Here is a 57,671-nt window from a genome sequence, read left to right on the forward strand (position 1 = left end):
CGAAAAATACCCGAAGCGGTTTAAGCTGATGCACATGAAAGACCTCAAAAAAGGGGTCGAGGGCAACATGTCGGGCGGTACACCTCCCGAAAACGACGTGGCTCTGGGATCGGGGCAGATCAATCTGACGGCCGTTCTGAAAGCCGCTAAAAAATCATCGATCGAGTATTTCTACATCGAAGACGAAAGCCCATCGGCGCAGCAGCAAGTACCACAAAGTTTGGCATATCTGAAGTCGATTTAATGTTTGCTGATAGGAACGCGGATGGACCGGATTTTTATCCGTTCAAATCCGGTCCATCCGCGTTCCTATCCACTCCCGCGTATTTTCCAGAGAAACTGACGGCTTGATCATTCCGGACTCAAACGGCAACAGCGGTTCCTGCCGGAAAACCTTCTGGGGAAAATCCGGATTGGCAATCGCATACCGGCCAATTGCCAGTAAATCACCCAGTTCTTCCGTTAGAATCTTGTTTGCCAGGCTCAGATCGTGCAAACCGCCGTTCGCGATAACCGGACAGTCCAGCATCTGGCGGGCAATCCCCGTCGACGAACTGCCGTCGGCATACACACATTCTCGCTGCCAGCCACCGCCCTCGGCGGCCAGGTGCAGGTAATCGGGAGCCGCTTTTTTCACTTCCGCAAAAACCGCCCGGGCCATTTCGGCGCCTTCTTCCCAGCGATACGTCAGGTTGTTCACTTTCCCTTCCGATAAGCGCAGGCCGACGATGAAATCGTTTGGAACTGCTGCGCGGATTTCATGCATCAGTTCGGCAATAAAGTGAAAGCGGTTTTCAACCGAGCCACCGTATCGATCGGTTCGCTGATTGGTATAAGTTGTCAGGAACTGGTCGGGCAAATAGCCATTGGCCCCGTGGATTTCAATTCCATCGAAACCGGCTTCAACGGCATTTAGGCCCGCCTTTACATAGCCTCTGATTGCGGTTTTGATGTCTTCAACCGTCATTTCTTTCGGATGGGTAAATGTCGGCAAGCCACCCGACGAGGCAGATGGTTTACCGATTGGCGGAATGGCCGAAGGAGCGAGGGTTGTTGTCAGGACTTGCGACAAGGCTCCGGCGTGCATGAGTTGAGCGATAAAAACCGTCGGGTATTGTCTGACCCGGGTGGTGAGCCGGAGCCAGGATTTTACCTGTTGCTCCGTCACCAGTCCGGGTTGATTCGGATTGCAGACCGACGCGATCGAATCGGTATAAATACCTTCTGTAATAATCGCGGCAAAACCGCCGGTTGCAAAAGCTTCGTAATAATCGGCCATTGAATCAGTCGGAATTCCGTCGGAGGTGGCACTGACACGCGTCATGGGCGCAACGACAAACCGGTTTGAAAGCCGCCGTTGACCAAGCCGAATGGAATCAAAAAAAGAGTGCGCGTTCGGGTTCATTTTGTGATCGGTTTATTGACCACAAAATTCCGGCGGGTTTCGTTTTTTACACTTAAACCAGGTGAAGAAAACCGCTAAAACCAGTTTTAGAAACCGGGCTTTTCCCGGCGCAGTTTACTCAGAAAAACCGGGGTGATTCCCAAATACGAAGCGATGTCTTTCAACGGAATGCGCTGAACAAGGTGGGGATTGGCTTGAAGAAACAGGTGATACCGTTCGCTGGCGGGAATACTCAGGTTTTTGATAACGCGTTGCGAGGTCGCGATCAGGGCGTTTTGATTGAGCAGCCGGAAAAACGTTTCCAGTTTCGGAACGCACTGGTACAGTTGATCGAGCGACGGCTCGTCGATGACCAGCAGCGTAACGGGTTCCATGGCTTCGATGTTGAACGAGGAGGGCGTCTTGTTGATAAAACTGTCCAGATCGCCCGCCCAGTGGTATTCGACCGAAAACCGCAGCACGTGATCGACGCCCTGATCATCGGTATGGTAGGATTTCAGGCAACCGGTTACCACAAAACTTTCGTAGCGGCAAACATCGCCCTGTTGCAGCAGAAACTGTTTTTTCTTGAGTTTTCGAATCGTAAACAAGGCAGAAGCCTGCGCAAACTCGTCGTCCGTCAGGCTGACTTTCTTCTCAATGTGGTTGCGCAAAACATCAAACATGGCTCTAAAAAAAGCAGGACGGTTACCGGTTACTTAACGGAAAATTGAAGCCAAATAAGTATTTGTATTGCAGTGAATAAAAATGGTGCGTAGCCAGGCCCTGGTGGTCGGCACCCAGTTTGGTGTTTGTGTAATCGACCCAGGCACCCTGCAGGTCGGTTTGTAAAAAGAAATACTTCAAAATATCGAGTTTGAAGCCTCCGCTTAGTGCCGCAACCACGCCGTGATAGTGGAAATAACCGGGGTCTTCGTTTCCGAGCACGGTCGAAATGGTGTACGAAATTAACGGCCCGGCACCGACTTTTCCAATTGCACTCAACTGAAAAGCGTTGGAATGCCAGAGTTTTTGACGCTTTACCAGGTTTATCATTAAATAGTTGTTGCCATTGGTGTGTTGTAAATGCACAAAATCGGGCGTCACGAGCGTGTCTTTATCAATTGGGCGCTCCCGGATCTGTCCTTTCACATGGATCACCTGATTGTCGGTAACGACATATTTGAGGTGGTCCCAACTCAACTCAATTCCAAGGTCATGTTTGTCGTTGAAAAAATAGCCCAGATTCGCGTCGTATTGGGGAATGGTGAGGCTGGTGAGTTTATAAAAACTGGCAAAATCAGGGCTATCGTGTGCTTTCGCGTCGATAAATGTAAAGTCGTAGTTGTCCGTCGTTGTGTTGCGGAACCGGATCGTGCTTTTGGTGTACCAATCGCGGTTATACCCCCAAGTGAAATAGAAACTACCGCGCCGTTTGCCGAGCTTGATTGAATTTTCGGGAAGGGACTGTTGGGCAAAAACCGGTTGTAATAAACAGAAAAATAAACTGCTGAACAGTAAAGATTTAAAATTCATACGGACAGATCAAGTGACGGTGGTTGTATTCGTAATCGCTAACAAACGTTAGGTAAAGCGCAATCCAAGGTATTGAGTTCCTTTACTTCCGTATTATGACGGTCGATGGGGTGCTGCGTCACATTCGGAATTTTGAAGGATAAAAAGTAAGACCACCCGACGCGAAAAACCTCCTGGCAGGTTACCGGACGGTAACCTGCCAGGAGGTTCGCTGAATTTTTGCTGAATGTTGGTGAATTATTGGACGCCCAGGTAAGACACATTGTAATCGTACGTCTCGGTTTCGAGCAACTGCGGGTATTGATCGTCGAACCGTTTCCGCTCCGTTACGTAGCCATCGGCGTTCAGCGAATAGGTGAAATTGGAACCGTGATAACCCATGCCGTCCACATGCCAGTTGGCCGACGCCAACAAATTGGGGCTCATTTTGCCGTAAATTTTCAGATACCTTTCGGGTATGGCCTGGGCGTAATAATCGATGGAGTCATACGGGGTGGGCAGAAGAATCCAGTTGAAGTTTGTCGGATATTTATCTGCAACATACTCAATCACATTGATCTGACCGGGATTTTGACTTTGACGTCCTTTGTTTTCCAAATAGCCGAGCGAGATGGTATACCACGGTTTTCCCTGGTTGAGGTTTTCCCAATAGGTCGATACCAGGTTCAGGTTGCCCTGCGCATTGTAGCCGTATTCGGTCCGGTTCTGTGATTTGTATTTTTCTCCGCAACTCGTCAATTGCCCCTTGGCATTATAGGCATAAACCCAGGTTCTGGTACGGTTTCCGCTTACATCGATATTAAACGGGGTTGGCAACACCAGGTAATCTACCTGTACCGATTCGGTAACGCGGCCCGTGTTGGGGTCGATCTGATACGTGTCCTTAAAGGCCATCTTGCCGTTTCGGTAGGAAATGGCCTGGATTGTATTGCCATTGTAAGTATAATCGCGGTGGAATTCCGCCCCCTGAGTCACTTTTTGCAGCCGACCATCCGGGTAATACGTTAAAACCGCTTTCCCCTGCTTGGTTAGGGTGTATTTTTTGGCCACATTCACGACGATTAAATCGTCGGTGGCAGCTTGTTTTGCCGAACTGTGGGGCTGATCAGGGGTGATGGCACTGTCTTTTTGACAGGAAATAAGTCCGGATGAAACGGCCAAACCGAGGGCCAGAATGGTTTTTTGAACGATTGTATTCATTGGTATGTGATGTGGTTTGTTTGAATGATGCAAAGGTGCCGGATGCACAGATGATAACCACATCATAATGAATACTGGGTAGGTATTGGTAAACAACTCCCTGGAATTGGCCACTTTCAAGTCACCGATTTAATCTTTTCAGCTGATTTATTAGTTATCGATATGACTACTGGATCAAACCCGTTCTGATTCAATTAATTCAATCCTGTATTTTCTTTAAATGGTACTATCGGGTCTTTTCTTATCTTGCACCGACCGAATGTACTTTATTCAACCTGTTTACGAACCGAATGACAAAATCGAACTTACCTCAGGCGTATCGCCATCCGTATGAATTTGCTCCCCAATTCAGAAAGTCCGTTGCGTATTTTTCGATGGAATTTGCCATCGACCAGGCCTTGAAAATCTACTCGGGTGGCCTGGGGTTTCTGGCCGGTTCGCACATGCGGAGCGCGTTTGAACTGAAACAGAATGTGATCGGAATCGGAATGTTGTGGAAATACGGCTACTACGACCAAACGAGGAAAACCGACAACGCGATGGATGTATTGTTTCGGGAAAAAATCTACGGTTTTCTGGAAGACACCGGAATCAAATTTACGATTGAAGTGCATCATACGCCCGTCTGGGTTAAAGCGTATTACCTGGATCCCAAGCACTTTAATACCGTGCCGATGTTCTTTCTGACGACCGATATCGACGAAAATGACTGGTTAGCCCGTTCCATTTCGCTCCGGTTATACGACAGCATTTCATCGGCTAAAGTGGCGCAATGCATGATTCTGGGATTGGGTGGCGCCAAGTTACTGGATGAACTGAATTATGAACCGGAGGTTTACCATTTGAACGAAGCGCACGCAGTTTCGGCGGCATTTCACCTGTACCAAAAGTACGGCAGTGCCGATGCGGTTCGGAAACGGATGGTTTTTACGACCCATACGCCCGAAGAAGCCGGAAATGACAAACACGACATAACCCAGTTGAATGTCATGAGTTTCTTTGGTCAGGTGCCACTGGAAAAGGTTCGGGAGATAACCGGGATCGACGACAACGTGTTCAATCATTCGCTGGCGGCTTTGCGACTCAGCCGGAAAGCCAATGGGGTTTCAAAACTGCACGGCGAGGTGTCGCGACACATGTGGGGTTCTTACAGCAATATTCCCGAAATCACGCACGTTACCAACGCCCAGAATTTGCGGTATTGGGCAGACCCCGAACTCGAAAACGCCCGGAAGAAAAGCGATGTAAAAGCAATTGCGGAACGAAAAAAAAGTCTGAAAGCGACACTGTTTAAAACCGTAGCCGACCAGTGCGGCAAACTCTTCGATCCCAATGTGCTGACGATCATCTGGGCACGCCGGTTTGCCGGATACAAACGTCCGGATTTGCTGGTGCAGGATCATGAACGGTTTCACCAATTAATGAACAATGAAAAATATCCCATCCAATTCATCTGGGCCGGAAAACCGTATCCGTCTGACGAAGGCGCGACGCACACGTTCAATTCGTTGGTGTATTTGAGTCATCTTCACAAAAATATGGCGGTGTTGACGGGCTATGAACTGGCCTTGTCGAAGCTGTTGAAAGACGGCTCGGATGTATGGCTGAACACGCCGGTTGTTACGCGGGAAGCTTCCGGCACGAGCGGCATGACGGCAGCCATGAATGCGGGCATCAATTTCTCCACCTTCGACGGCTGGATTTGCGAGTTTGCGGAGCACCAGAAAAATGCCTTTATTGTTCCCGTCGTGCAACCCGGTCTGTCGCCGGAAGAGCGCGATGCTTCCGATCGAAATCATTTTTTCGACCAGTTGGAAAACGTCATCCTGCCGATGTATTACGAAAAACCGGATGAATGGAATGCCCTGACGCTGCAAAGCATGAACGACGTGAACGGTTTTTTTAACTCCAACCGGATGGCGACGGAATATTACGAAAAGATGTATTAGGCCAGCGGCAAGGGCGGTTTGAAATCATGATAGACATTGGTCAGGCCGCCAAGCCTGGCGCGTCCCTGCCAGTCGTAATCAAGCTGATCGAGACCCAGCATGGCAATGTCTTCCAGCGTCGCTACCCGTTTGTCCGGTTTGAGCGTGCCCCCAAACTCGCCGGGCCGGGCCGACGGGTTCCACTGGTATTCGGGGTCGACGAGGGTACCGCGCGGATACATAATACCCGGTTGTCCTCTGCCAATCAGGTTGAGGTTTTGCGGATGACCGTCGGGCGTTCCGGGAACGAGTCCCCAGCCGTGACCGATTTCGTGGGCTTCGGTGGTGGAGCCTTCGAAGCCCACGTTGTCGAGCCGGAAAAAACCGGTGTTGCTGTTCAGCCCGTCCATGTACGATATACCCCCCAGCGAATTATCGGTTTCGGTTTCGATCCGAAAGAACATTTTTTTGTAATCCCGGTTTTTGTGCAGCAGCGGCCGGGGATCGTCGACGTACATTCCGATGACCTGAAACCGGATCAGAAAATCGACGTCGTCGAGCGAAAGAATGATTTCGGGGCGATCCCACACCCGCACGACGTTGTAGGCAATCCGGTTGGCCAGTTCATCCGTTGCGACCGAACCGTAGAGATATAGTTCCGTAAAAACCGTAATGGTTTGTTCGGAGTCGCTTTTAAAGACGTTGTGATTGCCTGAAAAGTCCAGAAATTGGGGCGTGGGCATCGAATGCAGGAAAAAGACCGACTTATTTGAAAATCTCCTGCAACGAAAGCCGGATATCCATAACGTGATCGATCAGCTGATCTTCCTGACCAGCCTGAAAGGTCTGGTAGTGTTCCGGACTGTCGAAAACGTGGATTTGCCGGAAAACCGGATCAACAACCCAGCACGAGCGCGTTCCGGCTTTGAAGTAATTTTCGGCTTTTTTGATGAACTGCTGGTTGGGTTGGGAAGGAGAAATAATTTCTATGGCGCAAAGCGGGGGGGTTGTCATTTCCACTTCATCATTGAAGGCTTCGTAGGAGGTTGGCGGATACAACGCAATGTCCGGAACTACTCCGCCCGTGGGCAAATCGACGCTGATTTCGGATAAGGTATCGTATTTCTCGTTGTAATCTCTGATTAATACAAATGAGAGAAGCCCTTGAATTTTGGCGTGGTTCTTACTCGGCATTGGCTTTCCGCGTTCGAGTTCGTATTGAGAGATCGTTGGGGTTTCCATACCGTTTTTATTACCAAACAAAAATAACATTTTTTCACAATCGGGCCACTATTTCCCGGAATAAGGCCGTCAGTCGGGGTTCGGCGGTGGCGGCTGCCGCCAGCACTTTTATAAAACTGACTTTTTCGAGTGTTTCCGGTATACACAGATCTGTAATAACTGAACAGGCGAGGACTTTCAGGCCCATTTGGTGCGCAACGATTACCTCCGGTACCGTCGACATTCCGACGGCGTCGCCCCCCAACTGGCGGAGCAACCGGTATTCGGCTTTGGTTTCGAGCTGCGGACCCGTTATGCCACAATAAACACCCCGTTGAATCGGGAAATCAAATTTCTGAGCAATCGAACGCGCCAGCCAGACCAACTCCTTGCTGTATGGTTCGCTCATGTCGGGAAACCGGTCGCCAAACTGGGCCGGATGCGGGCCTCGCAGTGGATTTTCGGGTAAAAACAGACTGATGTGATCTTCGATGATCATCAGATCGCTGATTTCGAAATCGGGATTGAGTCCCCCGCTGGCGTTGGAAATCAACAGGGTTTCGACACCCAGCCACCGCATCACCCGCACTGGAAACGTCACCTGCTGCATCGAATAGCCTTCGTAATAATGAAACCGTCCCTGCATCACCATCACCTGCTTTCCCGACAGAGTGCCGAGCAATAATTTCCCGGAATGCGATTCGACCGTTGCTAACGGGAAATGCGGAATGGTTTCGTACGGAATTACCACCTCGACGTTTACTTCTTTCGCCAGCGCCCCTAAACCGGTGCCGAGAATAATGCCCACGGTGGGTTGAGGTGTTTTAAAGGAACGAATAAAGTCGGCGGCTTTTTGAATCTGTTCAGTCATAAGGAATACCAACGGACTTCAATCCGTATTTCTTTCTTTGAAACGCAAGAAATCAATTCGCAAAAAGTGGGGTCTGAACAGGTTACTTGCCAATGTTTTTCCCGGCCACATACCCCGTAGTCCAGGCATTCTGGAAATTAAAACCGCCCGTAATGCCATCGACATCCAGCACTTCTCCCGCGAAAAACAAACCCGGATGGGTTCGACTCTCCAGCGTTTCAGGCTTCAGAGCATCGGTTGCGATACCGCCACAGGTCACGAATTCTTCCTTGAACGTGCTTTTTCCGGAAACGGCAAAGGTGCTGTTCGTCAACAAATTGATCAGGCGATTTTGGGATTTTCCTGGCAACTCCCCCCAACGTTCAACGGTCGAAATACCGGCTTCGGCTGCCAGGGCCGACCACAGACGGGCCGGCAGACCAAACAGCGATTGCGTCGCCACCTGCTTTTTCGGGTGTTGCTGCCGGTAGTTTTGCATCTGCTCCCGCACCTGATTTTCGTTCAGGGCCGCCAGCCAGTTGATGCGAATTTCGTGGGTGTAATTCAACTCCGCCAGCTCGCGCGCGGCCCAGGCCGACAGCCGCAAAACCGCCGGACCACTGAACCCCCAGTGTGTAATCAAAACCGGTCCGCGCTGTTCCTGCTTCGTACCGGAAACCCGGATAACCGCATCCGGCACCGCAACCCCCGCCAGCGACAGCAGCGGATTGTCGGGCGTGTTGAACGTAAACAGCGAAGGCACCGGAGAAACAAGCGTTGTGTTTGGTTGGCCAGTTTCGTCGAGTCCCGGAATCCAGCCGTAGGAAGCTGCCTGCGGGTAGCCACCAACGGCAATTAACACCCGATCGACCTCCAGAAATTCACCGGAAAGGAGTTCGATTTGCCAGCTCGAAGCCGAAGGTAGTAGTGATTTGACCCCGCAACTGGTCCGGATCTGAACGCCAACCCGACGGGCTTCCTGGAGTAAACACGAAATGATGGTTTCGGATAAATCGGTAACGGGAAACATCCGCCCGTCGGCTTCGGTTTTCAACCGGATACCCCGACTTTCGAACCAGTTGACGGTGGAGGTCGCATCGAATTGTTTGAGCAATGGACGCAGGAACGACTCGCCCCGTGGGTAGTTCTTGATCAATTTCCGGTTATCGAAACAGGAATGCGTGACGTTGCAGCGCCCTCCGCCCGAAATCCGGACTTTATTCAGGACGGTTTTGCTTTTTTCGAGTAACACAACCTCGGCGGCCGGGAACGTTTCGGCGGCCGTAATGGCACCAAAAAAACCGGCAGCTCCTCCACCGATAACGACTATTTTAAAAGGGGGCATGCAACTTCAGACTTTTAGCCAATCAATGACAAAATTAATAACCGTATTTGGGTATTCAGTAACAATTATCAAAGCTCATCTTTGGAATGAATTCGTAACTTAGCACCATGTTTTTTCGTTCGCAACATCCTTCAAAGCACTTTTATCGGAGCGGATTCCGGTTGCGTAGCAATACGCTGATTTTGCTGTTTATTTTTTTTCTGATTGGCCTGTTTCTCCATTACGGCGGCCGGACCGAACCGGTTGTGGCATTCTGGAACGATGTGAAAAGCCTGGTGGGTATTAAGTCGTCGCCGAAAGAAACCGTCCGGGAAAATCCCTACAAGGCCCCCGAACCGACGCAGGAAACCGCAGCCGATAACACCGATACGGAAGCGAGCGACGATCGTTCGATGTTGGAAAAAGCCAAATCGGAAGGAAGCAAAAACCGGTCGGTTCCGAAAGCCAATAGTACGAAAAAGCTGTTCGATTTCGAAAAACTCGTTGATTTTACATTGCCAGGTTTTCAACCGAATGACGAAATTATTCGCCATGATGGCTACACCTTGCGGTATCGCGAAGAATATGAACAGGCCGACTGGGTTTCGTATCCCTTGCTGGAAAACGAAATTCTGGGCGACGCCGAACGGAAAAACGAGCAGTTCCAGCCCGATCCGACGGTTGAAACCGGTTCGGCTGTATCGTCGGATTATTCGCGCTCCGGCTACGACCGGGGGCATTTAGCTCCGGCGGGCGATTTCAAATTTTCGAAGGAAATGATGCGGCAAACGTTTTACATGAGCAACATCAGTCCGCAGGTACCGGATTTTAACCGGGGAATCTGGAAGAAACTGGAAGAACAGGTTCGGGTTTGGGCTTTGCGCGATAAAGGCCTTTACGTGGTGACTGGCCCGGTTCTGCGCCCCGGTTTACCAACCATTGGCAAGAAAAATCAGATTGCGGTGCCGGAATATTACTACAAAGTGCTGTTGTACTGCAACAACCCCGACGTTCGTATGATTGCCTTTCTGCTGAAAAACGAGGAGGCCGATGGCTCGCTGAAGCAATTTGTGGTCACGGTCGATGAGGTAGAAAAACGCACCGGAATCGACTTCTTTCCAAAGATTCCCGATAAACTGGAACAGCAACTCGAAAGCGCCCGACCGGCCCAGATGATCGCCAACTGGTTCAGTTTGTGATGTCGGTTGAGAATGCTAAAATGCCATTTCAAGTACCGAATCCCGCACTTTGTGACCTTCAGGGTTTCCGCAGGCTGAAAAGTTGAATTACTTGTCGTCGATTTAAGTAATTCACTGCATCCCGTAAACAACATGTACGCTCAATCGACACCCTTTAACTCATTAAAGACGATTCTGAATAGTGCCCTCAACGGCAACAAAGACCACGTTGAAGCGGTTTGCCAGCGGATGGGCATCAATCCGAACGAGGTATTCGATTCCATTTGTCAGGCGATGGAATACGGAACGGGTTACCTGCAAACCCAGCCACTCGCCGGGCAGGCTCGCGCCATTGTCTTGCGCCGACTGGATCAACAGCAAACCGCCCAGATCGAGGATGTCGCCGATGAATTGGGATTATCGGTTCGGTCGTTGCAACGCCGTTTACAGGCCGAGAATGTGAATTTCCGGGAAATTATCGATTTAGCCCGCCGGGATATTGCTCTCCGGCTGATCCGTACCACCCAGCATAACATCAACGAGATTGCCTGCGTCATGGGATATGACGAGCCAAGTTCTTTCCGCCGGGCTTTCAAAAAATGGACCGGCCATAATCCCAAGGCGTACCAGCTGGCGACGTGCTAGTCAGTCGACGGTTTTCGGTACACGGTTTTCGCTAGCTGACGGATGTTGAATGACTCGCCTTTAACGCGTGAATCCGTCCAACGGGATTTGCACCCCTCCAGCGGCCCGGCGAAAACCGTAAACGGAAAACCGTATACCGTCATTTAAAATGCCGATCCATAAACCGCAGAAACTGCGCCCAGTCGTACCCTAAAACGTCGTGGCCACCCGGCCGGATGTGGTAACCAATCTGGCCCTGAACGGATTGGTTGAGGGGAGGCTGAGCGGTTGCCGATAAACCCGTTGTTCCTAAAAACCGGTAAATCGCATCGGCAGCTTTGGCGCTCGCAAATTCACCCGCCGGATCGGAACCCGCGTCGTTTTCGGCGCTGGCAACGTAAACCGGTCGGGGCGCAATCAGCGAAAGAAGCTCGTGTTGATCAAAGGGCAGCAGCGTGTCCTGATCCATGTATTTTCGGAAATTGCCGCAAAACCAGTGCGGAAAAACCGTGTTCAATCGCCGGATGTTTTCGCCCACGCCCCGGTGAAACAATTTGGCCCCGCCCGCGCCCGATTCATTGCTGATCACCATTGCAAAACGCGGATCGGTGGCGCCCGCCCAGAGGGCCGCTTTCCCCAGGCGCGACCAGCCGAAAACCGCCACGCGTTTCGAGTCAATGGCGGAGTCGGTCTGCAGGTAATCCATGATTCGGCTCAATCCCCAGGCCCAGGCCGCAACCGTCCCAAAATTATCGCTTCGGTTTTGAAATTCCGGATACAGCGGATGAACGCCCGTCGTAAAACCGGATTTCGGATTGTCGGAAGCAATGTCTTCGCGGTAGGCCGTGACCAGCGCATACCCCCGGCTCAGGATGCTATCCACGGGCCATTGGCGGGCGTTGATGCCGCGACAGGCTTCGGTGGCGCGGTGATCGACTACGCCCGAAAGATCGACGTACGGATTGCCACGGCCCGACTCCATCCAACTCGTCGTAATCCGAATTCCTGGATCAATAGTTATGGCGTGGTTGCCCCAGAAATTGAGCCCTAAAATAGCCGGGACCGGTTTTTTTGATTGATTCGGCAGGTAAATCAAAACGTCGATACGGGGCCCGGTTTCCTGTCCGTTCAACCAGATGGCAACCTGCTTGCGGGTTGCTTTTCCTCCCAACGCATTTGGATTCGAATCAAAAACGCTAAACCGCATCGACGCTGGTTTTCCGGGTGAATGACCGTACATTTCGGTCGCAAACTGTTCCAGCAGTTCGATTCGGCGGGTCGTTTGCCACTGTTTTGGGGTTTTGACGGATTTACCATCATTAAATAGCAGCGGATTGGGCAAACGCAGTTGCTGAGCGCGAAGGCCAATAACTGTAAACAAAAGCAGAAAGCAGGAAAGGGCGGTGTTCATGCGGTAAAGTTCTCAGAATTTTCGGCTGTTGGGGATAAAACGACCCGAAAACAGAAAATTCTGCCGGTAATACCAGCAGAATTTCGCTACCTAACCTGAAAAATAGATACCCGATTTACTTTTTTGAATCTAATTCTTTGACCCAGTTCTGAGCGAATGAGCGTGCCGCCTGAACCGGTTCTTTACCCATGCGGAACAATAATTTCCAGTTTTCGGGCTTGTTGCGGTATTCGGGATTGGCGAATTCAGATTTTGAGCCACGCTGGACCAACTGTGCGTTGAAATCGACGCTTCCGGCCAAAGCAATGAAGTCATTCAGCCGTTGTTTCAGGGCGGTGTTCAAATCAGGGGCTGCTTTGTAATCCGCCAGTCGCTTCTGGTAATCGGCGGCCTCTTGCTTCGATTCGGCTAGCTTCCCTTCCATATCACCCCGGCTTTGGGCCATTTGCTGCTTCAACATCTTGTCAAAGTTGGCGATGTATTGTTTCTTGAACTCATCCGGATTTGTTTTCGACAACGTTTGTATCCGCTTCAATTCGCCTAATTCCTTCGTTTTAGTGGTTTTGTCGTCCCCTTCGGCTCCTGACAATTCCTGTTGCAGCATCTGAATCTGGCTCTGGATCATCATGGCCAATGTGGCTGGCGGCATTTGGCTGTATGAACTCTGGATCATGGCTGCCTGTTGGTTATAAACCGCCTGAACATCGCCCACCGAGGTGTTTTGCGCCTGAGCCGCTTCCCGGGTTTTTTCGTCGCTGATACCGTATTTTTGCTTCAGCCAGTCCTGGTAGCGTTTTTTAAAATCGGCCGAACTGGCGTAGGTTTTGACCACCGCGCCCATGGCCTGGACAGCCGCTACCCGCGAACCATCGGGAATGTTTTTGGCCAGTTGCCGAACCTTCGATGAAAAAGGGGCCGCCAGGCGGTCAGAAGTGACGTTGGTAAAGGCAGTTTGCTGAACCTGCTCACTGGTTAGTCCGAGGTCGGTTACAATGTCGGCGGTTCGGGCGGCTAACCACCCACCGGCGGCCAGCAGGAATGCTGCTCTTAAAAAGTGCTTTTTCATTGGAAAAGAGTTTTACTTGAACTTGGCCGCCAGGCCCACCCGTAAAACCGCCACTCCGTAACCCACTTCCGCAAAACCGCCGAATTTCTCCGAGAACATATACCGCGAACCAAGGTGCAGACCCAGGAAAAGTGAATTTCCGTAAGGGCTGTAATAATCCCGCGATGAGCCGTATGAATCGCTGTATGACGAGGTCCGAAGCCCCAGCGAAATCCCGGCATACGGATCGAATTTGCTGTCACTAATATCTAAAATTTCTCCGAAATGATACGATCCGCGGGCCGTAAAAAACAGAAAGGTATAATTCCATTTGTAGCCACCGCTGTTGTAACCATAGCGGGCAAAATCGAAGGAACCGCCGACCGAAAAATTGTCTTTTACGGTATATTCAAAGGAGGCACCGATGGGCAGGCCCCGGTAGGTATAGGTACCCAGACCAATACCGGCATTCAGGAATTTCTCGCCCTTTTCGATGGTTTGCGCGTTGGCGGTAGGCATGAGGGCAACGGCGATGAGCCACGCCAGAATCGTCAGTAGTGTTAACTTTTTCATGTGTATGTATTTGTTGTTGTTTGGTTTTAACCGGTTTTTCGCCGATCCTGGTTACAAAGATATTGGACAGAAAGGGCCGGGAGGATGTCATTTTACGCAGAAAACGCGCATTTGACGACACTTTCCGACCGGTTTTACAGTGTCGGAATTTAAACCAGCACAGGCTGTCTTTTCGGAATGGTCGGGACGGGCGAACGGAGCGATTCACCCAGCACTTCGGCGATGTAGGTCTCGCACAATTCGTTCGGACGATACGTCGAAAATTCGTTCTGTAAGCGGGCGATATTCCGCCGGTAGACGGGATTACTTATGACGGTTTTAACCTGCGTCCGGATCTGTTCCGGTGTCGGCGTTTCCGTTTTCAGATTGATGCCCAGGTTAAAATAGCCAATGCGGGAAGTGATCTCGTTTTTGCCCTCGTGAACACCTGCGGCCACCATCGGCAGCCCGTTCTGAATGCTGAGCATGACACCGCCGTATCCGCCGTTGGTGACGTAGACGTCACAATACGGCATGATTTCGTTGAAGTCCACAAAATCTTCGATAATGAGATTCGCCTGGGGATAGCGCGCCCGCAGCGCGTCCGTTTGGGATCCGCCCGTGGTTGCAATTACCAGATATTCGGAGTCTTTGAAGGCATCAAGCGTCGGTACGATGATCTTTTCCGGGTCGCGCTCAACGGTTCCCTGGGTAACCAGAATGACTTTTCGGTAGAGCCTGAGTTTATCGTAATGCGCAAAACTGCTGCGCAAGCCCTTGGAATAGGGGAGTAGTGGGCCGACAAACCGGACATTCGGGCTCATGTCCCGACGGGCATATTCAAAACCGGGAACCCCGCTTTGCAGGTAGACATCCGCTTCCCGAATGAAGGCATCAAACACAAAATCGTTTGTTGGCACCAGGCCGTGCTGACGCAGAAACCGGTTGTAGAGGTCGGTACACGGTTTCAGAAGAATATTTTTGGTTACGTAACGCAGTAAATCCTGTTTCCGTTTTCCCCAGAAACCGGTTGCGGGCTCCAGCCCCATTCCGGCGGGGGGCAAGTCCCGCGAGCTTTCCGAAAAGGGAACGATGCCGATGGTAACCACCGGTACTTCAAGCAATTGTTTGATGAACGGGGCACCCGTGAACAGGGCATCGCAAACCAGTAATTCGAAGCCAAACTCCTGGTAAATGTCGATGACATCCGCCACAAATTCAGGCGCCCGGTTCAGAAATACCTGGTTGATGTCGAACCGAAGCCGGGCAATGGTTCCCTTCAAGCGTTGGCGTTCGGGGAATAAATCTTCTAACGTATCCTGATTGACCACTTTAGCGGTTCGAAATGGATAAACCGGTATTCCCAGATTTTGGGCTTTGGTAACATACCGGCCACCGGTGTACCAACGGACATCGTGGCCCAGGTCCTGCAAATGTTTGGCGATTCCGGTCAGGGGATTGAAATGTCCGTCGGCAGGAATGGTGGCGAAAAGAATTTTTTTAGCGTTCATGATTTGTTGTTTGGTTGGTAAGGTGTCTGGTACGAAATCCGGAAAAACATCCCGGCGAAGTGGGCAAAAAGGAAGGCAACCGCTTTCCCGCAAACCGCCTTGAAACGATTTAATGAATAATTCTGAATGAAAACCGTTTAAATCAGGGTAGCGTATTGCGGAGCGATGCTGTAAAAATACAGGCAGGAGTGAGCCGACCGATTCCGCAGGGTGTGGCATGTTCCGGCCGGGATGGTCAATGATTGACCGGCCGTCAGCCGAATCCAGCGATCACCCGCGAAAATTTCCAGTTCGCCGTACTCGACTGAAAAGTATTCTTCCTCGTCAGAGTGGGTGTGAAGTGCTGTTCCGTTGGCTCCGGCAGCCAACCAAACCACGCCGTTGTCGACTTTCGAATGGGCTGGAGTTGGCAAATACCAGTATTTAATACCGCAGGTTGCAGCCAGATCCAAGTCAGCTTCCCGAATGGCTACGTGCGATAGATTCAGCGTAGCCTGAGCAGTTGCAAATGTGTTCATGAATTGCCGTTTAGTAGTAGTTGTTGTTTATGGTATTTCAGAAGTCGTAAACTTCATGTTCCAAAGGTCACTACCAACTCAGGCTATTCCAACCGTGTCCGGAATGAAGTCGTCACTTTTGTACTTGAACTGACATCTTTGCGTCGTGAAACCGTTGGCTGGATGGGCTCCTTTGTCTGCGGATGGGAAACGGCCAAGGATTGATTTGAAAGGCTGGAACGGGATAGTCCGCACGAACAGCGAATACAGCGTTTACACATGGGAATGGGTGTGGAAGTAAGGTGTGAAAAAAGCCGCTGAGCCGCGACCGGTTTTGCAAAAATAGTTGTGGGAATTCGCGGAGAAGATGGCATAAAATACAAAAAAGCGGGCATTGAGCGACGGGATTTAACCGTTTGCTCAATGCCCGCATCCAAAAACCGGTACGCGCTGCCGTTAGGTTTTTTGCTTCTTCTTTTTGGCCGCCGGGAACAGGATATTATTCAGAATCAGACGGTAACCGGCCGAGTTTGGATGGAGGTTCAAGTCCGTAGGTTCTTCGTTGATTTCGTGCCGGTAATCTTCGGGGTCGTGACCGCCGTAAAACGTAAAGAACCCTTTGCCATACGGCGCATGGAGGTAACGGGCTTCATTAGCGGCCCGGTTTTCCGCCAAAACGACTACTTCCGGTTTGATAAACCCTTTCTTGAATGCGGTGGTCTGGCCCATGAATCCCTTAATAATATTCATGTGATTCTGGGTCAGCATGGTCGGGATGGGATCCCATTTCGCCGAAAACTGAAACAAGGTGAAATAATCGTTTTGCTCGATCAGACCGCGTTCTTCGGGTTGATTATCGATGTTTGAAAACTCGATTTGGTACGGATTGATGTATACCTGAAAATTCCGGAAAGCCAGCGTCTGGCTGTAATCCAGTTTGCTGTTTGCCGCCGGATCGGCCGGGTCACCGTCGTAAATCGACTCGGCAATGTCGGTATTTTGGGTAGCCAGGGCGATATCGTAGGTGTCGGTGGCATTACACATGGCAAACATGTATCCGCCACCGAGGCAATAGTCCCGGATTTTCTTGGCGACGTTTCGCTTGAGCTCCGATACTTTGGTCAGGCCATATTTCTTGGCAATGAGTTCGGCTTCCCGTTTCTGGGCCTGGTACCAGGGCTGGTCGCGGAATTGGAAAAACTTACCGTATTGTCCCGTAAAATCTTCGTGGTGCAGGTGCAGCCAGTCGTATTGCGCCAGTTTACCATCCATTACGTCCTCATCAAAAACCGTCTCATACGGGATTTCGGCGTAAGTCATGACGAGCGTTACGGCGTCGTCCCAGGGTTGTTTGGTTTTGGGTGAATAGACGGCCACTTTCGGCGCCTTTTGCAATTTGACGGCATCCATATTCACATCCGGCGACGAAACTTCAGCAATGATCTGGCCGCCTTGTGCGTCAGAAATTACCTCGTAGCTCACACCCCGGATCACCATTTCGTTGACAAACCGCTGGTTGTGGGGCATCATAAAACTACCACCCCGGTAATTGAGGAGCCAGTCCACTTCCGTATCATACTGGCGCAAAACCCAGTAAGCAATGCCGTACGCTTTGAGGTGATTTTTCTGGTTTTCATCCATCGGTATCAGGATTTTCGACGCAAAGAGGGGAGTCGTTAATGCCAAAATCAGGATGAGCGGTAATAGCAGCCTTTTCATCGGTACTTTTTTTTTAGCTGTTTTGAGTAGCTTTGTATCTACTCGTATTCAACGAAGATAAGCAATTTTTATGCTAAATAGTTTGATGGAAGGCCGGATTGAAAGATTGCGTTTAAAACCGTCTTTCCAATCGTGGCAGCCCTCATTCGTTCAACCAGTTGGTTTATGAATCTCATCGAAAACATCCGCGAAGGACTGCGTTCCATCATTTCCAATCGGCTGCGAACAATTCTGACGTCGCTCATTATTGCCATTGGTATCACCTCGCTGGTCGGCATTCTGACGGCCATCGACGGAATTCAGAGTTCGGTGGATAACAGTTTTGCCGGGCTGGGTGCCAATACCTTCGATATTCAGGGGCCGCGGATGTACCGCCGGTTTGGCGGACGGTCCGAAAAACGGGTTCCACCAATCGACTATCACCAGGCGATGACGTTTAAACGGCGCTTTCAGCAAGGGGAAAACATTGCGGTTTATGCTTCCGTGACCGGAGCCGCGCAAATTAAATACGCGTCTAAAAAAACCAATCCGAACGTCCAGTTGATTGGTATCGATGAAAATTATTTAGGAATCAAGGCTTTAAAACTGCAGTCAGGCCGAAACTTCTCACCCAACGATTTGGAGAACTCCCTGAATGTAACCATCATCGGCAGCGAAATTGCGACCACCTTATTTGACCGCGGCCAGAATCCGCTCAATAAGGAAATCAATATACTGGGGGGAAAATTCAAAGTCATTGGTGTACTTGACAAAAAAGGCGGTTTTTCGGGTGGAGGAGATGATCGTCAGGCACTGGTTCCGCTGGAGAATGCCCGGGCGATGGCGGCCAACCGAACGCTGACGTTCGACATCACGGGTTCGGTTCCGAACATGGGTGACGCCGAAACGGCGGTTGATGAAGCCCGCGGGCTCATGCGTCAGATTCGGCGCGACGTGCTGGGAAAACCGGACTCATTTGAAATCAAACGGGCGGACGAATTGGCCAAAGATTTCGAAAACATTACAAGCTACCTGCGGATCGGCGGTTTTGGCATTGGTTTTATCACACTGCTGGGGGCCGCCATTGCCCTTATGAACATCATGCTGGTTTCGGTGACGGAGCGAACCCGCGAAATTGGCATCCGGAAATCGCTGGGTGCAACCCCAAAACGCATTCGTGAGCAGTTTTTGATCGAAGCCATTGTCATTTGCATCATTGGCGGATTCGGCGGCATCATGCTGGGAATCGGGATCGGCAACATTATTTCGACGGTTGTCAGTCAGGGAAAGGGTAGTTTTGTAGTACCCTGGTTCTGGATGGGAGTTGGTATTCTGGTTTGCGTTTCAGTAGGTTTATTTTCAGGGATTTACCCGGCCTTCAAAGCCTCGCGCCTGGATCCAATTGAAGCCCTTCGGTACGAATAACAAACTTTGTCTGCTTTTAAAACCAGCTCCAAAACCGCCTGACGGCGCTGTATTTACAGCTATTTCCAAAAAATATTCATTATTCATTGTTCATTATTCATTATTAATCCTACTTTTGCACCCACGTTCGCTTGAGCGACACGCACCGTAAGTTTGCCGGGATGGCGGAATCGGTAGACGCGTTGGTCTCAAACACCAATGTCTGCAAGGGCATGCCGGTTCGAGTCCGGCTCCCGGTACAACAAACACCTTACAAAAAGCTGATTTTCAGTGATTTGTAGGGTGTTTTTGGTTTGTTACTGTAACATTACTGAAACAATTCGAAAAACCTTTCCTATTTTTTCACTTCAGGCAAAACTCATTAATATTTTGGTGTTACCCTTAGAGTCTCGGATTTATGCTAAAATTGCAAATGAAGAGCTTGATAAACGATGAGTCTTTTTAATTAGGAGATAGATGAAAGTTGGAGACTTAAACTTCTTTGCAGAGCTGCTCACCACTGAGGGATACAATAAATACTACCAGCGATTTGAATGGGCAGTAGAGTCTGAATGTGAGAATCTCGGAATTCACATAGTTGAACAGAACCAGCCAAAGGAATTTATACTTGTTCTGTCAACTATAGATGATAATGATGGCAATATTATGCCCATACATGTCCATTATTATTTTAAGGATTTTATTGCAAACCAATCTAAAATTATTGAAAACAAACTATTAGCTACTTTCGAAGTGGAATTAATCGCTTTACCAAATGACCAAATTGCATTTCAGGTGCCTTTTTTAATGGGTTATACCGCCCATTTAATTTTCCATTCCGAGCAAAGTATATTAAGTTATAATCGCTTTCTTTTACAATCATTAATTCGCCTTTACGAGCGTTTACAGGAGATACAACTTGATTATCTTCCGAAATTAGTACCATCACCTGAAACCCTGGAAAATTTTGTTGATCGAAATAAAGAATTAGATCAACTGAATAAGGTGGAAATTCCTAAAGCTTTAAGTTATATTAAAGGGCAGGTGAGAGAATCGACTTACGAAGATTTCATTGAAAAACTCTACATTACTCTTCGTAGCCAAGCATTAATAGAGTTCAAAACCAGCAAGCCAAACTTCCGACATTTGTTTGTTGGCCCGGTAAAAGAAAAAATCGTTTGGTTAGGTAAAAATAGCCAATTAAAATATTTAATCCGAGGACTCGTAAAACGGAATTTCATTAAGGCAGACAGTGGTTATGAAATTACAGCTGCTTGCTTTAAACGACCCAATCAAGATCTGCTTGCATACAATATAGATCATACAGGCCTGCCCAAGCTTAAAGACCAGAAAGACGAAATTGATAATATCTTAAAGGCAATTGAAGGTTCTATTCTACTATAAAATTCTAATTTGGATTCTTATCCATAAATAAAGTAAGAGCTTTTTTGTTTAAGCTCAATTACGTTTTTTCCGCCAAGGCTGAATGGGAACTCCGTTTGGCCTTTTTTTATGTTCTAATTTAATTCTTACAGACTGATTCTGCTTTCGGTATCCCCTCCCTATTCATATAGGTTTGACTCAATCTTCAGCACGAAGCTGTAGAGTTAAATCAAAAAAAAATGAATGTAGAGTTAGTAACCAAGACCGAACTAGAAGGTCTTGTTCGGAACCTGGAGACACTTATCCGGCGAGCCACACGAAACACCCATGGCGGTGAACAAGCAGTGTACGACAACGAGGCCTTATGCAAGAAGCTCAAATTGAGCAAACGAACCCTCCAGAACTGGCGGGATGAAGGATTGATCGAGTTCAGTCAGATCGGACACAAAATCTATTACACCGAGAAGGCAGTAAATCAGATGCTGGAAAAAAGTAAGGTTAAATGTTTCAACAACAATTACAATGGACGCTGAGAATACACCATTTATACCGGCGTCTGTATACGACCGGTTACCTCGCTTTCTGAAAAATTTATGCGAGGAGTTTAAAGACAACAGAGAACGGGATGTTTTCCTGACCTCTGTTTTAGGGATTTTGAGTGGATGCTTCGATACCGTTTCAGGCAGTTATGCTGGCAATCGAGTGCATGCAAGTCTCTACGCGTTTGTAATAGCTCCACCAGCCAGCGGAAAAGGGAGCATGTCTTGGGCTAAACATTTGGCTAATCCGCTTCATAATCAAAGGAAGCAGGCAGGTTCAGAAGCTGTAGAAACCGTAAAGGGTCATGGGGTTCTTGACTTCTTTGATGATCAGTCGCGTCTGCTATATATTCCTGCTAACATAAGTGCAGCCGCGTTAATTGACCAGCTAAATAAAAACGGTGGAAACGGTATTATTTGCGAAACAGAAGCTGACACATTAGCAACAACCTTAACACAAGAGTGGGGTAAGATTTCAGATATTCTTCGGAAAGCCTTCCACCATGAAACTGTTTCCTTGCGTAGGAAAACAAAAAATGAGTATGTAGAGATTAATAATCCACGCTTGGCAATGGTACTGACTGGGACGCCAGGACAGCTTAAGGGAGTTATACCATCGACCGAGAATGGGTTGTTTAGTCGATTTGTATTTTACATCTACCACGACGTTCCAGAGTGGAGAAAAGTATCCCCTAGTAATCACAAGACAGATCGGGAGGAGATGTTTGAGAAATTCGGGAAATGGTTGGCTGATCGAGTTACCCAATTAGGAAAAGGGCAGGTTGAATTCCAGTTGACTGATGGACAATGGGAAGCACTTGATGCGCACTTCAAGGGGCTGTTAGAAAACACGCAAAAGGAGTTAGGGGCATATGCCAGTGCAATTGCAACTCGATTAGGCTTAATTACTTTCCGATTGGCAATGGTATTGAGCGCCACCCGTCGATTGGAGCGAGTCAACAAAGATGGCCATGTGCTAGATGGGACTATCGAATGTATTGATGCCGATTTCGATAGTGCCATGGAGTTGTCGGATATATTTTATCGACACGCCCTAGCTACCTATGACATGGTACCTAGCGGGGATGTGACTGACCTTACAGGGTCAGAAAGAAAACTTTATAATGCACTGCCAGATGAAGCTTGGTTCACTCGAAATAAAGCCGTTTCAAATGGTGTAGAGGCTGGCATGCCATTAAGAACCGGCTATGCTTGCCTGCATCTGTTAGTTAAAAAAGGGTATCTGGAGCGCGATAAAGAGGGGCTTTACCGCAAAATCAAATAGGTGATAATTCGACCAGTCGTGTAAAAAGATGGAAAGGCATTACTGTTTTGCAGCCTTTGCAAAAAGTGCACGGCTGGTTTTTTAAATTCAAAAACAAAATGTTAAAGAAAACAATCCTACTTCCAGAAAATTTTGACTTGGAGCAACTTCTAATCGACCATCCACCACATGTCCGACTACGGATCGAAAAACTTAAATATATCCTTGGACTCATCAATGAGCTCCCAGCATACGACCATCGGTTTTTTGAAGGCCAAAGGGATGAAGCGTTGTATGTGCCAATAAATTCCCAAATCATTAAGAGTAAGGTTTGGAATTATCAAGAATACCTGGGTTATCTTGTGGAGGTAGGTGTGTTAGAATGCAATGGGGTTTACTTCCCTGGTTTTTCTTCGAAAGGGTATCGTTTTACGGAGCATTATCAGATTAAGACTATCAGAGATTCTGTCAGCAATCCAAAGCTGATAGCGAAAACAAAGAGCCAAAAACAAAAGGAGGCTGCTGCGTTGGCCATGTACCCTAATTTAATCCATCATTTTGACGGCTTGGAAATTGACCTTGAAAGAGCACAAGGCTATCTTCAACACGTATATGAGGAAGAATCCCAATCAGCTGAAAAAAAGATCAGTCGTAGGGCTGCTTCTCGCCATAGCGCTGCTTTGATCAACGTTAATAAGCTGGTAGAAAAGTCCTTTCACTTCAGCATTGACAACAATGGGCATCGCCTACACACTACACTGACAAACTTGAATAAGGCTTTGCGTCAGTTTTTATCTTATCAAGGTGAAAAACTGGTGGCATTTGACTTGAGCAATTCACAGCCATTTTTGGCCCAAGTTTTGTTTAATAAGTCATTTTATGAACCTACTGAAGATTGCTTAACTTTGACATTATCTTCTTTGCCAAAAGAGACACAGCAGTTAATCAATGAAAATTTAAAAGCGCGAATAGGCGAGTATATACTTTCAAATACTAAAACTAGTAAGTATAGTATAAACTCTTCTACCCCTCTATCCACTTGCCCCCTTATGTGCGGGAATTTAGAATTTAATGATCAAGCAGATGGAAGAGTAGAAGTTGTTCGAGAAGCAGAAGATTTCCAAATTAAATTGTTACAGAATCAGGAGTTAGAAAAATATTTATCTTTCTTAAATGGTGGGCTGTTTTATGAACAATTAGGAAAAGAAATAAGTCAACGCACTGGACGCGGTTACAGAGACCGGGATCAGTTAAAACAAGTGATTAGTACTGTTCTATTTTCCAGCAACGACGAGAAATTTCCTCCGATAGTAAACCGAAAACGGGTCTTCAAAGAAGTGTTTCCTTGGATAGCTGGTTTGTTTGAACTGTTAAAGTCTGATGATCATAGAACCTTGGCATTACTCTTACAGACGATTGAGTCTGAAATCTTTTTGAACCGCATTGCTGGACGTATTAGTCAGGAAATGCCTGAAGTGCCCTTATTTTCTCTCCATGATAGTCTAGTGACGACTGGAGAGAATGAAGGTTACTTAAGCCAGGTAATGAAAGAGGAGATTGAAAGAGCAATTGGAGCCGTTCCTGACCTAAAAAGAGAGGAATGGAGTACCGATGGTATAGAAGTAGTCGTAAAATCTCTATAATGTAGTAGCCACTACTTGATCTGACAGTAAGGGGAAAAATTAACTGTCGGCTGTCGCCTTCATCACTGACCAGTTGAATTGATGAGATGTAGTCTGATCCACTGTTTCCTGTTCGGCTTCCGCTTGTACAGAAGGGGAAAAAAGTGGGTTTGCCAACTGCTCCAGCAACTTTTCTCGGGCTAAGTCAACGGTGTCCATAAACGTCTGCATTGGGGTTTTACCAAAGCAATGCTTACCGGAATGTGTTCGTTGCTGGTTATAGTGGTTCATCCACAAATCTACATCCCGCTGGAGTTGTTCCAAACTGGTATAGAGTTTTTTACGAAAAGCGATGGCATAAAATTCGTCTTGAATCGTCTTATGAAAACGTTCACAAATACCGTTGGTCTGCGGGCTTTTGGCCTTAGTTTTCGAGTGATCGACATCTTCGAGGGCTAAAAACAGTTGGTATTCATGTTGTTCCCGGTTGCCGCAATATTCCGTTCCCCGGTCGGTCAATACCCGTAATAGCCGCAGTTGATGCTGTTCATAGAAAGGGATGACCCGATCATTCAACAGATCAGCCGCTACTAAAGCGTTCTTGCGATCCTAGATCTTGATAAAGGCCACTTTAGCGTAGGTGTCAATAAAGGTTTGCTGGTAGATATGACCTACCCCCTTGATATTGCCCACATAATAGGTGTCCTGAGCCCCCAAATAGCCTGGGTGGTGTGTTTCGATCTCACCCATCGCTTGTTTTTCCAGCTTGGCCTTTTCCAAAGCGGCTACCTGCTCCTCCGTCAGAATGATGCCTTCCTGAGCCACTTTGGCCTCCAGGGCTTTCAATCGTTTGGAAAACGTTTCTACATCATGCCGCAGCCAAATGCTGCGAACACCACCAGGTGAAATCACGATAGCTTGTTTCTTCAACTCATTTGATACCCGGAGCTGCCCCAAAGCGGGTTGTTCGATAGCCATCTTCAAAACGGCCTGTTCAATCGACTCGTCCACGCGATTTTTCGGACATGGCTTACGGCGACTCATTTCCTGAAGTGCCATTTCACCACCTTGGTCATAGAGTTCTTTGAAGCGATAGAAGCTATCTCGTGAGTAGCCCATGATGCGGCAGGCTTTCGAGACGTTCTGAAGCTGGTCGGCCAAGTTGAGAATACCTAGCTTATTCTTGATAATCTTCTGTTGTGTTGTCATTGGCTTAATCGTTGGTTTAAAGTTAAAAAACTTGTAAACTGTCAGATTAAGTCTTGACTACTTCATTTCATGTTATTTAATAAGTCATGATCTAGTTGTTCTGTGGGTTACACCGGCTGCAGTTCGTTGCTTCTATACCCATTTCTTTAGCAACTAATTTGGCAGCCTCCCCAGCTCTCTCGTATGAATCGAATGGTCCGCGCCATCCTCCATTATCCTCTCCGTGTATGGTTCTTTGTGCACCTGCTCCTTCGTTACAAAACGAACATTGTCCTCTGTGTAATCTTACCTTGCGATTTGGATAATTAAAGTAAAAGTAAATACTTTTTAGTAAGGCTCCTTTTTGTAAGTTAGTAACCAACCGACCTGTAGTATTCTGTGAATTCACGATGTCCCAATCCCATTTCGTCTTATAGCCGAAGTTTTCCAATACTCGGACTAAGCTGATAATGTGATTGGCAGGGATAGGACGATTAGTGGTTAAAAGATTAAGCAGTGTATTTTTTGGTATTTCGGCTATTTGTTCAATAGCTGATATGGATAGGACACGGCTGCGGGTGAAATCGAAGAAACGATGAATAGCCGCTGATTCTTCTGTGATTACTTCCTTTTCTAAGATCATTTTGCTTAAAGTTTTTCTTTGTGTGTAAAAATACACAAAGAAAATACTTGATGTGTATTTATGTACACATATATTTTTGTTTCTACTAAAAACGGACTGGAGCATTCTGAGTAAAAAAATAGAAATATATATGAATATTATTCAGGGTCGACTAATTGCAAATCACAGGTGGATCGCTGGCAATGCTTCAGCATGCAGCCCGGTGGTTAAAAGAGAAGATTAGAAGCTTCAATAATGCGGTCGAGCGATAACGAAACGAACCTATCACTTAGAATGTCACCTACTAGGGTCACGACTGCCAATTAACTGACATGTTAAAATAGCACAAACTCATTTATTGTCTGCACCACTACTTTATCAGATTGTCCCTCAATTACCGACTCAATGGAATCTGGTACATTAGCCAACAGATCATACCCAGTTAATCGCTCGACTTCATCAACACTAACCCGGTAAGTACTCCAAGACTTTTCCCCAGCGGCATTGTTGTTCGGTATCCAGATTGCAATAACCCTTGTCTGAGTATTTATACGGTTGAGGTCGTTACTTCCTACTGGAATCACAACGATAACCTTCCAAAGGACAGAAGGAACAGTTACTTTATTTCCAGAAATGGTGCTTGCTGTGCCGTTGTCTCCGGTACCTCCTTTGCCATGCGTTCCGGCAATAATATATGCTTCGTTACCATCGGAGATTAGTTTACGGACATAACCTTCCAATTGATTCCAGCTATCCCGATTTAGTTTAGGTGCTTGGGGAACAATGTTGGTCATAAAGAACGTGGAGCGATTTTCCTCAACGGTTGAATCTCTATCATCACTTGGACATAAATGACCCCGATCAAAACCTGAGTTTGTATAATCATCATGCCGAACCTGGTACCATCCATTCGGTAGTGTCTGATCAGGAATGAAGAGCCCCGAATACCGTTTAGCAGATCCTTTCCAAGCAGATGACAGATGCCAAGAACACCAATTTGCAATATCGTTGCTTCGATTATAGCTCAAGGAGTAAGCTGATCTTTCAACGAGGTAATTATTTTCTTGACTCATGTTGGCACCGCTGGGATTCCCAAGTGCCATATTGGCGTCGCGAGTAGGCAACTTAGAATCTGGTTCCGGCTGATCGGCTGTTCTACAGGAGGTAAAGGTATTGAGTAAGAATAAGACTGAAAAAGTGTAAATGAGAATCTGATTCATCTTTGCAAGACAAGAATTTTGGCGACAAATAAATGCATAAAGTAGGCTATTGGTGTTCATCTTTAAAATTGCAATAAGCCTTTTTCGACTTGTCATTCAAAAACGTATATTTACCACACCAACTAAACTTTATCGCTAATAGACGAAAAAAGACATTTCTGACAACATATAACTAGTGTTGAGCTAAGTTCCTGTCAATCGAAACCTGAGAAATTTCAATGCACGACGGGGAGCGAAGTTTCAACGCCTGCGGTTAGCGCGGGCGTTGCTTTGCTTTGTCGTGCAGGCTTCTCAGGGCCTCGATTGACTAGCAGGTGACGTTCCGCGTTTTTCTTTTACTTTATATTTAACCGTAGCATAATGAATAAATATTACTTTTTAGAGTCCATCTATAAAATTATCCATAAGGATTGTCGAAATAACTTTGCGCAAATAGCTATTCGATCAATAGTAATTTTGCTGCTTTCATTTTGCCATTTATCACTTTTGCCACTTTTTCAAAACGGAATCTATGCTAAGATGATTTATAGTGAATACTATAAAGATGCCTTATCTGGTGAAGAAGATCGTATTTCAACTTTAAAAGTTTGTCTGGACAACATTTTTGAAATTGAACCAATGAGCATGACCAATTTTGAAGCAGTTATGAAAGATCTGACTTATAGAAAGGAATTCTTCAGCAAAATTGATAAAAATGCATATCGATTTGTTATCGGAAATGAAAACCGAATTAAAGGTATTCACACGGTTCAGAGGTATCCTCAAGGGATTTTTTATACTTGGAAAAGTTATGGAAATAAAACAAGGACGCTGGATGATTTATTAATGGAATTGAAGAAATATCGTATCGGTGAGCAATCTGGTGGTGTTTCATATAAATTTAATCGCAATGGAAAATTATATACTTTTATAATACGAAGTGAACCTGATTTTGAATCTTGTAATGTCCATATTCAGCCAACAAAATAAACCATGCGTCCACTTTTCTACCAAATAATTATTTTCATATTAATACTAATTATTTTGTCTATATTGATTTTTTATAATCTACCTGTATCTGAAAATAATGATACTATATCGTCCCACCATTTCGTAATATTAACTGTCATTACTAAAGAAAAAGATATTTTAAATCCAGAGAATCCAGAAGGTACAAAGTTTCATCTTTCGCCTATTAAAGAAGTTAAAAGTGAGGAAGAGGAATACAAGTATCAAAACGAATATAAAAATATAACAATACATCAATTTGGCAAACAGGTGAAAGTTCTTGAAAGTAAGATATATATATTTAATACATATAAAGAAGCTAGTATAAAATCAGAAGAATTATACAGTATTGCACTTCAGCAAGAAAACCAGCAAGTGCAACCAGAAATATTGGAATACCAAGAGGGGAATCATTGATTTTTTCAGAATTAATGCGTGTATATAGATAGCAGGTCGTAAATATAATTTTTTTATATATTATTAATTAAGTGACATCGATTTAAATAATATAAATGATAGCATTTTCAATAATTAGTTACTTTATTCCTGTTGAAAAAAAACTATTGAATTAAATGTTTTGTATAGAATATAATGATAAATCTGATTGACAAATTTAATTTCCCCAAATTGTGTATTACTCAAAATCAATTATTTTTTTTTCGAAACAATAATCAAAACTAAGTAATTAATTGATTATAAGTCGGTTGTCTACTTATAAGAAGTGTATGCGAATCAGAATTAGTCTATAGACATGAAAAGGATAACCAGTCTTAACTCCACCCCACCTATCTGGTTGAATCGGCATATCCACCGGTACTTTAGTCGGGAATCAAACTAGTATGGTATTCTGGGTAGGTAGAGAACTGAAAATCGATAGACTATTTTCATTTTGCAAGTTTGTACAGTTTGCAACTTTGCAAAATCAAAGTGAACAACTCATTTTTGTAATTTCAGGCTTAACTCTTTAGTAAGTATCTGTTCGAAGCTTTATTGTATTTCTTTCTCATTATTTCGATTCTTTAATTTGAGTGTCCAAAATTTCCTGATTTTTATAGCAAAATGGCTATTTTTTTTTTAGGAAAGGAGTCGTCAATAAAATTTATGGCGTTATACTAATGGTCGTTTGTATAACGCCATATAATACTGAAGTGCTTATTTTCTAATGTCTTAGTAGAATTTTTTTCGTGCCTTTGCCTTGATTGGTATCTATCTGAATTAGATAAATAGCATTGATCTTATGATAACCCAACAGAAGTTTATACTTATTGTTGTTAAGTTGATTATAGTCAACTTCAACAATTCGTCCCGCCATGTCTATTACAGATAGGTTCTTAACACGAACACCAGATGGCAGTTCCATTATCAAATCGCCATCAGATGGATTTGGATACAACACCATTTGCTCGCTCAATGTGCGCTCAACAGAGAGAATCTTTCTAATAGTTGTTCTAGAATCAAATAGCGCTGGAATCTGCTCTATATTACTTACACTATCAACAGCCACAGAATAAAACTGATAAGTTGAATCCACTTGGCCCTTAAACATTATATCCGTTGCAGTGGTATTGAAAATTAATTCTTGGTATGGCCTTCCATTAATTGAGTAATAAACATTATAGTTACGAATTCCAGATTCACCGTCATTACCTTTCCATTTAACAGTAAATGTTGTCTCTGTCGTCACGTCGGGCAACGCATCCACCTTACTATCTGGGGCCTTTACATCTATAGTATTAGTCCAGATGGGTGTTGGAATTACTTGATTATTGTCGAAATAAATAAACGCCCGATTGTAGATCGCTGTTTTGTTTGGCAAATTCTTCTTAACATTAACTGTATAAAAAATACTACCCTCGCCTTCTGGTGCCTTTTTATTCGGCGGCAGAAAACCAAGAACTGGGTCATTAGTTAACATTCTGGTTACCGGATCTAGCGAAGTAAAAATCGTCTCTAAAATCCCTGTAGTTTCATTTAAAGTAGCTTGTATACGAAGTATTAGATTCAATTTTGGCCGCAAATCAATCTCTTCAACACGGCTCCTCTGACCTGGTGGAATATAAATATACCTGTCGCCGAAATGGAAATAATTAAGCTGAAATGTTGACAAATCATATTTGGTTCGGTCAAGTGTGTCAAGCAATCGAACAATCTGAGCAGATGCTGAAGCAGTGGCTTGATTTTCAAAACGAATGGCGTACTGAGCAGGCTCCTTTCCAGTTATATAATGTAGAGCATTAATTCCGACGCCAATTTTGTCATTGGGATCACAAGAATTCACAGTCCTGCTGCTACCTCTCTCACCCTTCTTAGGATTGGGGACCATAGTCTCACGGCATTCATCCATTAATCTTTGGGTTTTGTCCCATAATTCCATTAGATCAAAAAGTATGCTACCTACTTTCAATGGAATTTTTGCTAGTAAAATAGGAGGAAACAGAATACCACTAGTAGTCGCTGCATCTAGGCAAGCTATAGCAGTTTGAGTAGCATCCATTCCTACATCATAAGGTTTAGATGGAAGTCGGTAACCAGAAGCAGGATTCCCGTAAGCCGTAGTATAATACGATTTTTCAAAAGCATCTTTCATATTGACTTCCCATGTACATGACATAATCCCGCTAAGGTCAAAGTTCAGCCCAGCACCAATCAACGCTTCCAAGCCAAGCTTTTTCAATTCAACTAGACATTCTTGTGCGCTGGGCTTCATGGGGGAAGAAAAAAGTGGTGGATTAATCCAAATATAATGATCAATATCACCTCCTGAAGATGTAACTTTAATTGGGATACTTCCAATTGATTTTGCTTCAATTAAGGGTATAGCCAGATAAAATAATTTTCCTTTAAAGGGCTTACCCAACAGGGTGTCTATTGGCGCGTAAAAAGTGGTGTCTACAGTACCATAAGCATGCTGCAATTTTTCAATAAACTCAATTTTTGCATTACTCGATACAACTAACCATACTTGAACGACCAATGCATCTGTATTTCCTCTATTGCCGTATGTTATATTGAATGTTGTTGGAGTACCTGATCTAACAAGGTTAGGGCCAATAACAGTTGCCCAAATATCAGCAGCGACAAATTCTTCCACTGTGAAACCTTTAACTAAAGTGAATATTTCATTATCTGAACTTATTACTACGTCATATTTACCAATCTGACGATTACGTAAATTGAGAGCAACCTTCATCTGAAAATCTGCTGGAAACCAAATCATCGAATCCGGCACTGTAATTTCTGATAAATCCGTGCCAACTAATTTAACTTTCATTCCCTTTCGTATTTGATTACCGTAGAAGTTAACAGTAACTGTTCCACCGTTTCCACCAGAATTAGGAAAGCATTGTATTGTTTTCGGAAAATTCACAATCGCAATGATATTACGGTTTTCAGAATCAATACCAATCAAATCCATTTTACCATCATTATTTACATCGAAGGAAGCTAAACTGTGAGTTGATACATTAATAATTGAGGCTGTTGTATAAAAACCACCACTACCATTTCCTCTATATATTTTTAAAGGTGATTTAGGGTTAGAAGGTGATCTTTCACTTAAATAAGAGCCAAATGCCAAATCAATATTGCCATCCAAATCAAAGTCTTCACATATCGTGCTTTCCCACCTTACTATGAGATCCTCTATTGGTGAGATTATTTCCGTACTAAGTTTAAACTTTCCCGCTCCAGTGTTTTTCAAAACAGAGCAAACATTTATGTAGTCTGGCGTGGATTTATAGTACGTAACTATTAACTCATCTACTCCGTCTTTATCAATGTCAGAATTCGTAATATGACCTACATTGGTCGCAAATGAGTAAGTAGAATCTACTTTATAACTCCCGGTACTATCGCCAATAAGAATAGAAAACCTGTTTTTATTAATTAGATCAGGAGTAACAACAATATCTTTATACCCATCTTTGTTAATATCACTTACAACTAAAACTTCGCCCGCAAACGGGTTATTAGTGATAGTTGGCATAGAAAAGTTACCTGATCCATCACCGATAAAAGAGCTAATTCTATTTTCTAAACTGCTTCCAATAATTAAATCTATCTTTTTGTCATTATTTAAATCTTTTGCAATCATATTCATTGTCGCTACCCATCCTATATCATATGATTTAATGCTAATTCTCTTTTTTATGAAATTTATATTTCCATCACCTAGTAAAATAATTAAACTGTCTGGACTGGCAGAATTGCCAGTCCAGTTTGTAAAATAGGCAATATCAGCCCTGGAATCATTATTAAAATCAGCACATACTAAATTCCTTGGCGCCTTTGATCCGGATAATGAAAGTGATCTGTCATAAACAAAATCGCCTGCCCCTTTTCCTAGATAAAAATCAATGAAAGTGCTTTCCCCTCGTTTGACTACCATATCCAGAATACCATCACCATTAAAGTCAGCATTTTTAAAATTATAATCGCTACCAGTACCAATTATTGGCTTTTCAATGGGAGAAGTTACTGGAGTCAAAAAGTTTATTTGCGCAAATCCTTCAATTGTACAATGCAAGGCACAAATAAATAATAATAATTGTCTCATTTTTTTATTTAGTAAGGAACTCAATTTTGATGTTACAAATATCTCGTGTCTCATTAAAATGACTTATTTCTACATATTTTTGTTCATAATTGGTGTCGTTGATGATATGGTGGAAATATTCACTCAGGGTGAATTTTTACCACTTTATTTTCTTTGAAAAGAAGCTGCTAGGACATACTTAGTAGAATGCAATTAAAAATCTTGAACTATCAACCAAATTCGACTTTACTTATTTCTTGTAACTAAATTTAGCCAACAATAAGAATAATGAGAGCATAAAACATTTAAGAAAAAACTTCTTAAATAAAGAGTTATTTAAAAACGTGAAAGGCAGTCAAGACTAATTCAACAATAAGTTATTTTGATTATCATAAATTATTGATTACCCGTTGTACAGTTTTCCTACGAAATATCTTATCAGTAGAAATACGGAAACCATTTTTATTAAGCTGTTCTGCAATTTGAGCAAGGCTTATATTACTTTTTCTGAACTCTGCAATAAAAGCAGTAGACCTCAAATTATTTTGGTTCTCTTTAGCCTTCTCTCTTCTCGCGGCAGCCCCGGCAATTCGGCCTGCATCTGTTTAATTTGATAATTTACCAAGCTTTTCACCTTGTTTCTTCTTGGTTTGCAATGCCTGCTTGGTACGGATACTAATAAGTTCTCTTTCCCGTTGAGCAATCCCAGCGTAAATAGAAAGTGTTAAAGCATCTGTTGTTGGCAGATCACAGCTTTTAAAAAGGGAACCAAGTTGTTTCTGCATTCTAAAAAAATGTTCTACATCCCGGCTCAATCGATCAAGTTTGGCCACTGTCAGAGTATACTTCTTGGCTTGGGCGTATTGGATAGCTTCCCTCAGAATTGGTCGGTCTTCAATATCCTTGCCGCTTTCAGTTTCAATGAATACTTTGTTAATCTCAGCCGGATCGATCTAAGCGTAGTGTTCAATAATTGCTTTTTGGGCATCAAAGAAAGGCCACTACGTTCTTGCCCTTTCGTGCTTACCCGGAAATAGGCTACATACTTCATACGAGCAATATATTACGAAAGTGACAAAGCTGCAATGGTCGTTCCAGATTTGTAACACCCACTTTGTTTCATCTTGGGAAAGGAAGAATTGACAAATGAAACAATTGTCATTTAAATTCTTCTATATCTATTCTTGCTCGCACAATAATTCACTTTTTCAGAAATTTACTTCCTTTGCCTACCCCAAAACATACTTAGAATCAATTACTTTATCCTGAAAGGATACTTGAAAATGATTATTTACCTAAAAGTGAGTATTGAGTATAATTAAAATGAAGTATTTTTCATTTTAATCAATTTGTTCAAAAAGGTAAAGGTAGTCATTGAATAGCCTCTATTGGCAAATCGCCCTTATCCTATCCAAGAACTCTGAAACCTATCCGATAAAATTGGTTTAAAATCGAAAGAATTTTTGGTAAACGTAATTCATACTTGCTTGAACCAATCGTACCCGCACGAGGAGAACGAATTGGTAGAGCTGCTAGAGAATATTAAAAATCTCCACATCGTGCTTTTTGTAGGTTTGCAAAGTTTGCAACCTTGCAGATAATTTGATTATACCTACCACATATGAACATTGAGAATCGCCTCCTTTCATGAATAAAACATTTTAAATCGAATGTCGAGTTTACTATTTGAAGTTAAGGTGTAAAATTCACAACTAAAATAATAAGGGTAATTCAGACTAAAAACGGGAAATTTCCCATTGATTACTTAAACTGATACTACTTAATTAGGTCTTTAATTTATATCCTATGATAAAGCTATTTACCATTGGCGATAGTATTAGTCAAGGTTTTATGTCCGGGGCAGCTGCCCGAACCGATTTGGCCTATTCAACTCTAATTGCTAAAGTTTTAAAAAGCAAAGATTATCAAATTCCTAAATGGGAAAAAAGCGGACTCCCGGTTAATTTGGAGGAATTGTTTCGAAAACTTGAAGAAACCTTTGGTTCAGAAATCAATACGGTTGAATGGACGCTTGCCCTGGCGATTACTATCCCCAGATTTATTGACGAGATTGAAGATTATTATGAACGCGGAGCTGGAGCTGCTAACAAACCGTATCCAGAGCCATTCGAGTTTTTTCATAATGTTGCTGTTCGAGGTTTTACTGTCTCCGATGCTTAGTTAATAACAGCTAAATATTGTCAAGACCTCATTAATTCAGCTATCAAAGGCGATGGCATCTATAGTATGCCCAACGAATCACTTGCTCGCACGGCGTTGAAGGTGTTAAACCCTTTACTCAAAACATCTCATAAGGATAAATCACAAATCGATTGGCTTAAATATCACGCCCAAGGTGAAGGAGTCGAAAACGCAATTGTGTGGTTAGGAGCTAACAATGCATTGGGTACTATACTAGACCTTTCTATTCGTTACACCCCAGGAGATGGTACTACGGCCAATATGCCTCGTGAAACGTTGTTGAAAAAAGGCTGGAACTTGTGGCACCCAACCGATTTTGAAGCTGACTATAAAAAACTACTCGATAAGATTGACGATGCAATAGCGGGCAAAACTACCAAGGTTTTCTTAGGTACAGTCCCACTTGTAAGTATTGCTCCATTAGCTAAAGGCGTCGGCGATACCTTTGATGTGCCCATAAAAAATGACGACGGAATAGAATCCAACGTAACGTACTTCAAATATTACACCTATTTCCCTTTTGACGAGCAGTACGCATTTGAAACGGGCATCAACCTCAGTTTCACCCAGGTATTACACATTGATAATTGCATTCGAGAATATAATAAGATCATCAAGCGCCTGCAAGAGGAACGTAATCGGCTCTATCCAGATCGGTATTATATTGTTGATGTGTCAAACGTTCTTGATCAACTAGCCTTCAAACGCAATAACGGTGTTCCAAAATATATCTTTCCGGAATATTTTAACTTCAAATACCCAACCATAAACACCAAATATTACCATGTTGATCAAGAGAAAAATTTGAAACAAGGTGGAGTATTTTCATTAGATGGTGTTCATCCTACAGCTATTGCTCACGGATTAATCGCCTATGAGTTTTTAAAGGTAATGCAGCGGGTGAACGTGGCAGGAGCAAACCCTAATTTACTGGATTGGGATGCAATTTTTGCTTCGGACTCCCTCTACCGAAACCCAATCACTATTATGCAAGAAATTTACCAGAATACCCATTTAGCAGAATGGGTATTAAGGATTGCCAAACGATTGCATCATGAAGATAAAGAGAAGATCATAATATAAAAAAGATTTCAGCCTTGACTATTCTTCTAACAAAGAAAGGATAAAAAATATAATTATGTAAATGTTATTTGTTCCCCAAATATACGTGTAAAAAAGCTGGGCCAGTAATTGCATAACCCGAATTGTCTACTCTGCCTTGCACTACTCCCGCACCTTTCAATCCGAAAATATAGGTTAAGAAGGGTAGGTGAAAATTGAACGACTTTCGAATTAATCGTACCCGTACGAGTAGTCTGGAAAGGTACGATCATTACGAATTACTAAGTGAAGTCTTGATTTATACAAGCTAAAATTAAAGATTTTGTATAATACGAGCTTTGGTATATATTGCACTAGCATGGTAAGTAAATCATGTTTCTTTACACAAAGGCGTTTATAAAAATTAAGTCAATAACCATTTACTTGCTACCGATTTCCTATCCATTGCATACTTTACTTCATAAAAATCACTTGATCTTCAGATGAAGCTATCTTGGTACTTATTCTACACATGATTAATAGATGAATAAAACATTTCATACTTTTATGTATTCTATATTTTGAGAAGGCTAAAATGGGATTCAGTTATTAAGGATAAGATATGTTTTAAATTAAATAATAATTATCTCTAGCTATGAATGAACCGAATATTCCTAAAAAAAATGCTAAACCTAAGAAACGTTCTACACTATTAAAGCAACTGCTTCCATTAACACCTATACTCACGTTAATAATTGGCTTCTTTCTTAATTCAGGATATGAGCAGTTTAAAGCTATGCAAACTTCTGATGCTCAAGACAGAGCCAGAAAGCGCGAGTTTATAGATAGGCAATTATCTGAATTTTATTACCCCATACTGCATCATCTTCAAAAAGATGATGCAGTATGGTCGATGTGGAACGATAATCAGTTCTCGGATAAAAACGGGAGGCTAGCTAAATATATTGAGCAAGAGGTGTTGCTACCTAATCATGAAAGTATTAGTAAGCTTCTAGAGACAAAATTCAATTTGGTCAGAAATAGTAGTGAAAATATTGATATAAATAGTCTTAACAATCAACTACTTCAGTATCAGCGACATATTGCTGTATACAGAGCTTTACGAAAAACCAATGATAAGAGAAACACTACTGGCCTGCCAGGATGTAATTGTAGCTTTCCTAATCAATTAGAAAAGGAAATTAACAAAAGAATTGCATCTCTTGAATCTCAAAGAAAGTCTCTTTAATTAGTTCGTTCGTGTAAGCATAACTGCACCTGAGAGCAGTAACCTTTGTGCTCTGGTGAATGTCAATTTGTGTTTAAAAGAAGATGATAATTTCCTTTGCGTAAGAAAAAATTATTTAGAATTTGAAAACTTAATCATCGATTTAGATTTGTGAATTCGATATAGTGAAAATTTATCATAAAATATAAACTTAGTAATTCTGGGTCGTAATATGTTGCTAGAATTTTTCTTCTTGTACAACGCACATTATTCCGAGACAGCCGACAGGTCCACCAAATTAACCTAAGCAGTGGTTGCGAATACTTCAAATTACTAAGTGTTGGATGTCTGCGTTTAAGTGACAATTGATTTAACAAACGTACGGCCAATGTATAATGATTGTAAAGAGTTTCTTTTGCGAATATACGACTCATTGTAAACAGTGAGTCTACTTTTCAAATTGAAAAATCAACGAAGTTTTTTCATTATTCACTTACTCTACCTACCCAGAAGACCTACTCAAAACCAATTATTATTAATCTAGAAGGGTACTTGAAAATGATTATTTACTTAAAAGTGAGTACTGGAAATTATCAAAATGAAGTAATTGCCATTGGAATTTGTGATAAATGTGTAAAAACGATGATCCGTTCATTGCACAGCCCCGTAATCTAATTAATCCTTCCATACCTCGGCGATATGTTTCTGAATTTAACCTAATTTCTGCTTCGGGGTAGGACGGTAAGTAAAAAATGTAAGACTTTTTGGTGAAGGTGAATCGTACTTATGCGAGCCAATCGTACCGGTACTAGGAGTTCGAGGGAGAATGGCTTTGAAGATTAATTGTCAGGTGAAGCCGTACCTTTCGAGTTTATGACCTATTATTATAAATAATAGGTCAGATTTAAAGAAAAGACTCGATTATACCATCCCTCACGCCGGTAGTAGGTCGGCACACCCGTCTGCGGATCTGGAGCTGTGAAATTAGCTAATATAGGTTTCATTCCATGGAAGTATTTTAAGTCCGCAACCAGATGCCTGCCCAAACGGAACCCAACACCACCTATTAAACCAGCATCTAATTTATTAGTATGAGCAAACGGAGTTGTACGATCCGGAGCCGAAGCAAAATAAAACTTACTATCAATCAGATAACCGAATTGTCCACCTATGGCTAAAAAAACGCGTTCACTACGGGGGCGAAACCGTAGCATAATAGGCATTGCCACATAATCGAAGTTAATAATTTGCGTGTCTTTGATAGTGCCAGTTTGAATCGTGTAAGTGTCTGCGTTAACCGTTTCTCCTTGCCGAGAGTAGGTGATTTCACCAACTAGAGCCATCGCTTTGTGAAAACGTTTTTCAACCGTTATACCAACCTTATAACGCCACAAGATATTTTGTAAACCCAGATGGTCTTTTTTAATCAGACCTGCGTTTACTCCTCCTGTCATTCCAAACCGTAGAGTTTTGATTGATTGGGCCTGACAACTAACAGACCCAATCAACCAAAATAGAAGATATAAAATAAATGTGTTCCCTTTCATCGTGCTTAATTTAAAATGATTCGAATTGGGTCGATTTGATCGGGTTTATCAGAACCGTATATGCCTTGGATATAGTAAGTACCTCTGGGAAAAACATGTACATCGATATCAACGCTCAAGCCGGATTTAATAATTTGGTCTGAGTACTGGCCTTTCACTTTAACTTCTTTCACTACTTTACTTTTTTCATTTGCTATTCGGAGGACATCTGGTAATTTTTCAGAATTGTATTCGGCATCGAATAAAACGGTAATTCGATCAGAAGCTGGGTTATTTGCAACTCGGAACCCAAAACAACTAGTAATGGAAAACGTTCGAGAAGACCCTCCGGTATTACCGCATCCAGATTGAGTGACGTCCATCTGTAAGACAAAGCCACCACCAGCAGATCCAGCTCCTACTGTTGCGCTGGAACCAGAAGGAGAAAAATAAGTTACATTACTGCTGCCGATAGGTATAGACCAGTTGTAACTATACTGAGGTGAAGGGAGATTTGGGTTAGAAACAAAATTATAGTTGGTGCCACTGCACAGAAAAAAACCGGGATCAGAACCGCCACTCCGAGTGAAGGTTATGGCACTGCTCCCCGGCGTTCCTACATATAAAGTAACGGCGTCACCCTGAAGATTACTGCAACCTGGAATAATGGCATAGACACTGACCGTTCCAAAAGAATTGAATTGAATCGTTACGCTACTACTCGTTGTACTGCTGGCTGTATATGTACTGGACCCATTCACTGTAATACCTCCCGTTGTTTGCCAGACAATATTTATGGGCTTTGTACCTTGGAAATTGTAGCTATTCGATACTGAATAAGTGGCTGAATTCCCCGTAGAACACAAGGCTGGGGAGGCTGTGAAAGAAGGGACAGGTGGCTTTTGTTTAACAAATACATTTATCGGGCCGGGATAACCTGTCCAGGTAACTTGAATTGACCCATCTTGATGATTGGAGTCTAAGTTAAGTTGAGCAGTTAGTGAATTTGTGTAACTAAACGAAAAGTTGGATGAAGTCCCCATCGCAATTTCGAGTAAATCTCCATTTTCATCCTGAATGCCGTCTATGTAAACCGTTACATTACTTTTGCCGCATTCAATATACGCCGTTTGCCCATTGGTGTACCAGGTGCCATCGATATTTACTCTAGAAGGTTGTGCTATAGCAACTCCTACAGTTACTAATAGCAAGGTTGGAATAAAGTAGAACGTGTTTTTCATGATGTGTTGTAATTTTCATGGTCATTTGCTTAAATAATTTAACTTAGATGAACATAAATTTATATTGAAATAATATTATTTTCAATGTGTTCGCTTATTTTTAATTATCATTTAATACCTAAGAAGTTGCTCAACTTGCATTTGAGGTTTTTGATGAACAACGCATAATGTCTGCCTTTTTTGATCTTTGAGTTAACATTGTATGACTCCCCAGATTAGAACTTTACCTCTTTGCAAGGCGATACCAATACTGATCTTAATAAAAGTCTGTCAAGATTTACTTCCCTTACCCAAAGACGTAGAACATAACCGATCGGCAGGTGAAACCTGTGAAGTTGACCAGTGAGTGGAGTAACCGTTCCAAATTATAAAATATGTCTGAGAAGGCTTGGGCGGTTGTAACGACTCCCGGCCACAATTTTGTGTCTGCCACTACCCCCGGTGGGTCTGTGCGGCATGAATTTCATTCCATCATCTTTTCACATTCAAAACCAAAAGAAAAATGAGTACTCTCTTCACAGTACTGGGCATCGCTTTTGGCCTGTTCCTACTCAAATTCATTTACGACAACTTTCTAACCGACAACTCCGAACAAGCCTGGCAGAAGCTCAAAGAGCGAGATCCTGAAGCAGCACGCATGATTGAACAGAATCAGGGATTGAACCTCAAAACTAGTTACCGGATTCGGGAAGACGGTTTGTACCTCTGGGCTTATCAAGGCAATGGGCCTAATGGTTACATTTCCGGAATCACAATAGGATTGATCTTCAAAAAAGGTTGGGCCTATAAATTCGAGGTTGATTTTGTGGCGTCCTTAAGCCGAGAGGACATTCAAGAACTTTTGGAAAATGCTACAGTCTTTGATGCGCATGGGCCTTCGCCAGATGTTTCACCCTTTCAATTAGACGGTAAACAACTTCACCTTCATTTTTATCCAGACCCGGAGAAAACCAGTAATTATCTGGAAGCAAAGGGAGAGCTTACTATCAATGGATTACGGCTTGACCTTACTCAGCACTTTATTAATTACGTAAAAGCTGATTTCGATAGCCAGACCCTTTTTACCGGTGCCGAATTTGTCTTTCTACCTGCCTGACAAGTATCCTCGATCAGGCTCAGTTTAATTCAATCACTTAACTCTCATTTTCTATGCATTTACGCTATGCTGAACGCAGACAGGCACGAATACGGGTACTGCTGCAAGGAGCTTCGGGCTCTGGAAAAACCTATTCATCATTACTGTTGGCTTATGGACTTACGGGAAGCTGGTCGAGCATCGCTATTATCGACACCGAGAATAAGTCGGCTGATCTCTTTGAACATCTGGGTAAGTATCGTGTACTGATTCTAGAGCCACCGTATACACCTGAGCGTTATATCGAAGCTTTGAAAATGTGCGAGCTGGCAGGGGTGCAGGTGATCATTATTGATTCCCTTTCGCACGAGTGGCAATGCCTGCTGGATGAACACGCTGCCATGTCAGGTAACTCGTACACTAATTGGGGCAAGTTAACTCCTCGGCATGATTCTCTTGTGAACGCTCTATTGCAAAGTAACTGCCACCTGATTGCCACTGTCAGGGCTAAACAAGATTACGTTTTGGTCGAGAAAAACAACAAGCAGATACCTGAAAAAGTAGGCATGAAAGGAATTACTCGTGATGGAATGGATTATGAATTCACGTTGGTCTTTGAGTTGGATAATCGTCATTATGCCAGAGCCACCAAAGATCGAACAGGTCTTTTTACCGACAAGCCTGATTTCTCCATTTCACCGAAGACTGGTCAGCAGATTCTTCGTTGGTGCCAAGAAGGAACAACTCAAGAACAGGTAGAAGCGATGATTAAAACGGCAAAGGATACAATCCGACTAAAGGATTTGTACGATTTATATCCGGAATTCCGGGAGGCTTTAATGCCCTTATTTACTGAACGCAAAAACGAACTTCAATTACTCTCATTACCCAAACACCCCAAATATTATGGTAACTCAAATCATGCCGCTTGAAGAAAGCTACGAAGCCGTTGTTATTGAACCAAGCCCTTCATCTGAGAGGGCTTTTTTATTGGCTAATACTTTGCCCTCTACCTTGAGGGAAATGCAGGAGAAGCACATTATCCCTGTTTACAGTAAGGACAACGAACCATTGATTTCCCACAGTGATTTCATCGAGTCGGCCCTGGAAACTGTCGAGCGATTGTTCCCTCACGAAAGTATCCTGGAACCATCAATTCGGGTATCACATCCGATCAAAGGCCGTATACCATCGGCACGTAACAAACCAGCGAAAGACCTGGAGGAATGGGAGAGGACGTTGTATTATGAACGAGCTGCCTTCGTGATTGAAATACCATCAATACAAGAAATGGTAGGCGACAATCAACTTTCTTTAACTATTGGTGGAGTCAAGGCGTACAACCACGATAGCTTGCACCAGAAAAAAGGTGTTGATGAGCATTTCAAAGTCTTTATAGGCTTTCAAAATCTGGTTTGTACCAACCTCTGCGTTTCGACAGATGGTTACTTGGCTGACTTACGAGTGAAGTCGGTGGCTCAACTAATTACGGCAATTGAAGACTTGATTCGTCGGTATCAGCTTAACAAGCACTTGTCGCTAATGAGGCAATTGACGGAATATTACCTGACCGAGCAACAGTTCGCCCAGTTAATTGGCCGATGTCGTTTGTACAATTTCCTTCCACAAGCACAAAAGCGGGAGATTGCCCCGCTTCTGATAACTGATCAGCAGATCAGTATGATAGCCAGAGATTACTACCGGGATCATTCGTTTTGCCGTGAAGATGATGGACGGATCAGTTTATGGAAGCTCTACAATCTTTTCACAGGTGCATTAAAGAGCAGTTACATTGATACATTTCTAGATAGGAATGTAAATTCACTTGATTTTACAGAGGGTATTTTGCAGACATTGCAAGGTTTGCACACTTCAGAAGGATGGTTTCTAGAATAGAAGAAAGCAAGGATTATTAGATTCAGTCTACTTCAAGTAGAAACAGGTAGTATTGATTAAACTTTTTAGGGTTTAATCAATACTACCATTTTTATCCCCTGTTACATACCAGAAGCGAACATCTTATTAAAATTAAGTAATGAACAGATATTTATATTTTAAAATTGTATGAATATAATAAGTGTACATATAATTATTTTAGTTATATTCACAGGTGAAATTATTGTAGTTCATAAATATTTAAAAATCCTTTCAAAATGGCTTGGATATTAATGCAATTGAAAGATCTACTATATAAAATAGTTACTTCAGAAGAATTTAAAGCATTACTTAGATTCTTTATTAAGAATAGAAGACGCCTTACTTTACTAGTGGTTATGTTTTTATTACTGTTGTTTATTATTTTCTATAATTTTTATTCAATATCTAAAAGATATGAAATAACATTACAAAAAACGCTTAAGACACTCAGCTCTGAAAACTATAGTAGAGGATTTGAGGCTTATATATTGTCAAATGTAAGTGGTATACAAAATATACTTGAGGCTGGTCAATCAAAAGCATATAAGGATAATTTTATTAAAATCAAGGATGAGCTATCTAAAAATAAATACCTTAATAATACAGACCTTCATCTAAAAACAGCAAGTACAAACTCAACGAATAATGAAATAATAACTGATAATTATAAGGGTTTTTTATTTTTACCAAAGGGTCTATTAAAGGCTCCGAGTAATCAGGAAAAATTTAATAAATTGCCTATAGCCGATCTAGCTCCAAATACATTAAATAAAATTTTAGATAATATATTAAAAAGAGAAAATAACTTAAGAGAAGAAGTTTTTTATACTCAAAAAATTGCAGATGTACTTCATAATTTTTCAATAAATGGTTTAATAGAACAAACAAGTCTGAAAGTTAATGATATTGTATTAATGCCATCACAAGTTTATTTTATAACTCAAAACGGTTTAAATAGAATATTTAAGAATGGAGAAAAAAATCTTGAAGCGTATTATGCAAGACAGTTCCCGGCTACAATATATTTCCCATCAAGGCCATATTACGAATCAACATTTGAGAAAAACAAATTTAGTGGGCTAATAGATATGGCTAACTCGGCTAGTCAAATACCCATAAAAGATTTCTTTAATATTACGGGGCCGTATTTAGATTTAGGTGGAAATGGCATTGTTTATACGTTGTCTAGAGGCATAATATTAGAAAATGGAACTAGAGGGGTAATATGTTTTGATTTTCGATTAAATGACTCTAAATTGAAAGCTGTTTGTTTAGAAGCGTTTAAAAACTTAAATGCAGACCCATTTATTGCTACAATGAGTATGAATAATGGGTCTAAAAATACAGAATTGAAAATTGTTGAACAATCCAGCTTTTCATTTAGTAAAATTATTCCTCAAATTAAAAGCTTTTTCACGAAAGATTCAACTGGTGAGATTAACAGTAGTATAATCGATGACCTAAATATAATAATAAGTACACCAAAGGGTAGAACTCAGATTCTTGGCGGAATAAGTGTTTTAGAAAAAGGTGATGAATTGGTAGTCACAATACCAATTTCAGGTATTTCGTATATAAACGATTCTCCAATAGGACAATTAATGGTTGCTCGAGTAAATTTAAATAGTTTAGATAAAACAACTAATTTTTTGGTTATTATTGGATTAGTTTTATTTTTCGTCGTTATTTCTTTAATGTTATATGCTTGGTCAGATGATTTAAGAAGAAAGCATGCATATCAAAAAGCATTTGCACGTGTAGATGAAGTTATGAAATTTTCACCAGTTGCATATGCTAGACTAGACGATCAGGATAGAATTTTGCATATTAGTTTAGCATTTTGTGAGTTATTAGGGTATTATCATAACGGCAGCTTAGACCATGTTATAAGGAGTAAAACATTTTCATCCTTATGCACCAAGGAGTCTAAGGAGGCTTATGCAATCGTACAAAAGAATAGAGAACTTGGTCTTAAAGTTGAACCATATGATTTAACAATGGTAAAAAAAGATGGTACGAAAATAGAAGTTAAAGTAATTAGTGCTACTGTTCCTTCAGATACACATGGGAAGTTTCCTGAGACATTTGGAATAGCTATTTTAAGAGATGATCCAAAACAAAATGAATATTTAAATTATTTAGATATTCTTGACAGTATATGATCTCGTATATTAATTGTCGCTAGACTTCTGATTTTTGTTAATTCAAAACAAATTAAAAAATGACCCTCATAAAAATAATTTACAGGTTCATTAGCCAAAAATATAAAGGAATAGTCTTTTATAATTGATTGAGCTTATCATATCATAAATAATTGGCTTGCACACCTCGATTTATCAAGAGACTATTTTTTTGAATAGGCAAAGTTGCAATCCTTGCAAAAGATGCAAAACTGTAGTTCTATACTGTATAACCAGATATTAACCGAAGATCGATTCAAGTGTCTTGTCAGTCTCCTCTGTATAAAACTTAGACAGATATTTTTCAGTGGTATTGATTTTCGATATCTCAAAAAATTTAGATAGCACATATATAATTTTCATTCCTCCAAGCTCAGTTATTGTGTTCCTTGGTGAAGCGAGATCGATGGGATCATTTGTGGAAGTTATACAATCTGTTCACCGGTGCCGTAAAGAGTAGTTACATCGACACGTTTCTGGATCGGAATGTAAATTCGTTAGAGTTAACAGGTGGTATTTTGAAAAGTTTGCAAGGTTTGCACGCTTCGCAAGGTTGGTTTTTGAGGTAAAAAGGAGCAGGGGTCGTTTGGCCCCTGCTTCCACTTTTTACCAAAAAGCTATACTTTTTTGGCACCACGAGTCTACACAGTTCATTCGATATTTTCTTTTTAAAGTTTAGGGCTTTCAGGGCAATTGATTTAAGTTCTAATCCAAGGTCCTAGGAAATTCAATGGTATTATTTCTGCATCCTTTAAAAGGAATAACCTTTTATTACATTGCTTTACACTGATGCGAACTATGCAATTATAACTAAATAACCAAATTATTCACCAGGATATTCAGGGCAAACGCATCTAAAATGATTTAGGAACTTGGCTAAACATTTTATGGATTGGCTTAAAACGGTTTTCTTCGCTCGAAAAACCGATGCCCAATCCGATCGACCATTTCCTGACTTTGACCGATCCACGAGTGGATCGAACTAGAAACCATCTGTTAGAAGATTTTATTTTTATAACCATTGCCGCTGTGATTTGCGGAGCAGAGACCTGGAATGACATTGAAGCCTATGGCAAGTCCAAACAAGTATGGCTTTCACAGTATTTGAAGCTACCGGCAGGTATCCCCTCTCACGACACATTTAACCGGTTTTTTGCCGCCTTAGACTCCGCCGAGTTTGAAGCTTGTTTTCTGGAATGGGTCACAACTATCGCCCAGCTGACCCAGGGTAAGATCATCAGTATCGATAGTAAAACGATGCGAGGAACTGCTGACAGGAGCCCTAAATCCGCAATTCATCTGGTTAGTGCCTCGGCTTCCGTCAACAAGGTGGTCCTAGGACAGATCAAAACGGCTGAAAAATCCAATGAAATTACGGCCATCCCCAAATTATTGGATGTATTAGAGCTCGCGGGCTGTATTTTTATCATTGATGCCATCGGGTGTCAAACAGCTATTGTTGAACAAATTGTGGCGGGTGGAGTCGATTATGTGATTGCTGTCAAGGGGAACCAGGGACAATTGCAGGAAGACCTGGCCGACACATTGCGCTTTTGTCCACCGGTATCGGTTTGGAAAGAGGTCGATGGCGGACACGGTCGGGTGGAAACCCGGACTTGTTCAGTCTACACCGATTTGGTACACCTTCAGCACCCACAGCGATGGGTCGGCTTACAAGCAGTCGTTTGCGTCGAAGCCGTGCGGTATCTTAAAGTTACGCAAACGGAACACACCGAGAAGCGGTATTATATCACCAGTTTGGGGGCCGACGCCCAAAAAATAGGCCAGGCGGTGCGTTCCCATTGGGGCATCGAGAATGAATTACATTGGGTACTGGATGTCTTTTTCGGGGAAGACAGTAGTCGAAAACGAGAAGGAAACGCGGCCGAGAACTTCTCGATTCTCTGTCGGATTGCCCTGAATTTGATCAAAAACGAAACCAGTCGGAAACGAAGTATCAAAGGCAAACGACTTGAAGCTGGATGGGACAATGAATATTTGCTCAAAATCCTCAAAAATTAGATGCGTTTGCCCTGCCAGGATATTGAATAATACATCGGGGTATATAGGGTAATTATGTTTTTTATTGTAATTTTATACCTAGAATTCTAGATTTATATAAATATTGAGCCTTTGGCAATGACTAAGAATACACCGTCAGTAAAAAGAATACAGGAATCTTCGAAACTTGTAAATATAGCCCCCGACGAGCAGGTTGTTGTAAAGGATTCTTATGCTCATGGAACGGCCAGTTTAAAAATTGAGCAGCAGCTAAATGTCTGGATTCCCAAAGACCTTATGAAACGCCTGAAGGTAAAAGGAGCAGAAACCGATAGAAGTCTAAAGGAGATGGTCATTGATGCACTTGAAAAAATTGTTTAGGATGGAGTCAAAATATTCCAACCTACAAGGTAAAAGTGGTCATAGAGCCTGATAGAAATTCGGAAACTGGACATTTTGTAGAGTTTGAAGAACAGCATTTGAATTACATCTACCAGCGTTCAGTCCGTTAACAACAGATCTCATCGGGTTTATATATAGGATTTTCAGGCCAGATAAGTAGCCTATGAACTAATAGGCACGCGTTCTTTAAAGAACGCCCTGACCTCAGTCAAATCACGCAGATAATCAGGTAATACCCATATGGCAGCACGCTACACTCCAAAGTTTCGGTTTGTTCTCACTGACAAACAAACAGGAAGATTCCCGAAGATTGACACGGGGCTGTTTAACGAGAAAAAGCTAACAGACTCACTGGGAGAAACTTACGTCTTTGACGATAGGGACAATCCGGATTTAAAAGTAGGTTATTATAACGCTGCATTTAAAGGCGTTGCAGAGTTTGATCCATTTTATTTTAAATAATCTATTATGAATCCAAACAGCACTGGGCAATTGGTAAAATTCCCCACGCCATACCCTGATGAAAATCCCAATCACCTATATGTAGTCCTTGAAATTTTTGAAGATGAAAGGCCACGTGCTCATATACAAGCATTAAATACTGGTCTTTCATTTCCTTCTGTCAACACGGTACGAGTATCTGATCTTGATGCAGTTAAAATGGATACAAACGATCTCCTTGGGCATAAGGTAACCATTCGTACATCTGATTTTTCAAAGGTTACGGGTAAAGTGGTGCAAGTAAGCGACTCCAGAATTTTGCTTGATATGATTAAACACGAGAGTGGGGTAGAAACCAACGTCCGTTTGACTGTTAAAGATAATGAAGGGATTGAACTTACGGGAACTTTATTTGAGGGTTAAGGCCGGTCAATAACTATTGATGAATGCGTGTAAAGTATGATGATTGTACATGATGAATCGAAAGAGACGATAGCGAAGAATGGCAGACGTACACACACCGCAACAGCGCAGCTTTAACATGAGCCGCGTCAGGAGCAAGGACACCAAACCGGAATTAATAGTGAGGAAGTTCCTGCACGCACACGGATTCAGATACCGGCTACATGACAAAATGTTGCCTGGAAAGCCAGACCTCGTGCTGCCTAAGTACAAGACAATTATTTTTGTACACGGCTGTTTTTTTCACGGACATGAAGAATGCCGCTATTTTGTTGTACCTAAGACCCGTACCGACTGGTGGCTTGATAAGATTAACGGAAACCGGCGTCGGGATGCGGAAAACAACCTCAAACTGGTGGCCGCCAATTGGCGAATTTTAACCATCTTTGAATGCGAACTTAAACCGGCCAACCGGGAGAAAACCCTACATAACCTGCTTAACGAACTTAAACAATTGTCAGTATCGTAGACCTGTTGTCCTGCGCTTATTTGCAATGAAAGGTTCAAAGGTTATCTGATTTCCTGTCACCCAATTTTGATTCTTAAAGTTTAATGCAAAATACTTCCATAATCACCAGTTCGACCGACAGAACTCAAATACCAGTCATAGACGTCTTTGCCGGACCGGGAGGTTTAGGAGAGGGCTTCGCATCAGTAACTTGTTCTGATAACTCATTTAAAAGACGTTTTAAGATTGCCTTATCCATTGAGAAAGACCCTTTCGCACACCAAACATTATTGTTACGCACTTTTTTGCGACAATTTCCTTTGAATGGGCTGCCAGATGAATATTACGATTTTCTGGCTGGGAAAATTAAAAGCGTAAAGGAACTTTTTGCCCTTTACCCGACGGAGTTTGCACTTGCACAAGAACAGGCATGGAAGGCTATTCTTGGATTTGATAGGGACGTTAAAGGAGTAGATACGTCAGAAATAGATGAGCGGATCAGAAAAGCAATAAATGGTGCTGATAAGTGGGTACTTATTGGAGGACCGCCTTGCCAGGCATACTCAATAGTAGGTCGGGCCAGAAATAAAGGTATTAATCCAAAGGACCCACGAGTTTACCTCTACCGGGAGTATTATCGAATACTGGCTGTTCATCGACCTGCGGTATTTGTAATGGAAAATGTCAAAGGGTTACTTTCTTCTAAAGTTGAAAATGATCATATTTTTACACAGATTATTAATGATCTGGAAAATCCGTATGTTGCTTATGAAGCCCTGGACGGTCAGGCGTTATCACAAGCTGAACACCCTGGTTATAAACTTTTTTCACTTGTAAAACCATCAAAATTCGGCAATCTGTTTGGCAGACAAAAGCTTGATCAACGGGATTTCCTGATTGAATCTGAAAAATTTGGTATTCCTCAAAAACGGCACCGATTGATTATTCTTGGTATCCGAAATGACTTAGTCAGGGATCTAGAAATAGAATTGCTACAGGAAAAAAAAGCGATTTCGGTTCGGGAAGCAATCGGGGATCTGCCTGCTGTTAGAAGTCAATTATCAGGAAAGAAAGGTGATGTAAGCGACAACGATAGTAACTGGGTTTCTTCCATTCTTAAAGGGATAAATTCAGCACAGTTATGGAAAGGTGTTGATGGAGATACCATATCATGTATAAAAAGGACCTCTGAACAGATAATAATACCGAAGTATAATAAAGGGAGCAATTACATTGATTTTTCAGCCAGGCCGACTTATAATTCAGAATGGTATACAGATCCGAAACTAATAGGAGTGTGTAATCATGAAACTCGTTCTCATATGTCAGAAGACTTATTGCGTTACTTGTTTGCAGCCTGTTATACTCAGGTTAAGGGACGTTTCCCACATTTAGGAGATTACCCCAGAGCTCTGCTTCCTGCACATAAAAATGTATTTGAAGCTGTTCATCTTGGTAAATTCAGTGATCGGTTCTGCGTACAAAGTTGGGATGAGCCATCCCGGACGGTAACCTCACATATCTCCAAAGACGGACATTATTATATACACCCTGACCCAACTCAATGTAGAAGTATGACAGTTCGAGAAGCTGCACGAATACAGACTTTTCCGGATAACTACTATTTCTGTGGTCCGCGTACCGCGCAGTTTCACCAAGTAGGGAACGCCGTGCCTCCTTTTTTGGCCTTTCAGATAGCTGAAATAGTCCGTAATCTGCTTAGGCAGATTACCGTAGATAGTGTATGTTCCACAGGGAAAGCCAAAGAATCAACTGCAGCTTTGCAGTCAGTTTGAAACCTTTTATGTCCTCTAAGCACAACCATATATGCGAGCAATTCTACAATATGGAATATTAGCCAGTCCTTTATTAAATATATAAACTACTCAGAATATGATTTATATAAAACAAACTGTTTATAAATCTTACCTTTAGCAATTGCCGATAATAAAGTGTTTCCAGTTCTACTAGAAAATCTTACCTTATTGAGTTGAACGATACCCGCCAAAATAGTAAAAATTTGGCCAAAACTAGTTGGGGATTTTAAGTCACTCTATATCACCCAAAGCATCGTTATCAGTAATTTTATCCGATTACACTGCTTTCTGGATCTGAGAGACAACCTAAATTACTTGCCGCCATTTATAACAACTGATCATAAATGATAAGAGATAATGAGGGGGGGGGCTCGTCCCTTGTTGAAAGCGCACCTCCTGACCCTGAGTACCTTGTTAAATCAATTGCTGAACAGGGTTACTCTCTGGAGACCTCGCTGGCCGATCTCATAGATAATTCCATTACGGCGGGAGCAGACTGCGTCGAAATTCTGGTTGATACGGCGACTACTCCTTTTACGCTATTCGTGGCCGACAACGGAGCAGGCATGAGCGACGAACGTCTGAGCAGGTCCATGCAGTTTCCCAGTTCATCGCCTGAATTCAGCCGGGATGCGTCCGATCTGGGACGCTTTGGGTTAGGAATGAAAACAGCCTCTTTTGCCCAGACGCGAAAGCTGACTGTGCTTTCAAGGCAGCGTAGTGGTGACGTATATAGTGCAAGGACTTGGGACGTTGAGTATCTGAAGCAGACCCGCAAATGGTTGATACAGATTAATACGCCGGAGGAAATTCAGAACCTACTGGACCGGTACGAGTCGCTTAGCTCGGGATATTTAAACAGGTTTGATCAGTTCAGACCAGGTACTATTGTTGCCTGGCAGGGCCTTTATAAATTTGAAAACCTGCCAAGCAGCCAAGACCGGATTGAGGCACTCAAGCACCAGATCTCAGAGGTTACTACTGGCTATCTGTCTCTGATTTTCCACCGCTTTCTGGACAGAATTCCGCGTCCGCTTCGAGTCCGTGTAAACAATGTACAGCTCCGCTCATTTAATCCCTTCCCTTTAACTGAAACCGATCTCCGTCCGCTGGAACCCAGACAAAGGGCATACAATAACGATCTTATTAAGATACAAGGCTTTGTTCTACCTGTTCGTAGTATGGATGAAAGCAGGGAACAGAAGAATATCTGGACCCCTCCCGGCCGTAGTCTGATGGATATGGAAGGGCTTTACATCTATCGTTCAGACAGGCTCATTCATTTTGGTGGATGGAATGGCATTATTCGCAAGTCCCCAAGGCTTCAACTGGCAAGGCTTAGAGTGGAAGTGGGAAACAAAGTAGACGACCTGCTTCACCTGAACGTTGCCAAATCGCAGATTACAGTTCCTTTCGACTTAAAAAGAGCATTTTTCAACTATATCTCTATTCTAAGATCAGAAGCTGAAAAGGAATACCACAATCGCGGTATTCGGAAAATTTCATCCAGCCCGGCAGATCAGCATCCTCAGCTCTTTGAGCGTATCATCTCAAATAAGGGTGCACTTCTGGAGATCAACAAGGACTTTCCCTTAGTTCGTCTGATAAGAGAAAAACTGGACCAGCCCACAGCCAGCACCTTTAAGCTCCTGCTACGCATGATTAATACATCAGTCAACAGCTTCAGACATATGCAGGATGAGAACGACAGACTAATACAACGGGATCAGCAGGATACTGTTGATACTCTGGAGGAAACCGTCCGGGAGCTGCTGGCGAGCGGCTACAGCAAACTGGCAATCAAAACCTCAGTCATTCCGGCACTGGGTGTACGACAGGACAACATACCAAGTAATATTATTAAGCTTCTTGAATAACAATATGAACCACATTGAAGTCTTAAAATTCTTTATTGAAGATACTCTTTCAACATACAGCTCTGTGAATCACGGTGTATTTGATGAAATAAGACCCCAGATTTTAAAACAGATCCAGCTACTACCCGGATTTAAGAACCTGACCGAAAAGGAGCGGGAACACTATTATAACGTAGCTGTCAGAGAGTACCAGTCTGTAAATCCAATTGAAATCAATCCTTCACTTTCCTTAACGAAGAAAGGCTTCCGCACATGGCTTACAGATCAAAGGAAGAAGGAAATGCCTGCTGATTATATCAGTCGGTACCTGACTTACCTTTCCGGAAAGGGGAGATCCCAGAAAGTAATCGATGAAATTAGCTCTTCCAGTGAGAAAATTCTGAGTAAACTTGGGGACCCCCGATCCCTTCAGCGTTTTTATGTGAAAGGTCTTGTAGTTGGTAGTGTACAGTCCGGTAAAACCGGCAACTTCAATGCGGTCATAAACCGGGCTATAGATGCAGGCTATAGCCTGATTATCGTTCTTTCCGGCACCATGGAGGATCTCCGGAGCCAGACCCAGCTGCGTATCGAGGAGGATGTCATCGGTGAAGGAACGCTCGACATAAAAAAAGACACCAAAGGTGACAAGGGCGTTGGTACTAGGAGGAAATTTGGTGAGCAGGGGGACAAAGAGCAGCCTGTTCCTCAGGTATTTTCAATTACCTCCTATCGCTCAGATTTCAGAAAATCAGTTAAGGAAAGCGATTTCTCGCTCAACAACAAAAATATTCTGGTATGCAAAAAAAATACCGGCGTTCTCAAAAATCTGCTGATCTGGCTCAGTGAGTATCTGAATGAAAATAAGGAAAAACACGATATTCCCTTTCTTATTGTAGACGACGAAGCAGATAATGCATCACTGAATAACTTGGGTAAAAAAGGGGTTGAATATGCCAGTAAGATCAACGGCCATATCAGGGCACTGCTCGATTTATTTACCAGAAAAACCTACTTGGGCTACACGGCCACCCCGTTTGCCAATGTACTGCAGGATCGGAATGGCCCTTCAGCCAACAGGTGGCAGGTCAGCTACCGCCTGAACGGTCAACAGGCTGAAAAGACCTTTTCACAGGTGGACAATATCTTTCCCGACGATTTTATTGAGTTGCTGAGCCCACCCAGTAATTATGTAGGTGCCAAGCAGATCTTTGAAACGGTACTCGATGATTCCCTCAAATTACCGCTGGTTGAAATAGTCAGAGATTCGGAAGCAGCATTTCCTGCCCGGATTTCCATTGGAGACAATAAATACAGAGCTGCTACGAGGGACGATGTATATCCACAGTCTCTGCCTCAGTCTCTAAAGGAAGCAACTCAGTGTTTTATTCTGAGCATCGCTCTCCGTTTAAGCCGGCTGGCTGAGATGCGTGATTCCAGCTTGGCTAATCCCCATCACACCATGCTGGTTCATATTTCCCGGTTCATTCCTTGGCAAAACCGCACCAAAGAACAACTGCAGCTTTATCTGCTGGAACTGAAAAAAGATATTGAAAATGACCTCCCTAACGATCAGAATCGGATCTACGGAGCAATGGAGCAGGTCTGGAGCAGGTACTACGCCAACATTGTACAGAATGTGCGAAGTTATTTACCCGATGGCTACCAGGATGAGTTTCTGTCTTCCAGGAACTTCGGTGATATAAAAAATCTATTGATTGAAGCGATCAGAGATATTGATGTAAAAGCGGTCAACAGTGAAACAGGTGACCGGCTGGAATACAGCCGGGATGCTTCGGGCAATGGAAAGAAATTTATCGCTGTAGGGGGAAACCGCCTTTCCAGAGGCTTCACCCTTGAAGGACTGACTATTAATTATTTTATCCGAAACACTAATTACTCAGACACCCTCCTGCAGATGGGCCGATGGTTTGGCTATCGGCCGGGATATGTTGACTGCTGTAAACTATTCACTACCACGGACGCTGTAGATAAATTTGATTCTACTACCCGGACCATTGAGGAACTGGAAGTGGAATTCATTAAAATGAACCGACTCAGCCGGACACCCGCTGATTTTGTCCTCCGGGTTCGAAAACACCCTGGGACACTGAAGATTACAAGGCCCAGCATTTTGAAAAATGTGGCTACAGTGAAATGGTCTTATCAGGATCAGCTGGTGCAGTCTACCCGTTTCCAAGTCAATAATGCCGATCTGATTCAGGATGCCTGGAATGCTTTTCGAAGCTTCATCGGAGAATACGCTAGCGTGATAGAATACAGTAGTGAAAATGGATTTTTCCTTATCAATCTACAGGCTTATGATCTGCTCCGGTTCCTGCAGCTTCCCAATACCTTTATTGACTTTGAAATACGCGCTATAGGCCGATTTATAGAACTATGTTTAGAAGGCAATAAATTAAAAAACTGGACTATTGCTATTAAGGCAACGGGGGACGGAGGGGTGCTAAGAGCCAGCGAGACAGGCCTGACTGCCGATCTGAAAATGTCTATGCGGGCAGGTCCAAAGAAGGACAGTGGTAAATTCAGATCGCTTTTTGTAACTGACGGACGGTTCTCAGCATCTGGCCGATCGGCAAATATTGTTGCATCCGGTAGTGATTTTGCCCTTTTACTCTCTGAATCTGAGAAAATAAAGGCGGAAAAAGCATTTTACGACGAAAAAGACAAAGATGAGAAGAATAATAGAACGGGTAAAAAAGCCAACATTCCGGAGCGGGTATATCGAGAAGAGATGACTGACGATCATGGTCTGCTCGTGGTCTACTTAATGGATTTGAAGTATATATTTCTCCAGAACATCGGTGATGAAGAAATGAAGGAGATGATAGATAAAAATGGAATCGATACATCCATTCCACTAATCGGCTATGCAATCGGGTTCCCACCTATAAGTCCTGATCCGGGTGGGGAATATGTTCATGGGGACTATGGAATAGACGAGGAGGAGGCTGCCGAAGAATGGGATGAGCAACTTGAGGCCACTGAAGACTAGTAAACCAATGGATGCAGCTATGCTTGCCCAAAAGTGGGATATGCTCAGGGCAATTAACAGAGATTTCCTGAATACCCTTCGTATTGACGCGGACATTGTGCCTGATCTTTATGTCGGTATATCGGCCGAAGGTAAACGTTGTCTTGTCCTGAAGTTACCCGATAATTATACTCCTGATTTTCGATCAGTAGTCAAGCAGAACCTTTCACTGGAGCTTTATAAAGAGACTGGCTGGGTTATACTTGCGCTACTTGATGATTCCTACGCCGACCTGTTCGACGACCTGATCGTTTCAGTATGCAGCAAGATAGGTCAGATTCCTTCTACAGCCGATTCGGTTGCTGAATTGCTGAAAGTTTTTTATAAGTGGAGCAATTTTTTTCACGACCCTCAAACGGAGGATCTGTCGGAAGAAACTGTCAGGGGACTGCTTGGGGAACTTCTGGTACTTAAGCAGTTCCTTACAGTCGCTGATTTTAGTCAGGTCAATGATATACTCCACTCCTGGAGAGGACCGTACGGAAGCAGGCATGATTTCACAGGCGAACGCAGGGGCTACGAAGTAAAGACTCCAACCAGCAACTCGGAAACCGTTAAAATTTCGAGTGAATTTCAGTTGCAGCCTGAACCGGAAAAAGAGCTTGAGCTGGTTGTGGTTACAGTAGTTCCGGACCAGCAGTCAGGAATCAGTATCCAGGAAGCCGGTGTGAGCATACAGAAATTAGTTCGGGCCAGATCCGGCGATTGTTCCATTTTTTTTGACGCGCTTTCTGCAAAAGGCCTCACCCTGCATAGCCTTCAGCGCTACGATATGTTTCGCTACGTCCCCGTTCGGATCGTCTTTTACGCATGCACAGCTGAGAATTTCCCCAGCCTTATAACCAGTAGGCTGCCAGCTTCAATTACTGCAGTAAGTTACCGGATCAGCATTGATTCTCTTACCCCTTTTATTAACCGCGAGGAAAATTTTTAATGGATATACAGGAATACATCAACTACCGGGACGACCTGTTGGATGAAACCCGTGATGAAGAAGGATTTATCAGCGAGTCCAGTTTAATAAACGCCGTACTTCCTGCGATGAGTGACGCTAAACTCATCGATTCGGATGATTACTCAGACGCTTTTTTCTGCAATTATCCAGAGAATATCAAAATCAACGGCTATAAATTCAATGAGTCGGAAGAACGTCTGCAGTTATTTATTGTGAACGAAAGCTCACTGTTTCCGAATGCTACTCCGGAAGATTTGTTGATTTCGCAAAAGGCCCATTATGATGCTTTATTTGCCAAAGCGATAAAATTTATCAGGAAATCAACTCGCAGACATCTGATTGATGATGTCCAGGAAGCCCATCCAGCAAAGAGCCTAATCAACTTTCTGTCATCGGTTAAAGGAATAGAACAGATTGACGTCATCGAAATCTTTTTAATTTCAGCTACAGCCACAGTAGAAATAAGGGGAGCTTCACCTCAGCCAAAACAGATTGATTTTGAAGAAGAACTGTTAAAGGTTCTTATCACTAAGGCAGATAGAACCTCGGTTGAAAAAAAAATCAGTATTTATAAGCGGCTGATCGACCTGAATTTCCTTTTCAACGTACTTATATCACAGGGTAATCGGGAAATTCTTGAGGTAGATTTCGTTAGCCTGTTTGGCGAAGGCATTCAGGCCATCCGCGCTGCTGATGAGCAGCACTTTGAATCCTACCTTTGCGTGCTTCCCGCCCCGATGCTGGCCGATCTCTACAAACGGTATAGTACCCGAATGCTTGAAAAGAACGTACGGTCTTTTTTACAATTTAAGGGAGTTAATCAGGGTATCAGGGACACCATTCGAAAGACACCCGAGTATTTTATAGCCTACAATAATGGCCTTACTGTAACCGCAGTAGGCGCAATCACCGAACAAAAGGGGGAACTAACTCAAATTTCTTCGTTAAAGGATTTTCAGATTGTAAATGGTGGACAGACTACTGCCAGCATTTATTTTTCTCAGAAAGATGGCCTTGATATCAGTAAGATTAAGATCATGGCTAAAGTAAATATTGCCAAGAATGCCGGCGAGGAAGACCTCAATGAACTAATCAGCAACAT

At 43.2% G+C, this 57,671-nt stretch carries 49 protein-coding genes, 1 tRNA gene and 1 pseudogene (2 of these 51 cut by a window edge); 30 read left to right on the plus strand and 21 right to left on the minus strand.

Going from position 1 to position 57,671, the window contains the following annotated elements; genetic code table 11:
- A protein-coding gene (locus tag EHT25_RS03205; protein ID WP_124870560.1) for a sugar phosphate isomerase/epimerase family protein crosses the window boundary here: on the plus strand, window positions 1-244 show its 3' end. The gene continues 602 nt to the left of window position 1, outside the view; only the last 244 of its 846 coding nucleotides appear in the window; the start codon falls outside the window, past its left edge; it ends in the stop codon at window positions 242-244.
- A gap of 42 nt (window positions 245-286) precedes the next feature.
- Here EHT25_RS03205 and EHT25_RS03210 read toward each other — a convergent pair whose 3' ends face one another.
- The 4 genes from EHT25_RS03210 to EHT25_RS03225 all read right to left on the minus strand — a co-directional run bounded on the left by EHT25_RS03210 (window position 287) and on the right by EHT25_RS03225 (window position 4,120).
- On the minus strand, window positions 287-1,405 hold the full coding sequence (locus EHT25_RS03210; RefSeq protein WP_124870563.1) for an NADH:flavin oxidoreductase: 1,119 nt from the start codon (window positions 1,403-1,405) through the stop codon (window positions 287-289).
- An 86-nt stretch (window positions 1,406-1,491) separates the two neighbouring features.
- Entirely contained in the window at window positions 1,492-2,070 is a 579-nt protein-coding gene (locus tag EHT25_RS03215) for a Crp/Fnr family transcriptional regulator (RefSeq protein WP_124870566.1), read from the minus strand.
- Window positions 2,071-2,092: 22 nt separating this feature from the next.
- Window positions 2,093-2,920 carry a hypothetical protein gene (locus EHT25_RS03220; RefSeq protein WP_229311419.1) on the minus strand — a complete coding sequence of 276 codons (828 nt, stop codon included), beginning with the start codon at window positions 2,918-2,920 and terminating at the stop codon, window positions 2,093-2,095.
- Between the two features lie 237 nt (window positions 2,921-3,157).
- Window positions 3,158-4,120 (minus strand): DUF4595 domain-containing protein, encoded by a 963-nt coding sequence (locus EHT25_RS03225; protein WP_185731266.1) that lies wholly within the window; start codon window positions 4,118-4,120, stop codon window positions 3,158-3,160.
- Between the two features lie 290 nt (window positions 4,121-4,410).
- Between EHT25_RS03225 and glgP the strand changes: the two genes are divergently transcribed.
- Window positions 4,411-6,069 carry an alpha-glucan family phosphorylase gene (gene glgP, locus EHT25_RS03230; RefSeq protein WP_124870573.1) on the plus strand — a complete coding sequence of 553 codons (1,659 nt, stop codon included), beginning with the start codon at window positions 4,411-4,413 and terminating at the stop codon, window positions 6,067-6,069.
- Here the strand turns inward: glgP and EHT25_RS03235 are convergent.
- From EHT25_RS03235 to EHT25_RS03250, 4 genes are all read right to left on the minus strand, one after another.
- A complete protein-coding gene (locus EHT25_RS03235) occupies window positions 6,066-6,791 on the minus strand; it encodes a hypothetical protein (RefSeq protein WP_124870576.1) in 726 nt (241 codons plus the stop codon). The two genes, glgP and EHT25_RS03235, sit on opposite strands and share 4 nt — an antisense overlap.
- A 22-nt stretch (window positions 6,792-6,813) precedes the next feature.
- On the minus strand, window positions 6,814-7,290 hold the full coding sequence (locus tag EHT25_RS03240) for a Uma2 family endonuclease (protein ID WP_185731267.1): 477 nt from the start codon (window positions 7,288-7,290) through the stop codon (window positions 6,814-6,816).
- 34 nt (window positions 7,291-7,324) lie between these two features.
- A complete protein-coding gene (locus EHT25_RS03245) occupies window positions 7,325-8,140 on the minus strand; it encodes a purine-nucleoside phosphorylase (RefSeq protein ID WP_124870583.1) in 816 nt (271 codons plus the stop codon).
- Window positions 8,141-8,222: 82 nt separating this feature from the next.
- Window positions 8,223-9,464, minus strand: coding sequence for a BaiN/RdsA family NAD(P)/FAD-dependent oxidoreductase (locus EHT25_RS03250; protein ID WP_124870586.1), 1,242 nt, complete (start codon window positions 9,462-9,464; stop codon window positions 8,223-8,225).
- Window positions 9,465-9,571: 107 nt separating this feature from the next.
- On the opposite strand from EHT25_RS03250, the gene EHT25_RS03255 reads away from it, so the two are divergent.
- Entirely contained in the window at window positions 9,572-10,642 is a 1,071-nt protein-coding gene (locus EHT25_RS03255; RefSeq protein ID WP_124870589.1) for a DNA/RNA non-specific endonuclease, read from the plus strand.
- Window positions 10,643-10,774: 132 nt separating this feature from the next.
- Window positions 10,775-11,266, plus strand: a complete 492-nt coding sequence (locus tag EHT25_RS03260) for a helix-turn-helix transcriptional regulator (protein ID WP_124870592.1) — start codon at window positions 10,775-10,777, stop codon at window positions 11,264-11,266.
- A 139-nt stretch (window positions 11,267-11,405) separates the two neighbouring features.
- On the opposite strand, the gene EHT25_RS03265 is transcribed toward EHT25_RS03260, so the two are convergent.
- The 6 genes from EHT25_RS03265 to EHT25_RS03290 all read right to left on the minus strand — a co-directional run bounded on the left by EHT25_RS03265 (window position 11,406) and on the right by EHT25_RS03290 (window position 17,980).
- Window positions 11,406-12,656 (minus strand): glucuronyl esterase domain-containing protein, encoded by a 1,251-nt coding sequence (locus EHT25_RS03265; protein WP_124870594.1) that lies wholly within the window; start codon window positions 12,654-12,656, stop codon window positions 11,406-11,408.
- Window positions 12,657-12,771: 115 nt separating this feature from the next.
- Window positions 12,772-13,722: a hypothetical protein gene (locus EHT25_RS03270; protein WP_124870597.1), complete on the minus strand. Its 951-nt coding sequence runs from the start codon at window positions 13,720-13,722 to the stop codon at window positions 12,772-12,774.
- Between the two features lie 12 nt (window positions 13,723-13,734).
- Window positions 13,735-14,274, minus strand: coding sequence for a hypothetical protein (locus tag EHT25_RS03275; RefSeq protein ID WP_124870601.1), 540 nt, complete (start codon window positions 14,272-14,274; stop codon window positions 13,735-13,737).
- A 149-nt stretch (window positions 14,275-14,423) separates the two neighbouring features.
- Entirely contained in the window at window positions 14,424-15,764 is a 1,341-nt protein-coding gene (locus tag EHT25_RS03280) for a glycosyltransferase (protein ID WP_124870604.1), read from the minus strand.
- A gap of 137 nt (window positions 15,765-15,901) precedes the next feature.
- Window positions 15,902-16,282: a cupin domain-containing protein gene (locus EHT25_RS03285; protein WP_124870607.1), complete on the minus strand. Its 381-nt coding sequence runs from the start codon at window positions 16,280-16,282 to the stop codon at window positions 15,902-15,904.
- A gap of 435 nt (window positions 16,283-16,717) precedes the next feature.
- Complete coding sequence (locus EHT25_RS03290; RefSeq protein WP_124870610.1) at window positions 16,718-17,980, minus strand: asparagine synthetase B; 1,263 nt, start codon at window positions 17,978-17,980, stop codon at window positions 16,718-16,720.
- Window positions 17,981-18,145: 165 nt separating this feature from the next.
- Between EHT25_RS03290 and EHT25_RS03295 the strand changes: the two genes are divergently transcribed.
- From EHT25_RS03295 to EHT25_RS03320, 6 genes are all read left to right on the plus strand, one after another.
- Window positions 18,146-19,384, plus strand: a complete 1,239-nt coding sequence (locus tag EHT25_RS03295; RefSeq protein WP_124870613.1) for an ABC transporter permease — start codon at window positions 18,146-18,148, stop codon at window positions 19,382-19,384.
- Window positions 19,385-19,539: 155 nt separating this feature from the next.
- Window positions 19,540-19,623, plus strand: a tRNA-Leu gene (locus tag EHT25_RS03300).
- Between the two features lie 217 nt (window positions 19,624-19,840).
- A complete protein-coding gene (locus tag EHT25_RS03305; protein WP_124870616.1) occupies window positions 19,841-20,767 on the plus strand; it encodes a hypothetical protein in 927 nt (308 codons plus the stop codon).
- A 218-nt stretch (window positions 20,768-20,985) separates the two neighbouring features.
- Window positions 20,986-21,279 carry a helix-turn-helix domain-containing protein gene (locus EHT25_RS33290; RefSeq protein WP_124870619.1) on the plus strand — a complete coding sequence of 98 codons (294 nt, stop codon included), beginning with the start codon at window positions 20,986-20,988 and terminating at the stop codon, window positions 21,277-21,279.
- Window positions 21,269-22,570 carry a DUF3987 domain-containing protein gene (locus EHT25_RS03315; protein WP_124870622.1) on the plus strand — a complete coding sequence of 434 codons (1,302 nt, stop codon included), beginning with the start codon at window positions 21,269-21,271 and terminating at the stop codon, window positions 22,568-22,570. Before EHT25_RS33290 ends, EHT25_RS03315 begins: the two co-directional genes overlap by 11 nt.
- Before the next feature lie 98 nt (window positions 22,571-22,668).
- A complete protein-coding gene (locus tag EHT25_RS03320; RefSeq protein ID WP_124870625.1) occupies window positions 22,669-24,192 on the plus strand; it encodes a hypothetical protein in 1,524 nt (507 codons plus the stop codon).
- A gap of 39 nt (window positions 24,193-24,231) precedes the next feature.
- Here EHT25_RS03320 and EHT25_RS03325 read toward each other — a convergent pair.
- From EHT25_RS03325 to EHT25_RS03335, 3 genes and pseudogenes are all read right to left on the minus strand, one after another.
- Window positions 24,232-25,380, minus strand: a pseudogene (locus EHT25_RS03325) (IS481 family transposase).
- Between the two features lie 91 nt (window positions 25,381-25,471).
- The gene (locus EHT25_RS03330; protein ID WP_124870628.1) at window positions 25,472-26,107 is read right to left on the minus strand and encodes a hypothetical protein; all 636 of its coding nucleotides are present in this window, start codon (window positions 26,105-26,107) and stop codon (window positions 25,472-25,474) included.
- Between the two features lie 209 nt (window positions 26,108-26,316).
- Window positions 26,317-27,201 carry a DNA/RNA non-specific endonuclease gene (locus EHT25_RS03335; RefSeq protein WP_229311420.1) on the minus strand — a complete coding sequence of 295 codons (885 nt, stop codon included), beginning with the start codon at window positions 27,199-27,201 and terminating at the stop codon, window positions 26,317-26,319.
- 360 nt (window positions 27,202-27,561) lie between these two features.
- On the opposite strand from EHT25_RS03335, the gene EHT25_RS03340 reads away from it, so the two are divergent.
- Window positions 27,562-28,170 carry a hypothetical protein gene (locus tag EHT25_RS03340; protein ID WP_124870632.1) on the plus strand — a complete coding sequence of 203 codons (609 nt, stop codon included), beginning with the start codon at window positions 27,562-27,564 and terminating at the stop codon, window positions 28,168-28,170.
- Between the two features lie 3 nt (window positions 28,171-28,173).
- Window positions 28,174-28,605: a hypothetical protein gene (locus EHT25_RS03345; RefSeq protein ID WP_124870635.1), complete on the plus strand. Its 432-nt coding sequence runs from the start codon at window positions 28,174-28,176 to the stop codon at window positions 28,603-28,605.
- 742 nt (window positions 28,606-29,347) lie between these two features.
- Here the strand turns inward: EHT25_RS03345 and EHT25_RS03350 are convergent.
- Together EHT25_RS03350 and EHT25_RS03360 are read right to left on the minus strand one after the other, a co-directional pair.
- Window positions 29,348-32,743, minus strand: a complete 3,396-nt coding sequence (locus EHT25_RS03350) for a T9SS type A sorting domain-containing protein (RefSeq protein WP_185731268.1) — start codon at window positions 32,741-32,743, stop codon at window positions 29,348-29,350.
- 584 nt (window positions 32,744-33,327) lie between these two features.
- A complete protein-coding gene (locus tag EHT25_RS03360) occupies window positions 33,328-33,675 on the minus strand; it encodes a recombinase family protein (protein ID WP_124870642.1) in 348 nt (115 codons plus the stop codon).
- A gap of 853 nt (window positions 33,676-34,528) precedes the next feature.
- On the opposite strand from EHT25_RS03360, the gene EHT25_RS33095 reads away from it, so the two are divergent.
- The 3 genes from EHT25_RS33095 to EHT25_RS03370 all read left to right on the plus strand — a co-directional run bounded on the left by EHT25_RS33095 (window position 34,529) and on the right by EHT25_RS03370 (window position 37,214).
- Entirely contained in the window at window positions 34,529-34,903 is a 375-nt protein-coding gene (locus EHT25_RS33095; protein ID WP_229311421.1) for a hypothetical protein, read from the plus strand.
- Window positions 34,904-34,969: 66 nt separating this feature from the next.
- Window positions 34,970-36,007: a hypothetical protein gene (locus EHT25_RS03365; protein ID WP_229311422.1), complete on the plus strand. Its 1,038-nt coding sequence runs from the start codon at window positions 34,970-34,972 to the stop codon at window positions 36,005-36,007.
- Window positions 36,008-36,620: 613 nt separating this feature from the next.
- On the plus strand, window positions 36,621-37,214 hold the full coding sequence (locus EHT25_RS03370) for a hypothetical protein (RefSeq protein ID WP_124870646.1): 594 nt from the start codon (window positions 36,621-36,623) through the stop codon (window positions 37,212-37,214).
- Window positions 37,215-38,077: 863 nt separating this feature from the next.
- Here EHT25_RS03370 and EHT25_RS03375 read toward each other — a convergent pair.
- Together EHT25_RS03375 and EHT25_RS03380 are read right to left on the minus strand one after the other, a co-directional pair.
- Complete coding sequence (locus tag EHT25_RS03375) at window positions 38,078-38,740, minus strand: porin family protein (RefSeq protein ID WP_124870649.1); 663 nt, start codon at window positions 38,738-38,740, stop codon at window positions 38,078-38,080.
- 5 nt (window positions 38,741-38,745) lie between these two features.
- Window positions 38,746-39,960: a hypothetical protein gene (locus EHT25_RS03380; protein ID WP_124870651.1), complete on the minus strand. Its 1,215-nt coding sequence runs from the start codon at window positions 39,958-39,960 to the stop codon at window positions 38,746-38,748.
- Window positions 39,961-40,462: 502 nt separating this feature from the next.
- Between EHT25_RS03380 and EHT25_RS03385 the strand changes: the two genes are divergently transcribed.
- The 15 genes from EHT25_RS03385 to EHT25_RS03455 form a co-directional block, all read left to right on the plus strand.
- Window positions 40,463-41,056 (plus strand): hypothetical protein, encoded by a 594-nt coding sequence (locus EHT25_RS03385; RefSeq protein ID WP_124870654.1) that lies wholly within the window; start codon window positions 40,463-40,465, stop codon window positions 41,054-41,056.
- Between the two features lie 53 nt (window positions 41,057-41,109).
- On the plus strand, window positions 41,110-41,967 hold the full coding sequence (locus tag EHT25_RS03390) for an AAA family ATPase (RefSeq protein WP_124870657.1): 858 nt from the start codon (window positions 41,110-41,112) through the stop codon (window positions 41,965-41,967).
- Window positions 41,957-42,931 (plus strand): DUF3871 family protein, encoded by a 975-nt coding sequence (locus EHT25_RS03395; RefSeq protein ID WP_229311423.1) that lies wholly within the window; start codon window positions 41,957-41,959, stop codon window positions 42,929-42,931. The genes EHT25_RS03390 and EHT25_RS03395 overlap by 11 nt, the downstream gene beginning before the upstream one ends.
- Before the next feature lie 257 nt (window positions 42,932-43,188).
- A complete protein-coding gene (locus EHT25_RS03400; RefSeq protein ID WP_124870664.1) occupies window positions 43,189-45,114 on the plus strand; it encodes a PAS domain-containing protein in 1,926 nt (641 codons plus the stop codon).
- 410 nt (window positions 45,115-45,524) lie between these two features.
- Window positions 45,525-45,701, plus strand: a complete 177-nt coding sequence (locus EHT25_RS03405; RefSeq protein ID WP_229311424.1) for a DUF3871 family protein — start codon at window positions 45,525-45,527, stop codon at window positions 45,699-45,701.
- Window positions 45,702-46,059: 358 nt separating this feature from the next.
- Window positions 46,060-47,154 (plus strand): ISAs1 family transposase, encoded by a 1,095-nt coding sequence (locus EHT25_RS03410; RefSeq protein WP_124870670.1) that lies wholly within the window; start codon window positions 46,060-46,062, stop codon window positions 47,152-47,154.
- A 117-nt stretch (window positions 47,155-47,271) separates the two neighbouring features.
- The gene (locus EHT25_RS03415) at window positions 47,272-47,514 is read left to right on the plus strand and encodes a hypothetical protein (RefSeq protein WP_124870674.1); all 243 of its coding nucleotides are present in this window, start codon (window positions 47,272-47,274) and stop codon (window positions 47,512-47,514) included.
- A 261-nt stretch (window positions 47,515-47,775) separates the two neighbouring features.
- Window positions 47,776-47,997, plus strand: a complete 222-nt coding sequence (locus EHT25_RS03420; RefSeq protein WP_124870678.1) for a hypothetical protein — start codon at window positions 47,776-47,778, stop codon at window positions 47,995-47,997.
- Between the two features lie 6 nt (window positions 47,998-48,003).
- Window positions 48,004-48,399, plus strand: a complete 396-nt coding sequence (locus tag EHT25_RS03425; RefSeq protein WP_124870681.1) for a hypothetical protein — start codon at window positions 48,004-48,006, stop codon at window positions 48,397-48,399.
- 79 nt (window positions 48,400-48,478) lie between these two features.
- Window positions 48,479-48,907, plus strand: a complete 429-nt coding sequence (locus tag EHT25_RS03430; protein WP_124870684.1) for a very short patch repair endonuclease — start codon at window positions 48,479-48,481, stop codon at window positions 48,905-48,907.
- Between the two features lie 83 nt (window positions 48,908-48,990).
- Complete coding sequence (locus EHT25_RS03435; RefSeq protein ID WP_124870688.1) at window positions 48,991-50,682, plus strand: DNA cytosine methyltransferase; 1,692 nt, start codon at window positions 48,991-48,993, stop codon at window positions 50,680-50,682.
- Window positions 50,683-51,047: 365 nt separating this feature from the next.
- Complete coding sequence (locus tag EHT25_RS03440; RefSeq protein WP_124870691.1) at window positions 51,048-52,580, plus strand: ATP-binding protein; 1,533 nt, start codon at window positions 51,048-51,050, stop codon at window positions 52,578-52,580.
- Between the two features lie 4 nt (window positions 52,581-52,584).
- Window positions 52,585-55,575, plus strand: coding sequence for a Z1 domain-containing protein (locus EHT25_RS03445; protein ID WP_124870694.1), 2,991 nt, complete (start codon window positions 52,585-52,587; stop codon window positions 55,573-55,575).
- 7 nt (window positions 55,576-55,582) lie between these two features.
- Window positions 55,583-56,548, plus strand: coding sequence for a PD-(D/E)XK motif protein (locus EHT25_RS03450; protein ID WP_185731271.1), 966 nt, complete (start codon window positions 55,583-55,585; stop codon window positions 56,546-56,548).
- On the plus strand, window positions 56,548-57,671 hold the start of the coding sequence (locus EHT25_RS03455) for an AIPR family protein (protein WP_124870700.1). 1,279 nt of this gene lie beyond the right edge of the window; 1,124 of the gene's 2,403 nt are visible here — the first part of the coding sequence; it begins with the start codon at window positions 56,548-56,550; its stop codon lies beyond the right edge, outside the window. Before EHT25_RS03450 ends, EHT25_RS03455 begins: the two co-directional genes overlap by 1 nt.

It is taken from the genome of Larkinella rosea, from assembly GCF_003858635.1.
Classification (GTDB): domain Bacteria; phylum Bacteroidota; class Bacteroidia; order Cytophagales; family Spirosomataceae; genus Larkinella; species Larkinella rosea.

What these genes read in the sequence shown, in the direction of transcription:
- EHT25_RS03235 (WP_124870576.1), bottom strand. Translation starts at nt 6,791, where the DNA reads ATGCCCACGCCCCAATTTCTGGACTTTTCAGGCAATCACAACGTCTTT.
- EHT25_RS03290 (WP_124870610.1), bottom strand. Translation starts at nt 17,980, where the DNA reads ATGAAAAGGCTGCTATTACCGCTCATCCTGATTTTGGCATTAACGACT.
- EHT25_RS03435 (WP_124870688.1), top strand. Translation starts at nt 48,991, where the DNA reads ATGCAAAATACTTCCATAATCACCAGTTCGACCGACAGAACTCAAATA.
- EHT25_RS03270 (WP_124870597.1), bottom strand. Translation starts at nt 13,722, where the DNA reads ATGAAAAAGCACTTTTTAAGAGCAGCATTCCTGCTGGCCGCCGGTGGG.
- EHT25_RS03445 (WP_124870694.1), top strand. Translation starts at nt 52,585, where the DNA reads ATGAACCACATTGAAGTCTTAAAATTCTTTATTGAAGATACTCTTTCA.
- EHT25_RS03420 (WP_124870678.1), top strand. Translation starts at nt 47,776, where the DNA reads ATGGCAGCACGCTACACTCCAAAGTTTCGGTTTGTTCTCACTGACAAA.
- EHT25_RS03350 (WP_185731268.1), bottom strand. Translation starts at nt 32,743, where the DNA reads ATGAGACAATTATTATTATTTATTTGTGCCTTGCATTGTACAATTGAA.
- EHT25_RS03425 (WP_124870681.1), top strand. Translation starts at nt 48,004, where the DNA reads ATGAATCCAAACAGCACTGGGCAATTGGTAAAATTCCCCACGCCATAC.
- EHT25_RS03315 (WP_124870622.1), top strand. Translation starts at nt 21,269, where the DNA reads ATGGACGCTGAGAATACACCATTTATACCGGCGTCTGTATACGACCGG.
- EHT25_RS03340 (WP_124870632.1), top strand. Translation starts at nt 27,562, where the DNA reads ATGAATAAATATTACTTTTTAGAGTCCATCTATAAAATTATCCATAAG.
- EHT25_RS03225 (WP_185731266.1), bottom strand. Translation starts at nt 4,120, where the DNA reads ATGAATACAATCGTTCAAAAAACCATTCTGGCCCTCGGTTTGGCCGTT.
- EHT25_RS03220 (WP_229311419.1), bottom strand. Translation starts at nt 2,920, where the DNA reads ATGAATTTTAAATCTTTACTGTTCAGCAGTTTATTTTTCTGTTTATTA.
- EHT25_RS03320 (WP_124870625.1), top strand. Translation starts at nt 22,669, where the DNA reads ATGTTAAAGAAAACAATCCTACTTCCAGAAAATTTTGACTTGGAGCAA.
- EHT25_RS03285 (WP_124870607.1), bottom strand. Translation starts at nt 16,282, where the DNA reads ATGAACACATTTGCAACTGCTCAGGCTACGCTGAATCTATCGCACGTA.
- EHT25_RS03305 (WP_124870616.1), top strand. Translation starts at nt 19,841, where the DNA reads ATGAAAGTTGGAGACTTAAACTTCTTTGCAGAGCTGCTCACCACTGAG.
- EHT25_RS03430 (WP_124870684.1), top strand. Translation starts at nt 48,479, where the DNA reads ATGGCAGACGTACACACACCGCAACAGCGCAGCTTTAACATGAGCCGC.
- EHT25_RS03450 (WP_185731271.1), top strand. Translation starts at nt 55,583, where the DNA reads ATGGATGCAGCTATGCTTGCCCAAAAGTGGGATATGCTCAGGGCAATT.
- EHT25_RS03280 (WP_124870604.1), bottom strand. Translation starts at nt 15,764, where the DNA reads ATGAACGCTAAAAAAATTCTTTTCGCCACCATTCCTGCCGACGGACAT.
- EHT25_RS03215 (WP_124870566.1), bottom strand. Translation starts at nt 2,070, where the DNA reads ATGTTTGATGTTTTGCGCAACCACATTGAGAAGAAAGTCAGCCTGACG.
- EHT25_RS03345 (WP_124870635.1), top strand. Translation starts at nt 28,174, where the DNA reads ATGCGTCCACTTTTCTACCAAATAATTATTTTCATATTAATACTAATT.
- glgP (WP_124870573.1), top strand. Translation starts at nt 4,411, where the DNA reads ATGACAAAATCGAACTTACCTCAGGCGTATCGCCATCCGTATGAATTT.
- EHT25_RS03440 (WP_124870691.1), top strand. Translation starts at nt 51,048, where the DNA reads ATGATAAGAGATAATGAGGGGGGGGGCTCGTCCCTTGTTGAAAGCGCA.
- EHT25_RS03255 (WP_124870589.1), top strand. Translation starts at nt 9,572, where the DNA reads ATGTTTTTTCGTTCGCAACATCCTTCAAAGCACTTTTATCGGAGCGGA.
- EHT25_RS03240 (WP_185731267.1), bottom strand. Translation starts at nt 7,290, where the DNA reads ATGGAAACCCCAACGATCTCTCAATACGAACTCGAACGCGGAAAGCCA.
- EHT25_RS03400 (WP_124870664.1), top strand. Translation starts at nt 43,189, where the DNA reads ATGGCTTGGATATTAATGCAATTGAAAGATCTACTATATAAAATAGTT.
- EHT25_RS03375 (WP_124870649.1), bottom strand. Translation starts at nt 38,740, where the DNA reads ATGAAAGGGAACACATTTATTTTATATCTTCTATTTTGGTTGATTGGG.
- EHT25_RS33290 (WP_124870619.1), top strand. Translation starts at nt 20,986, where the DNA reads ATGAATGTAGAGTTAGTAACCAAGACCGAACTAGAAGGTCTTGTTCGG.
- EHT25_RS33095 (WP_229311421.1), top strand. Translation starts at nt 34,529, where the DNA reads ATGATAAAGCTATTTACCATTGGCGATAGTATTAGTCAAGGTTTTATG.
- EHT25_RS03295 (WP_124870613.1), top strand. Translation starts at nt 18,146, where the DNA reads ATGAATCTCATCGAAAACATCCGCGAAGGACTGCGTTCCATCATTTCC.
- EHT25_RS03380 (WP_124870651.1), bottom strand. Translation starts at nt 39,960, where the DNA reads ATGAAAAACACGTTCTACTTTATTCCAACCTTGCTATTAGTAACTGTA.
- EHT25_RS03385 (WP_124870654.1), top strand. Translation starts at nt 40,463, where the DNA reads ATGAGTACTCTCTTCACAGTACTGGGCATCGCTTTTGGCCTGTTCCTA.
- EHT25_RS03410 (WP_124870670.1), top strand. Translation starts at nt 46,060, where the DNA reads ATGCCCAATCCGATCGACCATTTCCTGACTTTGACCGATCCACGAGTG.
- EHT25_RS03330 (WP_124870628.1), bottom strand. Translation starts at nt 26,107, where the DNA reads ATGCTCCAGTCCGTTTTTAGTAGAAACAAAAATATATGTGTACATAAA.
- EHT25_RS03370 (WP_124870646.1), top strand. Translation starts at nt 36,621, where the DNA reads ATGAATGAACCGAATATTCCTAAAAAAAATGCTAAACCTAAGAAACGT.
- EHT25_RS03265 (WP_124870594.1), bottom strand. Translation starts at nt 12,656, where the DNA reads ATGAACACCGCCCTTTCCTGCTTTCTGCTTTTGTTTACAGTTATTGGC.
- EHT25_RS03335 (WP_229311420.1), bottom strand. Translation starts at nt 27,201, where the DNA reads ATGAATCAGATTCTCATTTACACTTTTTCAGTCTTATTCTTACTCAAT.
- EHT25_RS03210 (WP_124870563.1), bottom strand. Translation starts at nt 1,405, where the DNA reads ATGAACCCGAACGCGCACTCTTTTTTTGATTCCATTCGGCTTGGTCAA.
- EHT25_RS03365 (WP_229311422.1), top strand. Translation starts at nt 34,970, where the DNA reads ATGCCCAACGAATCACTTGCTCGCACGGCGTTGAAGGTGTTAAACCCT.
- EHT25_RS03415 (WP_124870674.1), top strand. Translation starts at nt 47,272, where the DNA reads ATGACTAAGAATACACCGTCAGTAAAAAGAATACAGGAATCTTCGAAA.
- EHT25_RS03275 (WP_124870601.1), bottom strand. Translation starts at nt 14,274, where the DNA reads ATGAAAAAGTTAACACTACTGACGATTCTGGCGTGGCTCATCGCCGTT.
- EHT25_RS03390 (WP_124870657.1), top strand. Translation starts at nt 41,110, where the DNA reads ATGCATTTACGCTATGCTGAACGCAGACAGGCACGAATACGGGTACTG.
- EHT25_RS03245 (WP_124870583.1), bottom strand. Translation starts at nt 8,140, where the DNA reads ATGACTGAACAGATTCAAAAAGCCGCCGACTTTATTCGTTCCTTTAAA.
- EHT25_RS03260 (WP_124870592.1), top strand. Translation starts at nt 10,775, where the DNA reads ATGTACGCTCAATCGACACCCTTTAACTCATTAAAGACGATTCTGAAT.
- EHT25_RS03250 (WP_124870586.1), bottom strand. Translation starts at nt 9,464, where the DNA reads ATGCCCCCTTTTAAAATAGTCGTTATCGGTGGAGGAGCTGCCGGTTTT.
- EHT25_RS03395 (WP_229311423.1), top strand. Translation starts at nt 41,957, where the DNA reads ATGCCGCTTGAAGAAAGCTACGAAGCCGTTGTTATTGAACCAAGCCCT.